The organism is Pacificimonas aurantium (assembly GCF_020092905.1).
GTDB classification, from domain to species: Bacteria; Pseudomonadota; Alphaproteobacteria; order Sphingomonadales; family Sphingomonadaceae; genus Pacificimonas; species Pacificimonas aurantium.
Genome location: NZ_JAGSGB010000002.1, coordinates 341,028 through 398,011, shown reverse-complemented (window position 1 = coordinate 398,011; position 56,984 = coordinate 341,028). Strand labels below are relative to the sequence as shown.

The 56,984-nt window shown below is 62.9% G+C and carries 51 protein-coding genes, 4 tRNA genes and 1 pseudogene (2 of these 56 cut by a window edge); 28 read left to right on the top strand and 28 right to left on the bottom strand.

Going from position 1 to position 56,984, the window contains the following annotated elements; genetic code table 11:
- Together mfd and KCN53_RS08700 are read right to left on the bottom strand one after the other, a co-directional pair.
- Positions 1-2,892, bottom strand: the 5' portion of a protein-coding gene (gene mfd, locus KCN53_RS08705; RefSeq protein ID WP_088712723.1) for a transcription-repair coupling factor. 579 nt of this gene lie to the left of the window's left edge; 2,892 of the gene's 3,471 nt are visible here — the first part of the coding sequence; the start codon lies at positions 2,890-2,892; its stop codon lies beyond the left edge, outside the window.
- 19 nt (positions 2,893-2,911) lie between these two features.
- On the bottom strand, positions 2,912-3,181 hold the full coding sequence (locus KCN53_RS08700; protein WP_224199681.1) for an FAD assembly factor SdhE: 270 nt from the start codon (positions 3,179-3,181) through the stop codon (positions 2,912-2,914).
- Positions 3,182-3,242: 61 nt separating this feature from the next.
- Here KCN53_RS08700 and recG point away from each other — a divergent pair, with 61 nt between their 5' ends.
- A complete protein-coding gene (gene recG, locus KCN53_RS08695) occupies positions 3,243-5,318 on the top strand; it encodes an ATP-dependent DNA helicase RecG (protein ID WP_088712725.1) in 2,076 nt (691 codons plus the stop codon).
- Positions 5,319-5,369: 51 nt separating this feature from the next.
- On the opposite strand, the gene tyrS is transcribed toward recG, so the two are convergent.
- Positions 5,370-6,590: a tyrosine--tRNA ligase gene (gene tyrS, locus KCN53_RS08690; RefSeq protein ID WP_088712726.1), complete on the bottom strand. Its 1,221-nt coding sequence runs from the start codon at positions 6,588-6,590 to the stop codon at positions 5,370-5,372.
- 56 nt (positions 6,591-6,646) lie between these two features.
- On the opposite strand from tyrS, the gene KCN53_RS08685 reads away from it, so the two are divergent.
- Together KCN53_RS08685 and KCN53_RS08680 are read left to right on the top strand one after the other, a co-directional pair.
- A complete protein-coding gene (locus KCN53_RS08685; protein ID WP_088712727.1) occupies positions 6,647-7,729 on the top strand; it encodes an anhydro-N-acetylmuramic acid kinase in 1,083 nt (360 codons plus the stop codon).
- Positions 7,730-8,137: 408 nt separating this feature from the next.
- Positions 8,138-8,902, top strand: a pseudogene (locus KCN53_RS08680) (IS5 family transposase).
- 24 nt (positions 8,903-8,926) lie between these two features.
- Here KCN53_RS08680 and KCN53_RS08675 read toward each other — a convergent pair.
- Positions 8,927-9,580, bottom strand: a complete 654-nt coding sequence (locus tag KCN53_RS08675) for an alpha/beta hydrolase (protein ID WP_088712729.1) — start codon at positions 9,578-9,580, stop codon at positions 8,927-8,929.
- Positions 9,581-9,692: 112 nt separating this feature from the next.
- Between KCN53_RS08675 and KCN53_RS08670 the strand changes: the two genes are divergently transcribed.
- The 5 genes from KCN53_RS08670 to proC all read left to right on the top strand — a co-directional run bounded on the left by KCN53_RS08670 (position 9,693) and on the right by proC (position 16,622).
- Entirely contained in the window at positions 9,693-10,769 is a 1,077-nt protein-coding gene (locus tag KCN53_RS08670; protein ID WP_088712730.1) for a cysteine desulfurase family protein, read from the top strand.
- Positions 10,766-11,899, top strand: a complete 1,134-nt coding sequence (locus tag KCN53_RS08665) for a cysteine desulfurase family protein (RefSeq protein WP_088712731.1) — start codon at positions 10,766-10,768, stop codon at positions 11,897-11,899. Before KCN53_RS08670 ends, KCN53_RS08665 begins: the two co-directional genes overlap by 4 nt.
- Positions 11,896-12,228, top strand: coding sequence for a 2Fe-2S iron-sulfur cluster-binding protein (locus KCN53_RS08660; protein ID WP_088712732.1), 333 nt, complete (start codon positions 11,896-11,898; stop codon positions 12,226-12,228). The genes KCN53_RS08665 and KCN53_RS08660 overlap by 4 nt, the downstream gene beginning before the upstream one ends.
- Before the next feature lie 68 nt (positions 12,229-12,296).
- Entirely contained in the window at positions 12,297-15,773 is a 3,477-nt protein-coding gene (locus KCN53_RS08655; RefSeq protein ID WP_088712733.1) for an indolepyruvate ferredoxin oxidoreductase family protein, read from the top strand.
- A 51-nt stretch (positions 15,774-15,824) separates the two neighbouring features.
- Entirely contained in the window at positions 15,825-16,622 is a 798-nt protein-coding gene (gene proC, locus KCN53_RS08650) for a pyrroline-5-carboxylate reductase (protein WP_088712734.1), read from the top strand.
- Positions 16,623-16,659: 37 nt separating this feature from the next.
- On the opposite strand, the gene KCN53_RS08645 is transcribed toward proC, so the two are convergent.
- A complete protein-coding gene (locus tag KCN53_RS08645) occupies positions 16,660-17,142 on the bottom strand; it encodes a MarR family transcriptional regulator (RefSeq protein WP_088712735.1) in 483 nt (160 codons plus the stop codon).
- 104 nt (positions 17,143-17,246) lie between these two features.
- Between KCN53_RS08645 and KCN53_RS08640 the strand changes: the two genes are divergently transcribed.
- Together KCN53_RS08640 and KCN53_RS08635 are read left to right on the top strand one after the other, a co-directional pair.
- Positions 17,247-18,158, top strand: coding sequence for a branched-chain amino acid aminotransferase (locus KCN53_RS08640; RefSeq protein WP_088712736.1), 912 nt, complete (start codon positions 17,247-17,249; stop codon positions 18,156-18,158).
- 40 nt (positions 18,159-18,198) lie between these two features.
- On the top strand, positions 18,199-19,482 hold the full coding sequence (locus KCN53_RS08635; RefSeq protein ID WP_088712737.1) for a nucleotide sugar dehydrogenase: 1,284 nt from the start codon (positions 18,199-18,201) through the stop codon (positions 19,480-19,482).
- 19 nt (positions 19,483-19,501) lie between these two features.
- On the opposite strand, the gene KCN53_RS08630 is transcribed toward KCN53_RS08635, so the two are convergent.
- Together KCN53_RS08630 and KCN53_RS08625 are read right to left on the bottom strand one after the other, a co-directional pair.
- A complete protein-coding gene (locus tag KCN53_RS08630; RefSeq protein ID WP_088712738.1) occupies positions 19,502-20,239 on the bottom strand; it encodes a YdcF family protein in 738 nt (245 codons plus the stop codon).
- Positions 20,236-21,240 (bottom strand): NAD-dependent epimerase/dehydratase family protein, encoded by a 1,005-nt coding sequence (locus KCN53_RS08625; protein WP_088712739.1) that lies wholly within the window; start codon positions 21,238-21,240, stop codon positions 20,236-20,238. The genes KCN53_RS08630 and KCN53_RS08625 overlap by 4 nt, the downstream gene beginning before the upstream one ends.
- 161 nt (positions 21,241-21,401) lie before the next feature.
- Between KCN53_RS08625 and KCN53_RS08620 the strand changes: the two genes are divergently transcribed.
- A tRNA-Gln gene (locus KCN53_RS08620) sits at positions 21,402-21,476 on the top strand.
- A gap of 100 nt (positions 21,477-21,576) precedes the next feature.
- Here the strand turns inward: KCN53_RS08620 and KCN53_RS08615 are convergent.
- Positions 21,577-21,837 carry a DUF167 domain-containing protein gene (locus tag KCN53_RS08615; protein WP_088712740.1) on the bottom strand — a complete coding sequence of 87 codons (261 nt, stop codon included), beginning with the start codon at positions 21,835-21,837 and terminating at the stop codon, positions 21,577-21,579.
- A gap of 95 nt (positions 21,838-21,932) precedes the next feature.
- Between KCN53_RS08615 and KCN53_RS08610 the strand changes: the two genes are divergently transcribed.
- The 3 genes from KCN53_RS08610 (at position 21,933) to KCN53_RS08600 (ending at position 24,231) form a co-directional block, all read left to right on the top strand.
- Positions 21,933-22,172, top strand: coding sequence for a hypothetical protein (locus tag KCN53_RS08610; RefSeq protein ID WP_088712741.1), 240 nt, complete (start codon positions 21,933-21,935; stop codon positions 22,170-22,172).
- A gap of 58 nt (positions 22,173-22,230) precedes the next feature.
- Positions 22,231-23,712, top strand: a complete 1,482-nt coding sequence (locus KCN53_RS08605; RefSeq protein WP_207790609.1) for an SLC13 family permease — start codon at positions 22,231-22,233, stop codon at positions 23,710-23,712.
- 96 nt (positions 23,713-23,808) lie between these two features.
- Positions 23,809-24,231, top strand: a complete 423-nt coding sequence (locus KCN53_RS08600) for a response regulator (protein ID WP_088712742.1) — start codon at positions 23,809-23,811, stop codon at positions 24,229-24,231.
- Positions 24,232-24,246: 15 nt separating this feature from the next.
- On the opposite strand, the gene KCN53_RS08595 is transcribed toward KCN53_RS08600, so the two are convergent.
- The 9 genes from KCN53_RS08595 to KCN53_RS08555 form a co-directional block, all read right to left on the bottom strand.
- Positions 24,247-26,376 (bottom strand): PQQ-dependent dehydrogenase, methanol/ethanol family, encoded by a 2,130-nt coding sequence (locus KCN53_RS08595; protein ID WP_088713461.1) that lies wholly within the window; start codon positions 26,374-26,376, stop codon positions 24,247-24,249.
- A 143-nt stretch (positions 26,377-26,519) separates the two neighbouring features.
- On the bottom strand, positions 26,520-27,353 hold the full coding sequence (gene fghA / locus KCN53_RS08590) for an S-formylglutathione hydrolase (protein ID WP_088712743.1): 834 nt from the start codon (positions 27,351-27,353) through the stop codon (positions 26,520-26,522).
- An 83-nt stretch (positions 27,354-27,436) separates the two neighbouring features.
- Positions 27,437-28,312: a formyltetrahydrofolate deformylase gene (gene purU / locus KCN53_RS08585; protein WP_088712744.1), complete on the bottom strand. Its 876-nt coding sequence runs from the start codon at positions 28,310-28,312 to the stop codon at positions 27,437-27,439.
- Positions 28,313-28,322: 10 nt separating this feature from the next.
- Positions 28,323-28,718: a VOC family protein gene (locus KCN53_RS08580; RefSeq protein ID WP_088712745.1), complete on the bottom strand. Its 396-nt coding sequence runs from the start codon at positions 28,716-28,718 to the stop codon at positions 28,323-28,325.
- Positions 28,719-28,738: 20 nt separating this feature from the next.
- A complete protein-coding gene (locus KCN53_RS08575; RefSeq protein WP_088712746.1) occupies positions 28,739-29,845 on the bottom strand; it encodes an S-(hydroxymethyl)glutathione dehydrogenase/class III alcohol dehydrogenase in 1,107 nt (368 codons plus the stop codon).
- Positions 29,842-31,950 carry a malate synthase G gene (locus tag KCN53_RS08570; protein ID WP_088712747.1) on the bottom strand — a complete coding sequence of 703 codons (2,109 nt, stop codon included), beginning with the start codon at positions 31,948-31,950 and terminating at the stop codon, positions 29,842-29,844. The genes KCN53_RS08575 and KCN53_RS08570 overlap by 4 nt, the downstream gene beginning before the upstream one ends.
- A gap of 123 nt (positions 31,951-32,073) precedes the next feature.
- Positions 32,074-33,510: a hypothetical protein gene (locus KCN53_RS08565; protein WP_088712748.1), complete on the bottom strand. Its 1,437-nt coding sequence runs from the start codon at positions 33,508-33,510 to the stop codon at positions 32,074-32,076.
- A gap of 105 nt (positions 33,511-33,615) precedes the next feature.
- Positions 33,616-33,707 (bottom strand) — tRNA-Ser (locus tag KCN53_RS08560).
- 94 nt (positions 33,708-33,801) lie between these two features.
- Positions 33,802-34,872, bottom strand: a complete 1,071-nt coding sequence (locus KCN53_RS08555) for a mannose-1-phosphate guanylyltransferase/mannose-6-phosphate isomerase (protein WP_224199534.1) — start codon at positions 34,870-34,872, stop codon at positions 33,802-33,804.
- A gap of 193 nt (positions 34,873-35,065) precedes the next feature.
- Between KCN53_RS08555 and KCN53_RS08550 the strand changes: the two genes are divergently transcribed.
- The 8 genes from KCN53_RS08550 to KCN53_RS08515 all read left to right on the top strand — a co-directional run bounded on the left by KCN53_RS08550 (position 35,066) and on the right by KCN53_RS08515 (position 44,908).
- Positions 35,066-36,451: a TIGR03013 family XrtA/PEP-CTERM system glycosyltransferase gene (locus KCN53_RS08550; protein WP_088712749.1), complete on the top strand. Its 1,386-nt coding sequence runs from the start codon at positions 35,066-35,068 to the stop codon at positions 36,449-36,451.
- Positions 36,448-38,502, top strand: a complete 2,055-nt coding sequence (gene prsK / locus KCN53_RS08545) for an XrtA/PEP-CTERM system histidine kinase PrsK (RefSeq protein ID WP_172406239.1) — start codon at positions 36,448-36,450, stop codon at positions 38,500-38,502. Before KCN53_RS08550 ends, prsK begins: the two co-directional genes overlap by 4 nt.
- Positions 38,495-39,844, top strand: coding sequence for a PEP-CTERM-box response regulator transcription factor (prsR, locus tag KCN53_RS08540; RefSeq protein ID WP_088712751.1), 1,350 nt, complete (start codon positions 38,495-38,497; stop codon positions 39,842-39,844). Before prsK ends, prsR begins: the two co-directional genes overlap by 8 nt.
- A gap of 39 nt (positions 39,845-39,883) precedes the next feature.
- On the top strand, positions 39,884-42,709 hold the full coding sequence (prsT, locus tag KCN53_RS08535) for an XrtA/PEP-CTERM system TPR-repeat protein PrsT (protein WP_088712752.1): 2,826 nt from the start codon (positions 39,884-39,886) through the stop codon (positions 42,707-42,709).
- A 56-nt stretch (positions 42,710-42,765) separates the two neighbouring features.
- Positions 42,766-42,842 (top strand) — tRNA-Pro (locus KCN53_RS08530).
- A gap of 78 nt (positions 42,843-42,920) precedes the next feature.
- Positions 42,921-43,499 (top strand): glycoside hydrolase family 108 protein, encoded by a 579-nt coding sequence (locus tag KCN53_RS08525; RefSeq protein WP_088712753.1) that lies wholly within the window; start codon positions 42,921-42,923, stop codon positions 43,497-43,499.
- Entirely contained in the window at positions 43,496-43,909 is a 414-nt protein-coding gene (locus KCN53_RS08520; RefSeq protein ID WP_088712754.1) for a holin family protein, read from the top strand. The genes KCN53_RS08525 and KCN53_RS08520 overlap by 4 nt, the downstream gene beginning before the upstream one ends.
- A gap of 18 nt (positions 43,910-43,927) precedes the next feature.
- Positions 43,928-44,908, top strand: coding sequence for a YncE family protein (locus KCN53_RS08515; protein ID WP_088712755.1), 981 nt, complete (start codon positions 43,928-43,930; stop codon positions 44,906-44,908).
- Positions 44,909-44,917: 9 nt separating this feature from the next.
- On the opposite strand, the gene KCN53_RS08510 is transcribed toward KCN53_RS08515, so the two are convergent.
- The 9 genes from KCN53_RS08510 to KCN53_RS08470 all read right to left on the bottom strand — a co-directional run bounded on the left by KCN53_RS08510 (position 44,918) and on the right by KCN53_RS08470 (position 52,387).
- Positions 44,918-45,103: a DUF1328 family protein gene (locus KCN53_RS08510; RefSeq protein ID WP_088712756.1), complete on the bottom strand. Its 186-nt coding sequence runs from the start codon at positions 45,101-45,103 to the stop codon at positions 44,918-44,920.
- Between the two features lie 159 nt (positions 45,104-45,262).
- Positions 45,263-45,817, bottom strand: a complete 555-nt coding sequence (locus KCN53_RS08505) for a gamma carbonic anhydrase family protein (RefSeq protein ID WP_088712757.1) — start codon at positions 45,815-45,817, stop codon at positions 45,263-45,265.
- Between the two features lie 4 nt (positions 45,818-45,821).
- Positions 45,822-46,376, bottom strand: a complete 555-nt coding sequence (locus KCN53_RS08500; RefSeq protein WP_088712758.1) for a GNAT family N-acetyltransferase — start codon at positions 46,374-46,376, stop codon at positions 45,822-45,824.
- Entirely contained in the window at positions 46,373-47,413 is a 1,041-nt protein-coding gene (gene argC, locus KCN53_RS08495; RefSeq protein ID WP_088713463.1) for an N-acetyl-gamma-glutamyl-phosphate reductase, read from the bottom strand. The genes KCN53_RS08500 and argC overlap by 4 nt, the downstream gene beginning before the upstream one ends.
- A 149-nt stretch (positions 47,414-47,562) precedes the next feature.
- Positions 47,563-49,611, bottom strand: coding sequence for a protein-disulfide reductase DsbD family protein (locus KCN53_RS08490; protein ID WP_088712759.1), 2,049 nt, complete (start codon positions 49,609-49,611; stop codon positions 47,563-47,565).
- A 151-nt stretch (positions 49,612-49,762) separates the two neighbouring features.
- Positions 49,763-50,332 (bottom strand): 30S ribosomal protein S9, encoded by a 570-nt coding sequence (gene rpsI / locus KCN53_RS08485; protein ID WP_088712760.1) that lies wholly within the window; start codon positions 50,330-50,332, stop codon positions 49,763-49,765.
- A 2-nt stretch (positions 50,333-50,334) separates the two neighbouring features.
- Positions 50,335-50,808, bottom strand: a complete 474-nt coding sequence (gene rplM, locus KCN53_RS08480) for a 50S ribosomal protein L13 (RefSeq protein ID WP_088712761.1) — start codon at positions 50,806-50,808, stop codon at positions 50,335-50,337.
- Positions 50,809-50,954: 146 nt separating this feature from the next.
- Entirely contained in the window at positions 50,955-51,332 is a 378-nt protein-coding gene (locus tag KCN53_RS08475) for a DUF2237 family protein (RefSeq protein ID WP_088712762.1), read from the bottom strand.
- Positions 51,329-52,387: a COX15/CtaA family protein gene (locus KCN53_RS08470; RefSeq protein ID WP_088712763.1), complete on the bottom strand. Its 1,059-nt coding sequence runs from the start codon at positions 52,385-52,387 to the stop codon at positions 51,329-51,331. Before KCN53_RS08470 ends, KCN53_RS08475 begins: the two co-directional genes overlap by 4 nt.
- A gap of 105 nt (positions 52,388-52,492) precedes the next feature.
- Between KCN53_RS08470 and KCN53_RS08465 the strand changes: the two genes are divergently transcribed.
- The 3 genes from KCN53_RS08465 to dxs all read left to right on the top strand — a co-directional run bounded on the left by KCN53_RS08465 (position 52,493) and on the right by dxs (position 55,428).
- Positions 52,493-52,864 carry a MerC domain-containing protein gene (locus KCN53_RS08465; protein WP_088712764.1) on the top strand — a complete coding sequence of 124 codons (372 nt, stop codon included), beginning with the start codon at positions 52,493-52,495 and terminating at the stop codon, positions 52,862-52,864.
- A 70-nt stretch (positions 52,865-52,934) separates the two neighbouring features.
- Positions 52,935-53,402, top strand: a complete 468-nt coding sequence (locus tag KCN53_RS08460) for a Fur family transcriptional regulator (protein ID WP_088712765.1) — start codon at positions 52,935-52,937, stop codon at positions 53,400-53,402.
- Positions 53,403-53,505: 103 nt separating this feature from the next.
- Positions 53,506-55,428: a 1-deoxy-D-xylulose-5-phosphate synthase gene (dxs, locus tag KCN53_RS08455; RefSeq protein ID WP_088712766.1), complete on the top strand. Its 1,923-nt coding sequence runs from the start codon at positions 53,506-53,508 to the stop codon at positions 55,426-55,428.
- 4 nt (positions 55,429-55,432) lie between these two features.
- On the opposite strand, the gene KCN53_RS08450 is transcribed toward dxs, so the two are convergent.
- Together KCN53_RS08450 and KCN53_RS08445 are read right to left on the bottom strand one after the other, a co-directional pair.
- Positions 55,433-55,765, bottom strand: a complete 333-nt coding sequence (locus tag KCN53_RS08450) for a type II toxin-antitoxin system PemK/MazF family toxin (protein WP_088712767.1) — start codon at positions 55,763-55,765, stop codon at positions 55,433-55,435.
- Positions 55,752-55,964: a type II toxin-antitoxin system PrlF family antitoxin gene (locus KCN53_RS08445; protein WP_088712768.1), complete on the bottom strand. Its 213-nt coding sequence runs from the start codon at positions 55,962-55,964 to the stop codon at positions 55,752-55,754. Before KCN53_RS08445 ends, KCN53_RS08450 begins: the two co-directional genes overlap by 14 nt.
- Before the next feature lie 22 nt (positions 55,965-55,986).
- Here KCN53_RS08445 and KCN53_RS08440 point away from each other — a divergent pair, with 22 nt between their 5' ends.
- From KCN53_RS08440 to tig, 3 genes are all read left to right on the top strand, one after another.
- A complete protein-coding gene (locus tag KCN53_RS08440) occupies positions 55,987-56,736 on the top strand; it encodes a TlyA family RNA methyltransferase (RefSeq protein WP_224199532.1) in 750 nt (249 codons plus the stop codon).
- Between the two features lie 72 nt (positions 56,737-56,808).
- Positions 56,809-56,895 (top strand) — tRNA-Leu (locus KCN53_RS08435).
- Between the two features lie 50 nt (positions 56,896-56,945).
- A protein-coding gene (tig, locus tag KCN53_RS08430) for a trigger factor (protein WP_088712770.1) crosses the window boundary here: on the top strand, positions 56,946-56,984 show its start. The gene runs 1,599 nt beyond the window's last position; 39 of the gene's 1,638 nt are visible here — the first part of the coding sequence; it begins with the start codon at positions 56,946-56,948; the stop codon falls past the right edge of the window.

Below are 56,984 nucleotides of genomic sequence, written 5' to 3'. Positions count from 1 at the left end.
GGCGCCGCGGATATCGAGATCCTGGGCTGCGAGCTGGAAGCCGGCACCGAGCGAATCGAGGCTCGACAGGACCTGCAGGCGCTTCTGCGCTGTCGGTGCGAGCGCCTTGTCGTCGGGGGTTGTCATATAGGCGTAGGCGCGGGTCTTCGACCGGCCGACGCGCCCGCGCAGCTGGTAGAGCTGCGCCAGGCCAAACATGTCGGCGCGGTGGATGATCATGGTGTTGGCGCTGGGAATGTCGATGCCGCTCTCCACGATCGTCGTGGAGACGAGAACGTCATATTCATGGTCGTAGAAGGCACTCATGCGCTCCTCGACCTGACCTGCGCTCATTTGGCCGTGCGCGATCACATACTTCACTTCCGGCACCCATTCGCGGAAGAACTCTTCCAGTTCGGGGATATCGGCGACACGGGGCGTGACCAGGAAGCTTTGCCCGCCGCGGAAATGCTCGCGCAGCAGCGCCTCTCGCATGACAACCGGGTCCCACGGCATAACGTAGGTCCTGACCGCAAGCCGGTCGACGGGGGGCGTTGCGATCAGCGACATGTCGCGCATGCCGCTCATGGCCATCTGCAGCGTGCGCGGAATGGGTGTCGCCGTCAGCGTCAACATATGGACGTCGGTCTTCATCTGCTTCAGCCGCTCTTTGTGAGCGACGCCGAAGCGCTGTTCCTCATCGACAATGACGAGCCCCAGCCGCTTGAAGTCGATCGCCTTTGCAAGCAGCGCGTGGGTGCCCACGACAATGTCGATTTCTCCGCTCGCCAGCCCCTCCTTCACCCGCTTCTGCTCCTTTTGCGAAACAAGCCGGGAAATCTGACCTACTTCGACCGGGAAGCCCTCGAACCGGTCCCTGAACTGGCGGTAATGCTGGCGGGTTAGGAGCGTCGTGGGGCAGACGACGGCGACCTGTTGTCCTTCCATGGCGGCAACGAAGGCAGCCCGCAGCGCGACTTCGGTCTTGCCGAAGCCGACATCGCCGACGATGAGCCGGTCGACGGGCTTGCCGCTCGCCAGGTCCTCCAGCGTATCGTCGACCGCTTTCAACTGGTCGTCGGTTTCCTCATAGGGGAACCGGTCGACGAAGGCGCCGAGCTGGCCTGCATCGGCATCGAACACCTTTCCTTCACGCTGCGCGCGCAGCGCCGCCGTGCGGATCAGTTCGTTCGCAATCTCGCGAATGCGTTCCTTCGCCTTCGCCTTGCGGGCCTGCCAGTTGGCGCCGCCCATCCGGTCGAGAACGACCGTCTCCGACCCCGCGCCATAACGCGACAGGACGTCCATATTCTCGACGGGAACATAAAGCTTGTCGTCGCCGGCGTAGGTCAGCTGGACGCAGTCGTGCGGCTGACTTCCCACCTCGATCGCGGTCAGCCCTTCATAGCGGCCGATGCCGTGATCCTGGTGCACGACAAGGTCGCCTGGCACCATCATAGACAACTGGTCCATGAAGGCCTGGGTCTTGCGCTTCTTGCGTGCGCGCCGAACCAGCCGGTCGCCGAGCAGGTCCTGCTCGCTGACGATGGACAGCTTTTCCGTCAGAAACCCATGTTCGATCGGAAGCACGGCCAGGCCGACCTGGTTTGAGAGCGCGTCCGCCTCGGCCCAGCTTGAGATCTCCTTCCAGCTATCGAACCCATTATCCGAAAGCTGCGATGCCAGGCGCGCGCGTGCGCCCTCGGTGTAAGCGGCCAGAAGAAGCGAGATCCCGTCTTTCCGCAGCGCCTCGGCGTGCGCGGCAAAGGCAGTGTAGAGGTTGTCCTGGGCCGCCCGCTCGGGCGCGAAGTCTCGCGACGCCTTCACCCCCATCTCAACGGCGCGTCCGGCGTCCTCCGGCTCGCTGAAGGCGCTGGCCATATGCACCGGGGCCTGGTCGCGGCGGGCCGCCCATTCGCTTTCGGTCAGATAAAGCGCGTCGGTCGGTAGCGGGCGGAAGGTGCCCGCCTCGCCCTTCAGCGCACGTACCCGGTTGTCGTGATAGTCCTCGATGGCTTCGAACCGCTGGGCGGCGGCAGGCGGGACGCCTTCCGCAGCGACGACAATGTCACGCTCGTCGAGCAGGTCGAAGAGGGTCCCCATCTCCTCCTCGAAGAGGGGCAGCCAGTTCTCCATGCCGGCCAAGCGCCGGCCTTCGCTGACAGCCTGGTATAACGGGTCCGACGTTCCCTCGCTTCCGAACAGGTCGACATAGGCGCGGCGGAAGCGGGAGACTGCGTCTTCCGTCAGCAGCACTTCGCTGACTGGCCGCAGCGTGAACGGCTCTGCATCGCCGGTTGTCCTCTGCGTGGCAGGATCGAAGCGACGCATCGAATCGATTTCGTCGCCGAAGAAGTCCAGTCGCAGGGCCTCGTCACGGCCGCCCGGAAACAGGTCGAGGATACCGCCCCTGACCGCGAACTCACCGCTTTCGAGCACTGTATCGGTTCGGACGAAGCCGTTCGAGACCAGGCGGGCAATCAGGTCCTCGGGATCAATGCTCTCGCCGGCGGCAAGATACGCGGTCAGGCTTCCGAGCCGCGCCGCCTTTAGCGTGCGCTGGAGCACGGCGTTGATCGTGGTCACCACCAGTTGCGGACCACGCCGGTGCTCGCTCAGCCGGGCAAGGCCCGCGGCCCTGTCGGCGGCCACCTTCAGGGAGGGGGAGGCGCGGTCATAGGGAAGAGAGTCCCATGCAGGGATCTGAACGATCTCAATCTCTGGCGCAAAGAAGCCTGCGGCCTCCGCCACCGTCGCCGCGCTCAGGTCTTCGGGTGCGATGTAGACTGCACGGCCGTCATCCTCGCCCGCCCGCCGCGCCAGTTCACTCAACAGTAGCGGGTGATAGCCCTGCGGCGCGCCGCCGATGACAAGCGGCGCATCGGCGCCGGCAATCCGGTCGAATGTCGTCAAGTGTCAGCCTTCGGAAAGGTCAGGGGGTGGACAGATAGTCGAGCGCCTGCATCGCGCTCATGATCTCGCCTTGATAGCGTTCGGGCACGGGCGCGGTTCCGATGGCCCACGCCATGATGTCCACGTCCGTTTCCTCCAGCAGTTGCTCGTACCACTGAATTTCCGCCTCGCCCCAATCGGCAAGGTGCTTGTCGCAAAAACCGCCGATCAGAATGTCGGCCTCCTTCGTACCGCGATGCCACGAGCGGTAGTGAAGGCGGCGACGGCGCGCGGCGAGCGGATCGACGATCTCGTTCTCGTCTCTTCCGGTGGGGGGCGGGGAACTGCTAGTCACCGGAGCCGAGCTATTCATGCGCCCTGATATCCTCAATCCCCTTTTTGCCGCAGTCGGCACTCTGGACGGCGTCGGGCCGCGCCTGACGAAGCAGCTCGCGCGCCTGAGAATCGAGCGGGTTATCGACCTAGTCTACCATCTGCCCGCGTTCGCAATCACCAGGCGACGGGTGGACGCAGCATCGGAGGCCGCCGAGGGCGACGTGATCGCCATTCACCTGACGGCCGAGCGGCACGAGCAGGGCAATGGGCGCCGCCCTTCGCGCATCGTCTGCCGCGACCCCGCAGGTGCCGAGGTAACGCTGGTCTATTTCCATGATCGCGGCGGCTATGCACTGAAGCAGTTTCCCGTCGGGCAGAGCCGCCTCGTCTCAGGAAAACTGGACCTCTATGGCGACCGCGCGCAGATCGTTCATCCGGACTTTGTTGTCCCCCCGGAAGAGGCGGACGCCTTGCCCGAGCGCGAGCCAGTCTACCCCCTGACGGAAGGCGTTACCAACAAGCGCATGCGCACGCTGGTCGATGCAGCGCTGAAAACGGTCCCCGGTCTTACCGAATGGGCCGACCCCGGTTTCGTCGAGCGGCAGGATTGGCACGCCTGGGCGGATACGCTCCGCCGGGTGCACGCACTGGAGGACGAGCCGGGTGAGCGTGAGCGGCTGTCCTATGACGAATTACTGGCGAACCAAGCTGCGCTTCTGGTGATCCGGCAGGCGGCACGCCGGCGCAAGGGCCGTTCCCTTACCGGCGATGGGGCGCTGCTTACCAGGCTGAAGGAAAATTTGCCTTACCGGCTGACGGGGGCGCAGGACCGTTCGATCGGAGAAATCCTTGGCGACCTTGGCGCCGACACGCCGATGCTTCGTCTGCTGCAGGGCGATGTGGGGTCCGGCAAGACGGCGGTGGCACTCGCCGCGATGCTGCGCGCGGTCGAAGCGGGATGTCAGGCAGCGATGCTCGCCCCTACTGAAATTCTCGCGCGCCAACATCTTGAGAGCCTGAGGGAGATGCTCGCCGGGATGGACGTTCGTACCGCTATTCTGACTGGCCGCGACAAGGGCAAGGCGAGGGACGTCATCCTCGCTGAGCTGGCGGCCGGGCATATCGATATCCTGGTGGGTACGCATGCCATCTTCCAGGACGCGGTCAGCTATAAGGATTTGGGCCTGGTTATCGTCGACGAGCAGCACCGTTTCGGTGTCAATCAGCGCATGGCGCTGACGGCGAAGGCTAAGGCGCCGCCGCACCTACTGGTGATGACGGCAACGCCGATCCCGCGCACGCTTACCCTGACCCAGTTCGGGGAAATGGACGAATCGCGGTTGGACCAGATGCCGCCCGGCCGAGAGCCGGTGGAAACCGCCGTCATCAGCATGGGACGGCTCGACGAGGTCGCTGCTGGCGTTGGTCGGCTGATGGATCAGGGAGGGCGGGCCTATTGGGTTTGTCCGCTCGTTAGCGAAGAGGACATGAGCGGAGAAAGCGCGGCCGCGGAGACGCGCGCAGCCGCATTGGCGCGCCGATTCGGGAAAGAGCGCGTGGGGCTCGTTCATGGGCAGATGCCCGGCCCGGAGAAAGATGCCGTGATGGCGAAATTCGCGGCCGGCGACATTCAGCTGCTGGTGGCGACCACGGTCATCGAGGTCGGCGTCAACGTGCCGGAGGCCACGCTGATGGTGATCGAGAAGGCCGAAAGTTTCGGCCTTGCTCAGCTTCACCAGCTGCGCGGACGGGTCGGGCGCGGGGGCGGGAAATCCAGCTGCGTGCTGCTTCGCTCCTCCGAACTCAGCGACACCGCCCGCGAACGACTGAAGCTGATGCGCGCAACGAACGATGGCTTCGAAATCGCTGAAAAGGATTTGGAACTTCGCGGGGGCGGTGAGCTTCTGGGAACCAGGCAATCGGGTCAGGCGGCCTATAAAGCCGCCCGCGCGGAAGACATCATGAAGCTGGCCGGAGTGGCCATGGACGATGCGCGCCTGTTTCTCGAACGCGAAGGTGGGTTCGAGAGCTCCCCACGCGCAGAGGCAATGCGCCAGCTCCTCTACCTGTTCGAGCGGGACAGCGCGATCCAGACACTCAAGTCTGGCTGACGATGGACCTGTATCCGGTCAGGATAAGTGAACCGCTGGGGTGTTTGCAGGTCAACCGACCCGAACGAGGCCGTGACGTTTCTTGCCCGCCGACAGCTTTTGCTCGCCAGCCGAAAGCAGCACGGTTTCATCGGCCACCGCCTCACCTTCGATGCGCGCACCGCCCTGCTTGATCAGGCGGCGAGCCTCCCCCTTCGAGGCGGCGAAGCCGATCCCGACCAGAGCGTCGACGATCGTTACCGGTTCCGAGCTTTCGAACACAGGCAGGTCGCCCCCCGCGGCGCCCTCGGCAAAGGTTCGGCGGGCCGTTTCCGCGGCAGCCTGAGCAGCCGAATCTCCTCGGCACATAGCCGTCGCTTCGTTCGCCAGAACTTCTTTCGCCGCGTTGATGTCGGATCCTTCCAACGTCTCCAGTCGGCGAATCTCGTCAATGGGCAAATCCGTGAACAGGCGGAGGAACCGGCCAACGTCGGCGTCCTGAGTGTTCCGCCAGAATTGCCAATAGTCATAGGCGGGAAGCTGGTCCTCGTTCAGCCAGACGGCCCCGGCTGCCGTTTTGCCCATTTTGCCGCCATCAGCCGTCGTAATCAGCGGCGTGGTCAGGCCGAAGACCTCACGCCCGTCGACGCGGCGGGTGAGCTCTATGCCGTTGACGATATTTCCCCACTGGTCCGAACCGCCAAGTTGCAGACGGCAGTCCGCCCGGCGTGACAGCTCCAGAAAATCGTACGCCTGCAGGATCATGTAATTGAATTCGAGAAAGCTGAGCGACTGTTCGCGGTCCAGGCGCAGCTTCACCGAATCGAAGCTGAGCATTCGGTTGACCGAGAAATGTTGGCCGATGTCGCGCAGGAAGGGGATGTATTCCAGCGCGTCCAGCCAGTCCGCATTGTCGACCATGACCGCGTCGGTCGAACCGTCGCCGAAGGTGAGGAAACGCTCGAAGACCGTGCGGATGGACGCGACATTTGCCGCGATGACCTCGCCAGTCATCAGCTTGCGGGCCTCATCCTTGAAGCTTGGATCGCCGATTTTTCCGGTGCCGCCGCCCATCAGAACGATGGGCTTGTGCCCGGCCTGCTGCAAACGGCGCAGCATCATGATCTGGACGAGGCTGCCCACGTGCAGCGAGGGCGCCGTCGGGTCGAAGCCGATATATCCCGGGACCACCTGAGATGCGGCGAGGCGGTCCAGCGCGTCGGGGTCGGTCTGCTGGTGGATGTAGCCGCGCTCGTCGAGCAGGCGTAGGAGATCGGACGTGAATTCGGTCATGATCGCTTGTGCTTGTATCTCGGGAAGAGGCGGGCGCTTAGCATGGGGAGGTTTGCATGAGTAGCCGGATGTACCGCGCGATTGGCCTGATGTCGGGAACGTCGATGGACGGCGTGGACGCCGCGCTGATCGAGACTGACGGCGAATATCTGATCCGCCCCCTCGGCTTTCACTCCGTTCCCTATGACGACGAGTTTCGTGCCGACTTACGCCGTGTCGTGGAGCGCGCGGCAGTTCTGGATCACCGCGCGCCGGATGACGGTATCGCTCGCGTGGCGCGCCGGCTGACGATGATTCATGCCGAGGCAGTGGGAGCACTGGGGTCCGGTGCGGACGTTATCGGCTTTCACGGCCACACCGTTGCCCATCGCCCTGCAAAGGGGTGGACCTGGCAGATCGGAGAAGGCGCTTTGCTTGCGCAATTGACGCGGATCGAGACGGTCGACGACTTTCGCTCTGCCGATGTGGCTGCGGGCGGGCAGGGTGCGCCGCTTCTGCCCGCCTATCACCGGGCGCTCACAGGCCGTCTGGATGGCGCTGTCGCCATTTTGAACCTAGGCGGCGTGGGCAATATCACCTTTTTGGGATCGGATGGTCAGCTACTGGCCTTCGACACCGGGCCGGGAAACGCGCTTATAGACGATTGGGTCGAGCAACAGGGGGCCGGGCGATTCGACAGGGACGGCGCATTTGCCGCGGCCGGGACCGTGCACGAAGATGTGCTTCATACCATGCTCGATCTAGACTGGTTCGACCGTCCGCCGCCAAAGTCGCTCGACCGGCAGGATTTCTCAATCGGGGCCGTGCGGGGCCTTTCGCTGGAGGACGGGGCCGCCACGCTGACGGCCTTCACCGCTGAAACCGTGCGTCTGTCACTTTCGCATCTGCCGTCCCTGCCGCAGCGGATTCTGGTAACTGGAGGTGGACGCCACAATGCGGAACTGATGCGGCGGATCGGCGGCGCGACCGGAACTGAAACCAGCCCGGTCGAAGCAGTTGGCTGGCGCGGAGACGCTATGGAAGCCGAAGGTTTTGCCTGGTTCGCAGTCCGGCACCTGCGCGGCCTGCCGACCAGCTTTCCCGAAATCAGCGGGCCGCGCGAGCCGGTTGTTGGCGGCCGCCTACACGCGGTCAGCTAGGTCGTGAACTCATAATGGCGGTGGTGGTCGATAGGCGCTGTTGGCGCTATCGTGTTCTCATGAGAGCGATTGTCCTTTTGATCCCGTTGGTGGCCATGGGCTGTGATCGCGTCCCGAACGCCTTTGAAGTTCAAGCTGCCGGAGCGGTGTCAGCAGAGCTTACCCTTTGCGGCCAATCTACCGAGCTTACGCAGACGAGGGAGAAGTTTGCTGGCTCAGTTCCGATTCGCTGCGAAGGGGACGGCGTCATCAAGGTCAGCTTTCCAAACAGGCAGGCCGTGAATTGCAAGGTTGGCTATGTGACGCCCGCAGCGGTGCAGAGGTTTAAGTTCAAAGTCGAGAACGGTCAGTGCGGATCGACCCACACATAGTCTTTTCGGGCAACCGGAAATGTGATTCAGGCTCTTGATGAGCCGATATGCCTGACCGACTTCGAGTGGCGCGTGATCGAGCCTCTCCTGCCCAACAAGCCGAGGGGCGTTCCGCGTGTCGATGACCGCCGTGTGTTGAACGGTATCTTCTGGGTGCTGCGCTCCGGGGCACCATGGCGCGACTTGCCCGAACGCTATGGCCACGCACCACCTGCTACAACCGCTTCGTCCGATGGCGAAAGGCGGGCGTCTGGGATCGGATGATGGATGCCATCACCGCTGCACATGATGGCGATATCCAGATGATCGACAGCACTTCCGTTCGCGCCCATCAGCAGGCCGCGACGGCAAAAAGGGGGATCGAGATCATTGTCTCGGTCGTTCCCGAGGCGGGCTTACGACCAAAATCCACGCGGTCGTCGATGCGCGAGGTCTCCCTATCCGACTGAGCCTGACCGCTGGGCAAAGCCATGACGGCCAAGCTGCTGATAACCTGCTCGAACATATTGGCGCCGGAACAATAGTGCTGGCCGATAAGGCATACGATGCCGACCGCATCCGGGTGTCTCTCCGTGAGAAGGGCGCGTTCGCCAATATCCCACCCAAGTCCAATCGGAGGTCAAAACCATACTTCAGCACTTGAATCTACCGCGAGCGGAACCTGATCGAACGCTTCTTCTCCAAGCTGAAGCACTTCCGGCGCATTGCCACCCGCTACAACAAGCTGGCCGAAAACTTCCTTGCCATGGTCCAACTCGCCTCAATGCGGCTGTGGCTGCGGGCTTACGAGTCTACGGCCTAGGTATCACGAACAGGCGCTGGCCGCTCAATAGGACAGGTCGCTCGACAGGCGCATGTCGACATAGGCATCGACGCGCTTCATCAGTTCGTCGCGTTCATTTTCGAAGAAGTGGTTCGCACCCTCGATCGTCTGATGTTCGATCGTGATGTGCTTCTGGGTTTTCAACTTGTCGACCAGCTTCTGGACACCGGCCGGCGTCACAATGTCATCGGCCAGCCCGTTGACGATTATGCCGGACGAGGGACAGGGCGCGAGAAAGCCGAAATCGTAAAGATTTGCCGGCGGCGCCACCGAAATGAACCCGCGAATCTCCGGACGGCGCATCAGCAGCTGCATGCCGATCAACGCGCCGAAGGAGAATCCGGCCACGAAGGTGAATGGCGCTTCGGGATTGAACTGTTGGACCCAGTCGAGGGCGCTAGCGGCGTCGGACAGTTCGCCGATGCCATTGTCGAATTCGCCCTGGCTGCGTCCGACACCACGAAAATTAAACCGCAGCGTAGCGAATCCACGGCGGGCGAAACTGTTGTACAAGTCGAGCGTGATGCCTTCGTTCATCGTGCCCCCCGACTGCGGATGGGGGTGAAGGATGATCGCAACCGGCATGCGCGGCGCCTTGCCGGGCGAGTAACGACCTTCCAGGCGGCCTTCGGGGCCGGGGATGATGACTTCGGGCATGATGGCCTGACTTCCATATGCTGGGTGCCGGCGCCGATGGAGTCGCGCCTGCGGGGCTGCGCGCCTATATAGGAAGACCATGCTGCTGCTCAACTCCATAGCCACATAGACGATGGCTGAACGCGTCTATCTCGACTGGAACGCGACCGCGCCGCTACGCCGCGAAGCCCGCGACGCGGTGATCGCCGAACTTGGGGCGTGGGCGAATCCCTCGTCCATTTACAGCGAGGGGCGGGGAGCCAAGGGGCGACTCGAGGGGTATCGCGACACCGTCCTCACGTCGCTGGGCGCTCTCGGTGCGCAGCTCGTCTTTACAAGTGGCGGCACGGAAGCCCTGGCCCTCGCCTTGCGGGGAACGGACTGCGAGCGCGTACTCGTCTCGGCGATCGAACATTCGGCCGTCCTGGAGGCTGCCCCCCACGCCGAGCGCCTGCCGGTGGAAGAAAGCGGGCGCCTCCAACTCGACGCCCTGAAGGCCGCTTTGGCCTCCGGCCCCGCCCTCGTGGCCGTCATGCACGCGAACAACGAAACGGGCGTCCTGCAGCCGGTCGAGGACGTTATCGAATTGGTACGAGCGGCGGGCGGGCGCACGTTGGTCGATGCCGTGCAGACGGCAGGAAAATATTCGCTACCGGCTGCCGACTATGTCGCCCTCAGCGCTCACAAAATTGGCGGCCCGCCCGGGGCCGGGGCGCTTCTTGTTCGCTGCGCCGAAGACCTGTTGGCGGTCCAAAAAGGAGGAGGGCAGGAACAGGGCCTGCGCGGCGGGACTGAAAATCTGCCCGCCATTGCCGGATTCGCGGCGGCTCTGGACGTTGCGGAGGGCGGTTGGCTCGCCGACGCCGCTCGGCGGCAGGCCCTTCTTGAAGAGCGCCTTGGTGCCGCCGGGGGTGAAATCATCGGCGCGGGAGCTGAGAGGATCGCGACGACGACCATGGTCCGCCTACCGGGCATGAGTGCCTCCTCGCAGCTGATGGGTCTCGATCTCGCCGGGTTCGCCGTTTCGAGCGGCGCTGCCTGTTCCTCCGGGAAGGTAGGTTCCTCGCATGTCCTGGCGGCGATGGGCCATTCGACGGAGGCGGCAGGCGAGGCGATCCGGATCAGCACCGGCTGGGCAACTACCGATCAGGAGGTCGACGCCTTTGCGGAAGCCTGGACAACGCTCGCGAGGCGGCGCCGCGCAGCATGAGGATCTATCTCGACTACCAGGCCACCACGCCGCTCGACCCGGCAGTCCGCGAGGCCATGGAACCCTATTGGTCCGACAGCTTCGGCAACCCGCATTCCGAGCATCGCCACGGCTGGCAGGCCGCCGCCGGGCTGGACAAAGCGCGGCAGGACATTGCTGCGCTGGTCGGTGCCGACGCCGAATGGACGGTTTTCACGTCTGGTGCGACCGAAGCGAACAATCTCGCGCTGAAAGGTGTGATGGAGGCCGCGCCGGCGGGCCGGAGGCGGTTGGTCACGCTGGCAACCGAGCATAGCTGCGTGCTCGAATCGGCCCGGGCTCTGGAGCTTCGGGGCTATGACCTTTCCGTTCTGCCGGTGCAGCGGAACGGAATTGTCGATCTCGGGCTTCTCGAGGAAACACTTGGCGACGATGTCGCGCTCGTTTCGATCATGGCGGTCAACAATGAGATCGGCGTGATCCAGCCCATGGCCGAAATCGGCGCTCTTGCGCGGAACTGCGGCGCTCTCGTTCACAGCGATGCCGCGCAAGCCTTTGGAAAGGTCGCGCTCGACGTACAGGCGATGAGCCTCGACCTCGTCAGCATATCGGCGCACAAGATTTACGGCCCCAAGGGTGTGGGCGGTCTGCTTGTCAGGCCCGGCACGCCCGTGGCCACGCAAATGCATGGCGGCGGCCAGGAGGGGGGCGGCCTGCGCTCAGGCACCCTGGCACCCGCGCTTATCGCGGGGCTCGGCAAGGCGGCGCAGATCGCCGCAGCGAGGATGGATGCGGACCGCGCCCATGCCGAGAATCTGTGGCAGCTTATGCTCGAGAACCTACCGGCCCCGCATCTGATCAACGGCGATCTGGAGCGGCGCTGGCACGGCAACCTCAACATTTCGTTTCCCGGCGTCGACGGTGCCCGTCTTCTTGCCGACCTGCGGCGGGTCTCGGTCTCCTCAGGTGCAGCTTGTGCCAGCGCGGCAGGACGCCATTCCCACGTGCTGAATGCCTTGGGGGTGCCCCGCGATCAGGCGAAGGCCAGCCTTCGGATCGGGTGGGGGCGCTTCACTACCGAAGAAGAGACTGAGAAGGCCGCTGAAATGATCAGCGAGGCGGTAGCTGCGCAGCGGCGGATGGCCGCATGACCGACATCCAGTTCCTCACGGCAGACGGCGACCCGGATACGGTTGTCACCGCGGCTTCCGGCGAAACGCTTCTGACGGTTGCGCAGAATGCCGGGCAGCCTCTCGAGGGAACCTGCGAGGGCCAGATGGCTTGTTCTACTTGTCATGTCCTGGTCCGTGCCGTCGAGGGAGCGGCGTTGCCCCCGCCGTCGGAGGAAGAAGAGGATCTCCTCGATTTCGCCTATGGCGCGACCCGGGAATCACGGCTTGCCTGTCAGCTCGTCTTGTCGGACGACATCGAGCGGCTGGTGATCCAGATGCCCGGAGGCAGTGTGGATATGTCGCGATAGCGGACAAAAATTGCGCTGTCGGGTAATAGACAGTATATCTGTCCTAAATGGAGGAGAGATACCCGCCCATGGCGAGCGCACCGACGATCCAACCGAATATCCGTCTCAGCGACAAATATGAGCTGGAGACGGGCCGGGTTTACATGAGCGGCCTGCAGGCGCTGGTCCGTCTTCCTATCGTCCAGAAGCGACGCGACGTGGCGGCGGGCTTGAACACCGCCGGTTTCATCTCGGGATACCGCGGATCACCCCTGGGCGGCTATGATCAGGAACTCTGGCGCGCAAAGAAGATGCTCGCCGAGCGAGACATCCGATTCGAGCCTGGCGTCAATGAGGAACTGGGCGCCACGGCGGTGTGGGGCAGCCAGATTGCCGCGATGAACCAGACTGCCAAATATGACGGCGTCTTCGGCATTTGGTACGGTAAGGGACCGGGCCTTGACCGGGCCATGGACGTCCTGAAACACGCCAATGCCGCTGGCACCAGCAAGCATGGCGGCGTCCTCGCGATCGTCGGCGATGATCACGGCGCCAAATCCTCCACGCTGCCGCATCAGTCCGATCATAATTTTCAGGCCGCCTTCGTTCCGTTTCTCTACCCTGCGAGCGTCGAGGAATATGTGGACTACGGCCTTCTCGGTCTTGCCATGAGCCGCTTCGCCGGCACCTGGACGGGTTTCAAGGCCACGGCCGACACGGTGGAAACGTCGGCGACCGTCGATCTGGGGCGCGAGAACCGTTCGATCATCATTCCAGACTTCGACATGCCAGAAGGCGGTCTGTCGATCCGGCCCAACGATGTCTGGCGTGAGGAGGATACACGTCTCCAGCGCTATAAGGGCTTTGCCGCGATGGCGTTTGCGAAGGCCAACGGGATCGACCGGGTGGTCTGGGATACCCCGCGTCCGCGTCTCGGCATCGTCACGACCGGCAAGGCGTTTGCCGATACGATGGAGGCGCTCGACGAGCTGGGCATCACCGAAGAGATGGCGCGCGACATTGGACTGCGTATCTACAAGGTGGGCATGCCCTGGCCGCTCGAGCCCGACGGCATCCGTGATTTCTGCGAAGGACTCGAGGAAATCCTCGTTATCGAGGAGAAGCGCGAGTTCATCGAATATCAAATTCGCTGGCAGCTCTATAACTGGAAGGAAAGCGTGCGGCCCCGCGTCGTCGGAAAGACCGAGGCGCACGACAATGACGAGTTCATCCTGAATCCAGACAATGAGCTGACCCCGGGAATGATCGCGCATGTGATCGCCCAGCGCCTGCGACCCTATCATGATACGGAAGAGCTGCGTCAGCGACTGGCCTTCTTCGCCGACCGGGCGGGAGAGATGGAACGCTACAAGGCACCCATCCAGCGCGCGCCATATTTCTGCTCGGGCTGCCCGCACAATAGCTCGACCAAAGTACCGGAAGGCTCGCGTGCGCTTGCCGGTATTGGCTGCCACATCATGGCGCTGTGGATGGACCGGGAAACGGAAACCTTTACGCAGATGGGCGGTGAAGGCGTCACCTGGGTGGGCGAAGCGCCCTTCGTCGAGGAAGGGCATGTCTTCGCCAATCTCGGCGACGGCACCTACAACCACTCCGGCACGCTTGCCATTCGCCAGGCCGTCGCAAGCGGCGTCAATATTACCTACAAGATCCTTTTTAACGACGCTGTCGCCATGACTGGCGGGCAGCCTGCGGAAAACCAGCAGACACCGCAGCAGATCGCCGCGCAGATGGTGGCCGAGGGCGTGACTAAGGCCGTCGTCCTTACCGAGGACCTCTCGCGCTATCAGGACGTAACCATGCCTCACGGCGTGGAACTGAAGGACCGCGATCACCTGCCGTCCATCCAGAACGAATTTCGCGAGCTGGGCGGAACCACGGTCATCATCTACGATCAGACATGTGCCGCCGAGAAGCGCCGCCGCCGGAAGCGCGGAAAAATGCACGATCCCGACAAGCGGGTTTTCATCAACACTGCGGTTTGCGAAGGCTGCGGCGATTGCTCCGTCCAGTCGAACTGTATGTCGGTCGAGCCGCAGGAGACCGAATTCGGCCGTAAGCGGAAGATCAACCAATCCACCTGCAACAAGGATTATAGCTGTCTGAAGGGGTTCTGCCCCAGCTTCGTCGAAGTCCGCGGCGCGACCATCAAGAAGCAGAAGGCTGTCGACGTTGACCTGACGGGTGTGCCCAATCCCGAGGTCGCCTCGCCTTCCGACGGCTATAACATCTTCGTGACAGGGATCGGCGGTACGGGCGTTCTCACCATCTCGGCGATCATTGGCATGGCCGCCCATATGGAAGGGCGCAGCTCCACTACTGCGGACATGGCCGGCCTCGCGCAGAAGGGCGGGGCGGTCTACTCGCACATTCGTGTCGCCGAGAAGGACGAGCACCTTCTCAGCCCGCGCATCATTACGGGCGGAGCCGACCTCGTCCTGGCCTTCGACGCGGTAGTTGCGGCCGACAAGGCCGGCCAGAATCTCATGACACCCGACCGTACGGCAGTGGTCGCCAACGCGGACATCTCTCCCGTCAGCGACTTCGTGCGCGACCGCGATCTCGATTTCCGGTCGCGCCAGGTCGAAAAGCGTATTCGCGACGCTGCAAATCCGAATGCGACGAGTTTCGTTGCCGCGGATACCGTCGCCATCGCGCTTCTGGGCGACGCGATCGGCACGAACATGCTCATGACGGGTTATGCCTGGCAGCTGGGCCATATCCCGTTGAAGCTTGAATCGATAAACGCGGCGATCGAGCTGAACGGCGTCGCGATCGAGTTCAACAAAAAGGCATTTGCTCTGGGCAGGCTGCTCGCGCACGACCGCGAGGCCGTGCAGAAGATGGTGGATGACGCCAAGGGACCGCCGCCCGAGCCGATCTCGGAAACCGTCGAGGAGCTTATCGAGCGGCGTATTGCGGACCTGACCGAGTATCAGAATGCCGCATATGCGGAACGGTACCGCACGAAGATCGAAGAGGTCCGTGCGGCCGAGGAGTCGGCAACGCCCGGGCGCTCCGAGCTGACTCAGGCGGCCGCTCGTGCGCTATACAAGCTGATGGCGTATAAGGACGAATATGAAGTCGCACGTCTGTATACCGATGGCCGCTTCGAAAAGCAGCTAAGCAAGCAGTTCGACGGCGATTTCGACTGGGCGATTCAGATGTCGCCGCCGCTCTTTGCGGGTGACGACGAGCGGACGGGCCGGCCGAAGAAATACTCTCTGCCATCCAAGCTGGTCATGCCGACGCTACGCGCGCTGGCGAAGATGAAGGGTCTGCGCGGTGGACCGCTCGACATCTTCGGGCGGTCGGACGAGCGAAAGGCCGAACGCGCGGCGATACCGGCATATGAGGCCGAGCTGGACCGGCTGATCGAGGGGCTTCGCGCCGACAATCATGAGCTTGCGGTGACGCTCGCCGCGCTGCCGCTGGATGCACGGGGCTTTGGCCCGGTCAAGGAGGCGCAGGCGAAGACCGTTGCTGCCCGCGCCGATGCACTGTGGCAAAAATGGCCCGGTGAGCGCGAGGCTGTCGCTGCCTAGCAATGCACATGCTTGAACCCGGACCCCAGCCGCGATAGGCGCCGCTTCGATATGCAGAACAAACTCGGAACGCTGTGGCTCATTGGAGCCGGAAACATGGGCGGAAGCCTGCTGGCCCGCTGGCGCGAAACCGATATTTGCGATCGCTACGTCGCGATCGACCCGGGCGATCCGCCGATTCCCGACGGCGTCGAGCATGTGGCGTCCATTGATGAAGTCGAGGGCGACCCGGATATCGTGGTCCTTGCCGTCAAGCCGCATCTGCTCGAGCCGGCGAGCAAAGGCCTTCTCGCCAGGTTGAAGGAGGACACGCTGGTCGTGTCCGTCATGGCCGGCCTACAGCTTTCGCGCATTCGCGAGACGGTCGGCGGCGGCAAGATCGTGCGTTCGATGCCGAATACGCCCACGGCCATCGGCAAGGGCGTTACCGGCCTGTTCGGGACCGACCTGACCGAACGCGATCGGGACCGGCTTACCCGCTTCTACGAGGTGACAGGTGTCGCGGCCTGGCTTGAGGAAGAGGCACAGTTCGACGCGTTGACGGCGGTTTCCGGATCGGGACCGGCATATATCTTCCGTATGGCGGAGGCCCTTGCTGCGGCCGGCGAGTCGGCCGGTCTTCCGGCGGACCTCGCATATCGCCTGGCCGAAGGAACTGTCAGCGGGGCAGGCGCACTGCTGGCCCATGACCCGCGCAAGGCCGATGAACTGAGACGTGCGGTGACCTCCCCTAACGGAACCACGCAGGCCGGTCTTGAAGCGCTGGACGAGGATCCGGGATTGCCCGCACTGGTGCGAAATGCCGTGCGCGCCGCTGCGGCTCGCTCACGTGAACTCGCCTCCGAGTAGCGGTACCCCGGGCCCGGTGTGGCTCGCATCGTCCTGATTACAGGTTGAGAGCGCGGCGCCGGTCCTCTTCGGGAAGAAGGGCGGCGAGCACATTCCAGAAGCCTGTAACCGCCTCCTGTCCGGCCTCCGAATAGGCATTCGTCATGCGTTCGCGGAGCCGCTCGAACAGATCCCGCTCGAACTCTTCGCCGGCTTCGGTCAGCCGCAGCAGGCGCTGGCGGCGGTCCTGCCGGCCCCGGTCGATGGCGATCAGGCCGCCAGCTTTCAGATCGTTCACCACCCGGCTGAGTGACTGTTTGGTGATCCGCAGCAGGCCGAGAAGGGCCCCGACACTCAGGCCGGGCCGTCTCGCTATGAAATACAGGGCGCGGTGGTGGGCCCGGCCGTAGGGGGTCTCCGACAACCGAGCGTCGGCCGAAGAGATCATTTCCATATAGCCGAAATAGATCAGTTCGATCCCGCGGCGGACCTCGTCTTCACGTAGAAATTGCGGCGATGCGGGCGGCAGAAGGACAGTCATCTTGTCCTTCCATTGCCAGCCGCTTTCCTTTTCGGCAAGGAAACGGCACTAGGCGTGCGCATGACGACACGTCCGTTTCATCCTTGGAGTCGAGTCCCCACATTATGAGTGCGGCAACGAAGAACCCGCTTCCCGAACCAACCTATGACGACCGCGACGGCTGGATCTGGTTCGACGGCGACCTGGTGCCATGGCGCGAGGCGTCCGTTCACATCCTCACCCATGCCATGCACTATGCATCGGCTGTGTTTGAGGGGCAGCGCAGCTACAACGGTCGGGTGTTCAAGCTGTCCGAACACAACGAGCGCTTGGTGAACAGCGCGAAGATCCTCGGCTTCGACATTCCCTGGACCCGCGAGGAAATCGACGACGCCTGCAACCTCGTCATGGAAAAGAACGGACTTACGAACTGCTATCAGCGCCCGATCGCGTGGCGCGGTAGTGAACAAATGGGTGTGGCCGCACAGGCAACGAAGCCGCACCTTGCGATCGCCGTCTGGGAATGGGGTGCCTATTTCGGCGAGGAGGCGATCAAGAAGGGTCTACGCCTCGATATATCGAAATGGCGCCGTCCTGCGCCCTATACCGCTCCCACCAATGCGAAGGCGAGCGGGCTGTACATGATCTGCACGATGGCGAAGCACGCCGCGGCCGACCGAGGCTATGGCGATGCCCTGATGCTCGACTGGCGCGGTCAGGTGGCCGAGGCTACCGGCGCTAACATCTTCTTCCTGCGAGACGGGAAGCTGCACACGCCGACTCCCGACTGTTTCCTCGACGGGATTACCCGGCGCACGGTGATGGATCTCGCCCGCCGCCGCGGGATCGAGATCGAACAGCGTGCGATTTGGCCCGAGGAACTGGAAAGCTTTGAACAGTGCTTTCTCACCGGCACGGCGGCAGAAGTGACGCCGGTCTCGGAAATCGGCCCCTGGTCCTTCGACGTGGGCGAGGTCGGCCTCGGTCTTCGCAAGGACTATCTCGACCTCGTCAACGGCCGGCTTTCGAACAGCTAACCTCACTTCATACATTTCGGACTGACAGGCGGAGCGGGTCATGCAACTGGGCGCGAATACGAAGGTGACGGTTATCGGTCTCGGCTATGTCGGCCTTCCCCTTGCCGTCGCCCTGGCGAAGTCTTTCGATACGATGGGTGTCGATATCAATCCGGGGCGCGTGCGGGAGCTTGCAGCCGGGCATGACAGTACTCGCGAGGTAGAGGACGATGCTCTCGCTGCCAGCAGCCTGACGGTGACTGCCGATATCGAGGAGGCGGCGGGCCGGGATATCTACATCGTCACCGTTCCCACGCCGGTGGACAAAGCGAACCAGCCGGACCTGGGGCCTGTTCGCGGCGCTACGCGTGCGGTCGGCGGGATCCTGAAAAAGGGCGGGCCAGCGCCGCTGATTATCTATGAAAGTACGGTTTTCCCCGGGGTCACCGAGGAAATTTGCGGTCCCCTTCTGGAGGATGTGTCCGGACTTAAACGCGGCGAGGACTTCTTTCTCGGTTACTCCCCCGAACGTATAAACCCCGGCGACAAGGTGCATACGGTCGACAAGATCACACGCGTGGTGGCTGGCGAGAATCCCGACATCACGGCGGCAATGAGCGAGCTTTACCGGACCGTGACCAGCGGGGGAACGTTCGAGGCGGCCTCGATCAAGGCGGCAGAGGCCGCGAAGGTCATCGAGAATGCCCAGCGCGACATCAACATCGCCTTCATGAACGAAATCGCGCAGATCTTTCGTAAGGATGGCATCAGCGTCTACGACGTGCTCGACGCGGCCAATACGAAGTGGAACTTCCTGAAGTTCTCGCCGGGCCTCGTGGGCGGCCACTGCATCGGCGTCGACCCGTATTACCTCAGCTACAAGGCGCAGCAGCTCGGGCACCTTCCGCGCGTGGTTCTCGCCGGGCGGTCGATCAACGACGGTATGGGCGCTTTCGTCGCCGACCAGGTACATGACCATCTGCGCCGCGCCAGCCGAATCCTCGTCCTCGGAATGACCTTCAAGGAGCATGTCCCCGACCTCAGAAATTCGAAGGTGGTGGACGTGATCTCACGGCTCGACTGGCTGGGCCATGACGTCACAGTGCACGATCCACTGGCGAATGCCGAAGAAGCCGAAGAAGAATACGGCCTGACGCTCGATCCGGACGCCATGGCCGCCGACCGCGAATATGATGCCTTGGTGCTTGCCGTTCCGCATCAGGCCTATCTGGATCTCGATGAAAAGACGGTGACCGGCCTTCTCAAGCCCGGCGGGCTGATTGCCGATGTGAAGGGGGTCTGGCGGGATCGCAGCTTCGGTGACTGCGCGCGCTGGCAGCTCTAACCGCTTGCTCCGGCCGTGCCTAAACCCGGCCGGTCAGCCGGTAATAGCCAAGGCCGACCCACTCGTGCAGCGCCAGGTCGGTCAGCTGTAAATTTCCGATAAGGTCGAAGCTGAACCCGGGCTCTTTTCCAACCTGGAAGTCGACCGGAAAGGGCGTCGCGTCGACTCCCGCGGCCCGCGCACACGCCATCGCGCGCCGCATGTGAAAGGCTGACGTAACGAGCAGAACGCCGCCTTCGGCATCATGCACTGCAAAGCCGGCCAGGTTCTCGCAGGTGTCGGCAGTGTCCTCGACCGTCGCGATCCGGTCGTTCGCGATACCGGATACGCTCCAGAAACGGGCGACGGCGGCGACTTCGTTGATGTGGCCGTCATAGCGCCCATAGCCTGCAATCCATAGCTTTGACCTTGGAAACCGCCGGGCGAGTTCCATCCCTCTCAGGATACGGTCGCCGTGAGTGGTTATCTCGAGAGACCCGGCCCGTTCGGTTTGCGGAATGGCTTCTCCGCCCCCCAGAACGAGAATGTGCGCAGCGTCGCCTGCTTCTATTTCGGGAACCGGATAGTCGTCTTCCAGTGTGCCGATCAGCCAGACGGGAAACGGTGACAGACCGAAAAGCACGAGAAAGGCGGCGCCGGCAGCAAGCAAGCGGCGGCCGGTCTGCACGAAGCCGAAAGTAAAGGAAATCAGAGCCAGAACCGGGAACCAGAGCGGCCAGGTCTGCGGACCGAACAGGTTCCACAGCAGATAATTCATGCCAGGCCGTGATAGCTCTTATACCAGGAGACGAAATTCGGAATGCCCACGTCGATAGGCGTGGTGGGCTTGTATCCGAGATCACCATGAATCGCGTCGATGTCGGCATAGGTGGCGCGGACATCGCCGGGCTGCATCGGCAGCAGGTTGCGCTCTGCTGGTTTCCCGACAGCCTCTTCCAGCAGCTCGATCATGCGCGACAGGTCTTCGGACTGGTTGTTGCCGATATTGTACAGACGGTGGGGAGCGCGTGAGCCACCGGCCTTTTCCTTGCCGTCGTCGGGGGCCGGTGTATCGAGGCAGGCGGCCACCCCCGCGACGATATCGTCGATATAGGTGAAGTCGCGCTTCATATTGCCTTCTCCGAAGACGTCGATCGGGCGGCCTGCGAGGATCGCCTCGGTGAACAGCCACATCGCCATGTCGGGTCGTCCCCACGGGCCGTAGACCGTGAAGAAACGCAGACCCGTCTGCGGCAGGCGATAGAGATGGGCATAGGTTTCGCTCATCAACTCGTCGGCCTTCTTGGTTGCCGCGTAGAGCGAAATCGGATGATCGACCCGGTCGTCGACGGAAAAGGGCAGCTTCGTGTTGCCACCATAGACCGATGAAGACGAGGCGTAGACCAGATTGTCGACACGGCCAGAATGGCGCGCATATTCTAGGATATTGAGGTGACCCATCACGTTGGCTTCGACATAGACATGGGGGTGAGTGAGCGAATAGCGCACGCCTGCTTGGGCCCCCAGATGGGCGATGCGGTCGATCTCTAGGCCTTGAAGCGCTTCTGTCAGCTCGGCGCTACGCGAGAAGTCGGCGTGGACGAAGGTGTACCGGTCGCCGAACTCTTCGGTCAGCGTTTGGATGCGATCCTTCTTCAGGTCCACCGAGTAATAGGGATTAAGATTGTCGAGCCCGACGACCCGGTCACCGCGGGCCAGCAGGTACCGCGACAGATGAAAGCCGATGAAGCCGGCTCCGCCGGTAACCAGATAAAGCATGAAGACCCCTGCATGATAGGCGGTGCGCGTGGGATAGCATGGCTGCCCCCTGCTGCAAGGGCGCGCTGATAGTCTTGCGCTTCGGGTTAGCGGACCGCTTGGAAAATTCGCCCGCAGCGTTTACATGCCGCCTCGCCGGGGTCGCCCGGGACAGCGGCGGATGGGGCGTAGCCAAGTGGTAAGGCAGCGGTTTTTGGTACCGCCATGCGCAGGTTCGAATCCTGCCGCCCCAACCAGCACGGGAGTTTTGGGTTTTCCGACAACTCCCCCGCTTTGCCGGCCCCTTCCGGAAGCAGGTGCATTCCTGAAACCCGGGTCCGCTGCCGGTCATACTCCCTAGTCGATGCGAACCGTTTTGCGGCGCGATGTGGCACCCGCGACGAGGGTTAGCCGGCTCTTAGCGAAACCGAGCGCATCGGCCAGCAGCGCAAGCAATGCTTCGTTCGCCTTGCCCTTATCAGCCGGCGCCGTGACCCGAACTTCGACCGGCGTTTTCGTCCAGTCGACCTTCGCATGGGCCGCCTTCGGCACGGCCTTCACATGCAGGAGAGGACCAGGGTCCGCAGGAGCCGTGCCCAAAATCTTGTACCGCGCCATCGGGCGTCATTAACCTCATCCGTGCACCGCGTCTTTACCGGTCGCCTGCAAGCCTCGAGCTTCGGGCGTTGGACAGGAAGGGCCGGATCAGAGTCATGACCTCTCAGCCCGGCGCTCAACTCTATTCACGCCTGTTTCCGGTCCTCATACTCACGACCGTGTGGGTGGGGGTCGCGACGTTCGCCGTTCAAGAGGCGTCCGCCTCTCTCAACTGCTTCATCGGCGTCTTCTTCGGGATTCGCCTCGATTGGCATATGGCCTCGCGCCGCGCCTGCGAGCGGCGAATCGCGGCGCTGGGCTGGCGGCAGCTTCGCGGTCCCCATCCCAGTGGCTAGCCCTCCCCTTAGGCTCAGCGGGTAGCGCGCTGGGAACCGCCCGGCTAAGGAACCGGGCGTGGGGGAGTTGTCCGAACCTTTGGAGACGGCGGAGACCGTCCGGCCGTCTTTCCGTCCTTTCTGGATTGGCGTCGGTCTCGCGGTCGCCTTGGCGCTCCAGGCGCTGCCCATGCCGGAAGGGATGCCGCTGGCCGGCTGGCGCGTCGCGTCGCTGTTTCTTCTTATGATGATCTGGTGGGTATCGGAGGCAGTGCCCATTCCGGTCACGTCCCTCTTGCCGATCATTCTCCTGCCCATGGCCGGCATAGCTGACATTCGCACGGCCGCGGCGCCCTATGCCAGTCCGATCGTGGTCCTGCTGTTCGGTGGCTTCGTCATCGCCAAGTCGGTTGAACGCTGGAACCTTCACACTCGCATCGCCCTCGCGGTCGTGCATCGCTTCGGGGCCAATCCATCTGCGATGGTGGCGGGTTTCATGGCCGCGGCCGCGATCCTGAGCATGTGGATCTCGAACACCGCGACGGCGATCATGCTGATGCCGATCGCCTTGTCTGTCGCCGCCAGCCTGGGCGGGGAAGGGTGGCGGAGCCAGCCACTATCGGCGGCCCTCCTTCTGGGGATTGCCTATGCCTGTTCTATCGGCGGCGTCGGCACCCCCATCGGCACGCCTACCAACCTGATCGTCATAGGGTACGCCGAGGCGGAATTCGGGCGATCTGTCGGTTTCGCCGACTGGATGCTCTACGGCGTTCCGATGGTGGCCATTCTGGTCCCGGCGGCGTGGCTGCTGCTGACCCGGCGCGTGCGGGCCGCCGTGCCGGAACACCGCGCCGAAGCCGCGGGCCTCATCGAACAGGCGCGCGCTCGGCTTGGGCCGTTGTCGGTACCCGAACGCCGGGTTTCCCTGGCCTTCGCCGTTATCGCCGTCCTGTGGGTGTTTCGCCGCCCGCTTGAAGAAGTCGCAATTGCGGACATCCGCCCTTTCGCTTTTCTTACCGATCATATCATCGCTGTGATCGGTGCGGTGCTTCTGTTCCTGATACCGGCGGGAACGGGGCGCCGCGAGGCGCTGCTGGATTGGGAAACGGCGGAACGCATTCCATGGGGCGTTCTCCTGCTATTCGGCGGCGGGCTCAGCCTTGCCGTGGGGATGACGGAAAGCGGACTCGGCATGTGGATGGGCGAGCAGTTGCAGGCGCTAACTGCGCTACCGCTCCTTCTGCTCATCGGTGCGCTGGTTCTGTTCGTCATCTTCTTTACTGAAATAGCCAGCAACGTGGCTACTGCCTCGGCCCTGATGCCCATCGTGGGCGCGGTCGCGGTCGGAAGCGGTCTGGATCCGATGTTGATGGCCATGCCTGTCGCCGTAGCTGCCAGCTGCGCCTTCATGCTGCCGATGGCCACGGGTCCGAACGCGATCGCCTATGCGTCCGGGGCAATCAGCATGGGAAGGATGGCGCGGGTCGGCTTTGCCGTGAATCTGGCCGCCATCGCCGGGATCAGCCTGTTCAGCGCCTGGACACTTCCTCTTTTGCTATAACGCGGCTGCAGCAAAAAAACTTGCGAACGTCTCGCGTTGGCGAAACCAGCGCGAACCGTTCGTCGTTGATGTCCGAATAAGAGAAACGGGGGCTAAATGTCCGAACTCGAGACACACAAGAAGAAGCTGAAGGGTAAGCGAATCCTGATCGCTGAGGATCAGGTCATTCCTGCGATGAGCCTTGAGGTGAAGCTGCGCTATACGGGCGCGGCCGCCATCAGGATTTGCGAACGTATGGCGGCCTGCATGTCTGTAATCGAAGGAGATTTCGAACCGGACGCGGCGATCATCGACATCGACATGGCGGGCAAGGACGGCCGCGACCTAGCACGCGAGCTGAAGGGACGCGGCGTCCCGTTCATGTTTCATACCGGTGTTGCGAAAAGCGACAAAGCGCTGGAGGAATTTCCGGACGCGCCGGTAGTGGCGAAGCCTTCGACGGAGCAGGAAATCGTGGCGACACTGGCCTCGCTCTTTCCCGCCTCGGAGAATGAGGACGAGGACAACGCCGCCGCCTGAGCTTTCGCGGGGGCTTTAGTCCTCCGCTGCCGCGCGATCGCCGACGATCCGGTCCTCGTTGGCGCGTGCGATCACATATTGCCGGACAGCGTCAATCTCGTCCTTGGTCATGACTTCGGAAAAGCCAACCATGCCATTGGACGACAGCAGGCCGTCACGGACGATGGCCAGCCATGTTTCGCGGTTGCCGAGCGTCGCCGAGCGGCGAAGGTCGGGAATTACCGTTCCGCCGATCGCGGCGTCGCCGTGGCAGACGCTACAATATTGACCGAAATTGCGTTTGCCGAGGGCGATGACGTCGGTCGTCGCCCTTGATGGCGGCGGATCGATCGGCAGGTCGTTGAGCTCGGGGGCGGGGGGCAGCGTAGCCTGGCCGCCCAGCTTGAACACGAGCAGGCGGCTGACATTCGGTACGACGCCGCCATCCGTCGAAACGTAGCCAGCCGAAATTGGGAAGGCGCCACCCCAACCCGCGAGCACGGCGACATATTGCTCGCCGTCCAGTTCATAGCTCATCGGTGCGGCAACGATACCTGTTTGGGCGGGGAAATCCCACATTTTGCGGCCGTCGGCTGCAGAGTAGGCGGCGAAGACGCCGCTCGAGTTGCCCTGGAATACCAGATCACCTGCGGTCGAAAGGATGCCTCCGTTCCATGGGCCGCGATGGTCGACGCGCCACACTTCCTTCTGCGCGACCGGATCCCAGGCAAGCAGCATGCCGCTCGACATCTGCTCGGCTTCGTCGCGGGCGGCCTTGTCCGCGGGGAGCATGTTGGCGGCAGTATCCAGCCCCACATTGAATCCGATCGGCTTCGCCTCCCAGTCCTCTCCGTGCATGTACGGGAAAGCGGTGTTCATCGCCGGAATGAAGACGAGCTGCCGGTTCGGATTATAGGCCATCGGATGCCAGTTATGGCCGCCGAGAGGTCCGGGCATCGTCAGCTTCGTTTCGCCTTCCTCAGTGTAGCGGGCGCCCTCCACTTCGATAGGCCGCCCGTTCTCGTCCAAGCCGCTAGCCCAGTTGATTGCGACATAGTTGTCGCCGCTTATGAACTCTCCGGTTTCGCGGTCGATGGTGTAAAAAAATCCGTTCTTCGGCGCCTGCATGAGCGCTTTGCGGACGGACCCGTCGGTCATAGTCAGATCGGCGAGGATGATGTGCTGGGTAGCTGTATAGTCCCAGGTCTCGCCCGGGGTTGTCTGGAAATGCCAGACATATTCTCCCGTATCTGGACGAAGCGCCACGATCGACGAGAGGTAAAGATTGTCGCCGCCCTCCGGGCTTCGATAAATCTGGTTCCACGGGCTGCCGTTGCCGACGCCGATGTAAAGCAGGTCGAGGTCGGGGTCATAGGCCATCGAGTCCCAGACGGTGCCGCCGCCGCCGAGGTCCCACCACTCTCCGCTCCAGGTTTCAGCGGCCTTTTGCAGATAGGCGGGATCGTCTGCGACACCCGGCTCGCCCGGAACGGTGTAGAAGCGCCACACTTCCTCGCCGGTCTCCGCGTCATAGGCGCCCAGATAGCCGCGCACGCCGAATTCGGCACCGCCATTGCCGATCAGCACTTTCCCGTTCACCACCCGCGGAGCACCGGTGATCGTGTAGGGTTTCGACTGGTCGACTGTGACGGTGGACCAGACCTCCTCGCCGGTTTTGCGGTCGAGCGCGATCAGACGACCGTCGAGCGCTCCCATAAACAGCTTGTCGCCCCATGCGGCGACGCCCCGGTTGACCACATCGCAGCAGGCCATGACGCCGCGCGCCCTGTCGACCCCCGGATCATATTCCCAAAGCAGTGCGCCGGTCGTAGCATCGAACGCTTTCACCATCGACCAGGCGGTCGTTACATAGAGCGTGCCGTCGATGTGGAGCGGTGTGGCTTCCTGCCCGCGAGAAGTATCCAGATCGGCGAACCAGGTGAGGCCAAGGCCGCTTACCGTGTCCGAATTTACCTGCCGTAGGGGACTGTGACGCTTCTCGTCATATCCCAGGCCATAAGACATCCATTCGCGCCCAGAGGAGGCCGCGGCCTGGATGTCATCTCCGGTGATGCCTGATCCGGCCGCTGACGGCGTTGTCTCGCTCCTGACCGCCTCGATCTCGGCGGGCCGTTCGCTAGCGCCTGTACAGGCTATCAGAGACATACTGACGGCGAATAGCGAGGCACGAACTGACGCGTGCGTCATTGCTGATCCTTCCCAAATCTTATCGTTCGGGAACTATCTAGCCTGTGAGGGAGCGGTCGGCCCCTAGGATTTTAGGGCGCTCTGCGGCCATTCTTGCGGGCTCAGGCGCCGAGGCGGTCCGCGTGCCAGTGCACATGATCGGCCATGAAGGTCGAGATGAAATAATAGCTGTGATCGTAGCCTGCATGCAGGTTCAACTCGAGCGGTTGGCCAAGTTCCTTGCAGACGTCGCGGAGCACGCCCGTTTTCAGCTGCTCCTCCAGAAACTCGTCCGCACTGCCCTGATCGACGCGCAAGTGCTCGTGCCGGGCGCCGTCGGCGATCAGCATACAAGCGTCATAGTCTCGCCAGTTCGCTTCATTCTCGCCGAGATAGAGCGAGAGAGCTGCCTGTCCCCAGGGGCAGGCAAGCGGAGAGACGATCGGCGAAAAGGCAGAGATGGAGCGGTAGCGCGCCGTGTTGCGCAGTCCGACTGTCAGTGCGCCATGGCCCCCCATGGAATGACCCATAATGGACTGGCGGCGCATATCGACCGGGAAAATCTCGGCTAGGAGTTCGGGGAGCTCCTCCTCGATATAGGTTCGCATGCGATAATGTTTGGACCAGGGGGCTTCGGTCGCGTCGACATAGAAAGACGCTCCCGTTCCCAGATCATATTGGTCCTTGTCGGGTACGCCCTCGCCGCGCGGACTGGTGTCAGGGGCGACGAAGATGATCCCCTTCTCGGCGCATGCGGCGCGATATTCGCCCTTTTCCATGACGTTGGCGTGTGTGCACGTCAGACCGCTCAGATACCATAGCACCGGAAGCTTCGCGCCCTTCTCATGCGGCGGAACATAGACGGCGAAGGTCATGTCGGTTCCGGTCGCGGACGAAGCGTGGCGGTAGACGCCTTGCGTTCCGCCACACGCCTTCCAGGTCGATACGGTTTCCATACGGTTCCTCGAAGCAGTTCGCGATTCACTCGATGCGGGCGTCTATACGTTCAGGCGAACGGTGCGCGCCCACGGCGCGTTCCCTAGCGGAAGACTACCGTACGGCGTCCGTTCAGCAACACGCGCCTTCGGCCGGTCCAGTCGACGGCGCGCGCGAGAACCTGCGCCTCGATGTCCCGGCCTATTCTTACCAGATCGTCTGCCGAGGCGCGGTGATCGACCCGTTCGACGGCCTGCTCGATGATTGGACCTTCATCGAGGTCTTCGGTCACGAAATGGGCCGTTGCGCCAATCAGTTTGACACCGCGCTCATGGGCCCGGTGGTAGGGACGGGCACCTTTGAACCCCGGCAGGAAGCTATGGTGAATATTGATGCATCTGCCGTTCAGTTGCTGCGTCATGTCGGCAGACAGAACCTGCATGTAGCGCGCGAGGATCAGGTAGGTGGCTTCGCCTTCTGTCATGATCTGCCGGATTGCCGCTTCCTGCTCCGCTCGGTTCGAGTCATCGACGGGGAGGTAATGAAAGGGCACTTGGTGCCAGGCACAAAGTTCGCGGGCCGCTTCATGATTGCCCACCACCGCGGAAATGCGCATGCCGAGTGCGCCTTCACGTTGCCGGTGAAGCAGGTCGGCAAGGCAGCGCATGCCCTTCGACACGGCGACGACGGCCTTCGGCTTGTCGGCCGCTTCCGTCAGCGACCAGACGAGACCGAATTGCTCCGCTATGGGCCTAAGCGCGGTCCGCATGGTCTCCAGCTCCGGAAAGCGGTCGCCCCCGTCGGCAAATTCGACGCGCATGAAGAACTGGCCGGTCTCCAGATCGGCATATTGCTGGCTGTCGAGAATGAACCCGTCGAAATCGGCAATCAGGCCGCTGATCGCAGCGACGATGCCGGTTCGGTCTTCGCAGCTGAATAACAGGATATAGGCGGGTTCGAGCCGGATCTTGGGTGGCATATCCTATCCGTCAGTCCGGCCGGTGGATTGCGCACAGCTTATTGCCGTCAGGGTCGCGGACATAGGAAAGATACATCGCGCCCATGCTGCTTTCGCGCAGCCCCGGCGGGTCCTCGTCGGTGGTTCCGCCATGGGCGACCCCGGCATCGTGGAATGCCTTCACCTGCTCGGCCGAGCTGCAGCGAAACCCGATCGTACCGCCATTCGCGAAGGTCGCCGGCTTGCCGTTGATAGGTTCCGAGACGCAGAGCGTCCCGCCATTATGTGCGTAGAACAGACGCTTGTGACCGCTGTCAGCCGTATGTTCGATAGGGTCGCCGGCAAGGCCCAACGTGCCCAGAACCGCGCTGTAGAATGTCTTGGCTTTCTCGATGTCGTTCGTTCCGACCATGATGTGGTTGAACATTCGTTCGTCCTCCCCCTTGCTCAGTAGACCACGACGCCGCGAATGCTTTCGCCCTCGTGCATCAGGTCGAAGCCCTTGTTGATCTCGTCCAGCGAGAGGCGGTGCGTGATCATGGGATCGATCTCGATCTGACCGTTCATGTACCAGTCGACGATCTGCGGTACGTCCGTCCTGCCCCGAGCCCCGCCGAAGGCCGAGCCGCGCCAGACCCTGCCCGTCACCAGCTGGAACGGACGGGTAGCAATTTCCTCGCCCGCACCGGCGACACCGATGACGACGCTTTCGCCCCAGCCCTTGTGACAGCATTCGAGCGCCTGGCGCATCACTTCGGTCTTACCGATACATTCGAAGCTGTAGTCGGCACCGCCGCCGGTCAGGTTCACGATGCGCTCGACGACATCGCCGCCATCCTGCGGATTCAGGAAGTGGGTCATGCCGAACTTGCAGCCCCAGTCTGCGCGGTCCGGATTGATGTCGACGCCGACGATCTGGCTCGCCCCGGCCAGCTTTGCGCCTTGGATGACGTTCAGGCCGATGCCGCCCAAGCCGAACACGACGACGCGGCTGCCCGGCTCGACCTTGGCGGTGTTGACCACCGCACCGATCCCCGTGGTGACGCCGCAGCCGACGTAGCAGGTGGTATCGAAGGGAGCGTCAGCGCGAATCTTCGCGACGGCGATCTCCGGTAGCACGGTGAAATTCGAGAAGGTCGACGTCCCCATATAGTGGTAGATCGTCTTTCCCTTGTAGCTGAAGCGCGAGGTGCCGTCGGGCATCAGCCCCTGTCCCTGCGTCGAGCGGATCGCCTGGCAGAGGTTGGTCTTCGGATTGAGGCAATATTCGCACTCGCGGCATTCCGGCGTATAGAGCGGGACCACATGGTCGTCCGGCTTCACGCTGGTGACGCCGGGCCCAATTTCGCGCACGACGCCGCAACCTTCATGACCAAGAACGGCTGGGAAGAGGCCTTCGGGATCTTCCCCAGACAGCGTGAAAGCGTCGGTATGGCAGAGACCCGTGGCCATCAGCTCGACGAGGACTTCGCCTTGCTTCGGCCCCTCAAGATCCAGTTCGACGATCTCGAGCGGCTTCTTTGCCTCGAACGCAACTGCTGCGCGGGTTTTCATCGGGCGGCCTCCTTAGCCTTCTGGCGCCATTCGGTGAGTAGGAATTCGGTGTATCCGTTGGGTTGCTCTTCGCCGTCGAAGATCAGCGCCCGCGCCGCCTTGAACGCCGGCCCGTCGAAGGACGGGGCCATCGGAGTATAGGATGGGTCGCCCTCATTCTGGCGGTCGACCACTTCGGCCATCCGCTTCAGAGTTTCGTCGACCTGCTCCGGCGTGACGACGCCGTGTTTGAGCCAGTTCGCGATATGCTGGGAGGAAATGCGCAGCGTCGCACGATCTTCCATCAGGCCGACATCATGGATGTCAGGCACCTTCGAGCAGCCAACCCCATGGTCGACCCAGCGCACGACATAGCCGAGTATGCCCTGGCAGTTGTTGTCGAGCTCCTGCGCGACCTCATCGGCGGACCAGTTGCGACCCTGGGCGAGCGGGACGGTCAGCAGTTCGTCGAGACGCCCGGTGATCGGTGCGGCCGCCAGCTCGTCCTGGCGCGCCAGAACGTCCACCTGATGATAGTGAAGCGCATGCAGCGTCGCCGCGGTGGGCGAGGGCACCCAGGCGCAGGTAGCGCCCGCCTTCGGATGACCGATCTTCTCGTCCATCATCGCCGCCATTCGGTCCGGCGCTGCCCACATGCCCTTTCCAATCTGTGCGCGCCCTTTCAGCCCGCAGGCAAGGCCGATACCGACATTTCGCGCCTCATAGGCGTCGATCCACGGCTGCGCCTTGATCTCTCCCTTACGCAGGAAAGCGCCGGCTGCCATCGCGGTATGGATTTCGTCGCCGGTGCGGTCGAGGAATCCCGTATTGATAAAGACCAGCCGCTGCCGCGCGGCATGGATGCAGGCGGCCAGGTTCGCGCTGGTACGCCGTTCCTCGTCCATCACACCGATTTTCAGCGTGTTGCGCTCAAGGCCCAGCATGTCCTCGACCCGGTCGAACAATGTGCAGGCAAAGGCGACTTCCTCGGGCCCGTGCAGTTTCGGCTTCACGATATAGACGCTGCCCGCGCGGCTGTTGCGATAGGAGTTCGTGCCCATCAGGTCGTGCATCGCACACAGCGCCGTGACGGCCGCGTCGATCATCGTTTCCGGAACGGCGGAGCCGTCCGGCTGCTTCACGGTCTCCGAGTAAATATGGTGGCCGACGTTGCGTACCAAAAGAGCCGATCTGCCGGGCAGGGAGAAGGAGGAGCCATCGGGGCCCTCATATTCGCGGTCCGGGTTGAGTGCCCGTTCAACGGTCTCTCCGCCCTTCGAAAATGTCTCCGAAAGGGTACCCGTCATCAGGCCCAGCCAGTTGCCATAGGCAAGCACCTTGTCCTCGCCGTCTACGGTCGCGACGGAGTCTTCGCAGTCGCAGATGGTGGAGACGGCGCTCTCGACGATAACATCAGCAATGCCGGCGGGATCGTCCTTGCCGACCGGATGGTCGCGGTCGAACACGACTTCGATGTGAAGGCCGTTGTTGCGGAACAGCCTGCCCTTGGCGCTCTTCCCGGCAAATTGGCCGGCATCCGCCAGCGGAATGCCCGTTTCCTCGACGGCCTTCAGGTCGCTCCAGGACATGCCCTTCAGCGGCAGGAGGTCGTCGAGAATTGCCTTTGCACGCGCCACTACGGCCGCGCCGCGCTTCGGGTCGTAACCGCCCGGACGAGCCGGTGCGGCGTCAAGCGCGTCGGTGCCGTAAAGTGCATCGTACAGACTGCCCCAGCGCGCGTTTGCCGCGTTCAGCGCATAGCGGGCATTGGTGATGGGCACCACAAGCTGCGGACCGGGCAGGGTAGAGAGCTCGGGATCCACGCCCTCGGTCTCGATAGTGAAGGGATCCGGTTCGTCGACCAGATAACCGATCTCTTTCAGGAACACAGTCTGCTCGGCGACATCGATCTTCTCGCCCTTGCGCGCCGCGAACCAGTCGTCGATTTTCCGCTGCAGGTCGGCGCGCTTGTCCAAGAGGCGCGCGTTTTCAGGCGCGAGATCGTTCAGGATCGCCGCGAGGCCCGACCAGAACTGCTCCGCATTCACCCCTGTTCCGGGCAGTGCATCTTCCTCGACAAATCGGCAAAGTCCGTCATCGACGGTGAGACCGGCACGTTCGCTCATGGGGCTCCTCTCGTTCAGAACAGGGAGGCCCTCTAACGTGCGAAATCCGCACTGTCAGGCGGCCAATGCCGTCCTGCGGACATTCATGGCCTTGCCGGAGCGGCGACCGATCCGGGGTCGCGGTCAGCCATATGCGAAAAGAAGGAGAAGGCCGATCAACAGCAGCGCGCCTCCCCTGATCCAGTTGAGCGCAGCCCGGTCTTCGACATCATTGTCAAACGCGAAGCTGCTTACGATCGCGAGCGGAAATGCGAATTCGAGGCCGACGAGCGGCGTGAATGTCACAGCGATCGCGGCTGGCATCATGCCGAGCGATACCGGCTCTTCGGTATCAGTCCGATCCTGTGTGGCTGCCGCACGGGCAGTTGGGGGAGGAAAGGTAAACCCCTTGGCGACGATCATAATTCCCAGAGAAAGGAGGATCGTCGACACCACGAAGGGCGGAAGCAGGCGCTCCGGCGAGATCTCGCCCCATCCCAGAGCAGGAGCGGCCAGCAGGATGAGAAGAACCAAGGTATAGAACGCGACCATCACAAGTGCGGGCCGCCGGCCATATTCACCGAAGTCCTGCAGGATCAGATTCTCGGCATAGTAGATGGTTGGCGTCGTTCCGACAGCAGGCGAGAACATGGCCGCCAGGGCGTCGTTCCGGTACCCGTTCTTCACGGCCCGTGTGCGGTCGATACCGTACAGCCGGCTAGGCAAAACGAATGACGGCGTCCCCGGAATGTCGGTAATCACGACAAACCACACGATGACGGCGAAGACCGCACCGACAAAGATCGAGTCGTTCGAGCTGACGTCGGCAAAGGTGAACATCTCGCGTATGTCACTGGCGGGCCAAGTGAGGGGAGGCGCAGGCACCGCTGCCGCCGCGAGGCTGTCCGGGGTCAGCCAGGCGAGGAGCAGTCCGGCGATGACGGCAATCAGATACTCGCTATGCAGAAACAGACGTTCCGCCAGCCGACGGCGCGTGCCTGCACGCATCCAGAGAAAGTCTTTTCCGCGCTTCAGCCTGTAACGCCCGTAAGTGAATAAGCCGATCAGGGCGACGCCGAACGCTGCATAGGCAAGGACCCAGACGCTAACGTCTACAAGCGGACCAAGCGTATCGACGGCCTGCTGGATCAATAGTGCGCCGATGGATGCCACCGCCGCGGCTTTGATAGATGTCGGGAGGGCCCGCTCGACAATGCGTTCCCGCCAGTCGAGAAAGAATGTCGTGCCCACGAGCATAAGGCCGGCAACGAAGAGCGCGCGGTAGCCGCCCTGCCAGCCCAGCGCATCCGACTTCTGAATGAAATCGGCGAAAAAGACGCTGAGTCCCACGGCCGGCGCGATTATCAAGCCTGTGCCCGTCCACACTGCCGAGGTCAGATTGGCAAGAATGATGATGACCAGGGTTCCGAAGAAGGCGAAGCCATAGGGAACCCCGGCCTCGCTGAGGATCGCCGGGTTCAAACTGATGATGTAGAAGGTGGCCAGAAACAGTGCGAAGCCTGCGGCGGCAGCTTCCGGCCAACCGTTCCTAGGTTCCGAGTCTGCGTTCCTCTCGGTCATCGCTGTTCCCCCCGCTGCAATGGAAAGACGGGAGCTAGCAGTGCAGCGTGACAGTGAGAATACGGGATGGCCCCGCTCCGGACGCAATGTTCAACAGTCCGGAAATGGCGGGCACGGAGGGATTCGAACCCTCGATACGAGTCACCCCGTATGGTCCCTTAGCAGGGGACTGGTTTCAGCCACTCACCCACGTGCCCGCACGCCGCAAGAGCGGCGAAAGCGGGGCCTATACAGGCTCGCTCCGCCGGGATCAACGGATGCGAGTTCTCGTAATTCCACGCCGCGGTTGCATCAGAGCTGGCTCCGCCCATCCGCGCGCAGCCGCTCTACAATCAGCTTCACGTCCTGCGAGCGAGAGCGCGGCACCACAGCCACCGCCTCCGGCGTGGCGACAACGACCAGATCCTGGAGCCCTGCCGCCGTGACGAGAGGGCCGGTCGACCAGAAAAGTCCGTCCGAACAGTCTTCTGCAACAACATCGCCCACCACCACATTGCCGCGCTCATCGCGGGGCAGCACGGCGTGAAGCGCTTCGAACGAACCGATGTCGGACCAGCCCATATTCACGGGGATGACCGCTTTCCTTTCGGTTCGCTCCATGACTGCATAGTCGATCGACTGGCTCGGCGACCGCCGGAACTCTGAGGCCTCCGGGACATAGGCTTCCGCGCCCAGTGCGCCTTTCCGGTATGCGGCCGCGACCGCCCGGAAGATCGCCGGCTCGTGCTGGCTCAGTTCTTCCAGATAGCGATCCGCCCGCATAAGGAAGATGCCTGCATTCCAGTAGAAGCCACCAGCCTGAAGATACCGCTCGGCAGTGGCTGGATCGGGTTTCTCGTGAAAGGCCGCCGCAGCGCGCCCGCGGCCGGATATGCCGTCGCCAGCCTCGATATAGCCATAGCCGGTCTCGGGCCTGTCGGGTTCGATCCCGAAGGTGACCAGCCATCCGTCTTCCGCGAGGGGCTTGCCAGCGTCGATGGCCTCTCGAAAAGCCGCAAGGTCGGCGATGAGATGATCCGAAGGCATGACGAGAAGAAGCTGTGCGCCATCGGTTTCTACGGCGTGCTGGGCCGCCAGCGCGATGGCGGGTGCCGTGTTTCGCGCCGCTGGCTCGGCTAGGAGCGTGAACCTCTCTGACGCAAGGGCGCCGCGCAGGAGGTCGATCTGGTTCGTTCCGGTCACGACGATGGGCTCGGCATAGCCTTCGCCTTTGGCACGCTGCACGGTTTCGGCGATCATCGACGAGGCAGATGTCAGGGAAAGAAATTGCTTCGGACACGAACTGGTCGAAAGGGGCCAGAGGCGGGTGCCGCTCCCACCGGAGAGAATCACGGGCTGGATCATTGGCATTTTACCGGTCATAGCGCCCCCATGTGCGGATCGGACCGACCGAAACTGTCGGCCGCGCATACGCGCATCTGGTAAATGCGCGTAAAGGGGCGGGGCCTTCGCTTCAAGATCAGGCTAAGAATGTCTTAGCTTCTGCGGCTGTACCTGTTCGGTATGTTCGCGTAACGGTCTGGCCAGGGCGCAAGGAACGAGGGGTTATTGCAGGATGATCCGCCTGTTCAGGCACTATTTCCCGCGACCGCTCCTGTTCCTGGGCCTCATCGAGATCGCGCTGGTCTTCCTGAGCGGTATGGCCGCATGGGAATTGCGGACCGCACAGATCGCGAGCGGCACCGAGCCGTTTCTCGAGCGGCTGCCCAATCTCGTCGCCTTCACCGTGACGGTCTACATCGCAATGCTGGCGGTAGGCGCTTATCAACTGTCGTCCTTTCGCTCGATGCGGATGACGATTGCCAGGCTGGTCCTCTCCCTCCTGCTTTCGGTCGTCTTTCTCTCACTCATTATCCTGTTCTTCCCGGCCGTGGCCTTCTGGCGGAGCGTCCTGCTCTACGCGATCCTCATCGCTTTGGTGGTTCTGGCGGTCGTGCGCATCGTATTCCTGGCGGCCATCGGCTGGGAAAGGTTCAGGGAGCCCATTGTCGTGATCGGCGCGGGTGACCGGGGAGAGAATATGCGCCGACTGGCTGAAGAGCCGACGGCCGGGTTTCGTATCGTTGCGCATTTCGCCCTCGAGGCCGGAACAGGGAGTATGAGCGATACGGACCCGCTTGATTCGGTGCCTTCGCTGGCGGATTTCTGCTTCGAGCACGACATCGAGCATGTTGTTCTCGCCCTCGACGAACGCCGTGGTAAACTACCTGCAAGGCAGCTTCTGGGCGCGCGTCTCGCCGGCGTGAAGGTGATCGACAAGACCAACTTCATCGAGCGCATGTCCGGCCGGGTGGACCTCGGTACGGTTAGCCCTTCATGGTTCATATTTTCCGATGGCTTTCTTGGTAGCTCCTCGCTCAGCCTTTTCGCCAAGCGCGTCTTTGACGTCTCTGCCAGCCTGCTCCTGCTGCTGCTCACTTCGCCCATTCTGATCCTCGCGGCGCTGGCAGTTAAGCTGTCGAGCCGCGGACCGATTTTTTACCGGCAGGAACGGGTCGGACAGCTCGGCCGGACATTCTGGATCACGAAGTTTCGGTCCATGGTGCAGGATGCCGAAAAAGACGGCGCGCAATGGGCAAAGAAAAACGATGCGCGCGTCACGACCGTCGGGCGTATCCTGCGGCAGACTCGCATCGACGAAATTCCGCAGATCTTCAACGTGCTGACGGGCGACATGTCCTTTGTCGGTCCGCGACCGGAGCGGCCCGTCTTCGTGGACCAGTTGAAAGAGCAAATCCCCTTCTACAGCGAACGCCATATCGTGAAGCCGGGGATCACTGGCTGGGCCCAGCTCAACTACCCCTATGGCGCGAGCATGGAGGATGCGCGGAAGAAGCTCGAATACGACCTCTATTACATCAAGAATTATACGATTTTTCTTGATCTTGTGATCCTCATCCAAACCGCCCGGGTAATCATTTGGCAGGATGGGGTCAGGTGACGGCGGATGCGGCGATCCTGACCCACTGGGTTGCCGCCGGGGCCTATTCGGTTCTCGCGGTTCTCGTCCTCGTCGTTGCCCGCGGGGGGCGCATTCCCGCTCTTCTGACGGTCGCTGCTGCCGTCGAAGCCCTTTGGGCGGCGGCTCTCGCGCGCGGCCTCGACAGTGGGGCTGGGCTCGCACTTACCCTGACGCTGGGGGAGAGCCTGCGAAGCGCCGCCTGGGTCGGCCTGGTTTCCTACCTGCTTATGGTGCGCTGGGCCGATACGAGCCGAAATCCCCTGCGGGCCCCCGTGTGGCTGTTGGCAGCGACCCTGGCAGTGCTGATCGGCATCGCGCTTCTGTCTGCGCTTCAGATGCAGGTGTCGGGTACGATATTATTTCTGAGAAATATTTTGTTCGTGGCCGTCTCGATTGGCGGGCTTGTGCTAACGCACAATCTCTATGTCGCTAGCGCTCCGACAGACCGGTGGAGCCTCGGCGTCTTCTGCATCGCGCTTGCGGGCATCTTCGCCTACGATGTCAATCTCCACACCTTCACACTGCTTGAGCCCTTGCTAGGCCGTGACTTTTTCGAAGCGCGCGGACTTGCCAACGCCCTTGTGGTGCCGCTCTTCGGGCTTGCCGCGCTGCGCAACCCCGCGCTGCGGTTCTCTCTGTCCCGGCAGGCGGCAGTACAGACCTTCGCACTCGGCGCCATCGGTCTTTATCTCGTTGCCATGTCGGTGGCCGCCTATCTGATCGGCCTGTTCGGCGGCGACTGGGCACGGCTGTTCCAGATCGCCCTGATCTTCCTCGCCGTCATCGTTGCCGGCGTTCTCCTCCTGTCGGGGCGGGTGCGGGCTTGGGTTCGCGTGAAAATCAACAAGCATTTCTTTGCTTATAAATATGATTATCGTGAGGAGTGGCTTCGCTTCATTGCGACCGTCTCGAATGCCGGGCCTGGCTTCGGCAACCTGTCGCAGCGCGTCATTGCGGCCATCGCGTCGATCGTCGATAGTCCCGGCGGTGCGCTTTTCGAGCGAGACGACGACGGTTCTTTCGTACTCAGCCACCGCTGGAACATGGGCGGGCTTCCTGCCGCCGCTATCCCCTTTTCTCAGGAAGACCTGCGCAAGATGCGCGACAGCAGCCGTATTCTCGACCTGACAGGCGAGCAGCAGGACCGACTTCCGCCGCAATTGCGTGAGGACGGACGGCTGTGGCTCGCCGTTCCGCTCGTCCATCTCGATGACGTCCCCGCTGTTGTCGTCGTTCAGAAATCCAGAGTGGCACGCGAACTGGACTGGGAGGATTTCGACATCCTCCGAACCGTCGGGCGCCAGGCAGGCAGCCTGATCGCGGAGGAGCGTGCGCTTGCCGATCTAGAAGAATCCCGCAAGTTCGAGGAGTTCAATCGTCGCTTCGCCTTCATTATGCACGATATCAAGAATCTGGTCTCGCAGCTCAGCCTCCTGTCACGCAATGCGGAGAAACATGCGGGAAACCCGGAATTTCAGAGAGATATGGCCGCGACGCTGCAAGGGTCGGTCGATAAGATGAAGGACTTGCTGGTCCGGCTGGGAACGGAGACAGGCCGCGAGCGGAAGGCGGAAAGCTTCGATCTGCGTGCGCTCGCAGAACGCCTGTGCGCGGAGAAGTCGCAGCTCGGCGCGCATGTGATCCTCGATGCGGATGCGTATCCTCTTCAAATCGATGGCGATGCGGCTAAGATCGAACAGGCCGTGAACCATTTGATTCAGAACGCGATTGATGCGAGCGAGCGGGGGTCTCCGGTTCATGTTCGGCTGCGCAACGAAGCCGGAGCCGTGAAGCTGATCGTCGAGGACCGCGGCAGGGGGATGTCTGAAGCATTCATTGCGGAGGAACTGTTCAAGCCGTTCCGGTCCACGAAGGAGGCAGGTTTCGGTGTGGGCGCTTTTGAGGCTAGAGAACTGATAAGAAACGAGGGCGGGCGCCTGGATGTGACGAGCGAGCCGGGCGAGGGTACGCGGTTCGTCATTCATCTTCCGCCCGAAGGACGAGAACGGAAGGCGGCGAGGGATGAGTGACCAGCGTACGCTACTCGTCGTCGAAGACGATGAGGGTCTGCAAAGGCAGTTGAAGTGGGCCTATGAGGACTATGAGGTCGTCATAGCAAGCGACCGGAAGAAGGCGATGGATGCGGTGCGGCTTCACGAGCCGGACGTTGTGACGCTGGACCTCGGCCTCCCCCCCGACCCCGATGGCACCAGTGAGGGCTTTGCTGCGCTGGAGGAGATTCTCGCTGCGAAGCCCGACACGAAGGTGATCGTCGCGTCAGGTCATGGCGCCCGGGAAAGCGCGCTTCGTGCAATCGCCGGCGGCGCCTATGACTTCTACCAGAAGCCTGTCGATATCGACCAGCTGGGGCTGATTGTTGCGCGCGCTTTCCAGCTCCACGACCTTGAGGAAGAAAATCGACGTCTCGCCCGGCGTGAAGCCAATACGGAGCTTGGCGGCATCGTGACCGCCTCCGAGACCATGCAGAAGGTCTGCCGTATGATCGAACGGGTTGCGGACACCGACGTCTCCGTGATGCTGCTCGGCGCCAGCGGAACCGGCAAGGAACTGCTGGCGAAGGGGCTGCACGAATCCAGCGGCCGCGCTGATGCGCCTTTTGTCGCGATCAACTGCGCGGCCATTCCGGAAAACCTGCTGGAATCAGAGCTCTTCGGTTATGAAAAGGGCGCTTTCACCGGTGCCGCCAAGACGACCGAGGGCAAAATCGAGATGGCGCAGGGGGGCACTCTGTTCCTCGACGAAGTCGGCGACATTCCGTTGCCGTTGCAGGTAAAGCTGCTCCGCTTTCTCCAGGAACGCGTGATTGAGCGGATCGGCGGGCGGCGGCAGATCCCCGTGGACGTGCGCATCGTCTGTGCCACGCACCAGGACCTGGAGACCATGATCGCCGACGGCAGCTTTCGTGAGGATCTCTGGTACCGCGTGGCGGAGGTTGTCGTCCGCATACCGGCGCTCGCCGAGCGGCCCGGCGATCCCGTCCTGCTGGCGCATCACTTCATGCGCAAATTCTCATCTGAGATGAACCGTAAGCTGAAGGGATTCGAGCCGGGCGCGCTCAGCGCGATTGAAACCTGGTCCTGGCCCGGAAATGTACGCGAACTGGAAAACAGGGTGAAGCGCTCGGTTATCATGGCCGATGGCAATTTCATCGGCGCCCAGGACCTCGACCTGTCCGAAGACCACAACGAAATGCCTTTGAATCTGAGGCAGGCGCGAGAAGCCGCAGACCGCCAGGCCATCGAGGTCGCGCTGGCGCGAACGGACAAGAATATCACGTCGACTGCAAAGCTGCTGGGGATTAGCCGGCCAACGCTGTACGACCTGCTGAAGCAATATGAGATCGAGGTATAAGGCGGCTACCCGCCTGTCGGAGTTAGGGGAGTATACGGGATGAGACATGCGTTTCGAATGACGGGCCTCGGGCGGGCAGCGCTTCTGGGCGGGGCTGCGTTCCTATCCCTGGCGGCGCCCCTGACACCTGCCGTGGCCGCGCCGGAAGACGATCCCGTAGCCGCCGAGGCAAACGCCTATCAGGAGGCCTTTCGCAGCTTTGCCGCCGGAGATTATCGGACCGCGCGCATCCAGCTGATGAACGTGCTGCAACGCGAGGAGGACAATGAGCTCGCGCGCGTACTCCTCGCGCGGACCTCGCTTGAGCTCGGCAATCCGATCGAGGCACAAACCCAGCTGGAACGGGCGGTGGCGGACGGGGTCAGCCAGCGCAAGGTGAATCACCTGATGGCGCATGCTCTTCTGATGCAGGGCGAGCGTGAACAGGCGCGGGCCCTGCTGAACCCGGGCGATGTCGAACCCCAGTTCGCGGCCTACGCCGCCCGCCTTCGCGGCCAGCTCGCAGCTGCCGATCGCGATTTCGAATTGGCTGAACGGGAATTCAATCGCGCTCTCGCCCTGGCGCCGGACGATCCCGAGACAGTGAACGCGGTCGCCCGCTTCCTTACCGTACTTGGCCAAGCCGAAACCGCCCGAGATTTGCTGGCCGATATTCTCGAGCAGCGTCCCGGCCACGTGAAGACGTTGATCGCCATGGGTGATACCGTCCGGCGGATCGAAGGGCTGGAAGCGAGTCTGCCCTACTTCAACCGTGCGCTCGAGGTCGACCGGAACAGCATTTCGGCGCTCCTCGAACGAGCGGCGACCCTCGGTGACCTGGATCGGCGCGACGACGCCAAAGCGGACATCGACCGTGTCAATCGTCTCGCGGACAATCACCCGATGGCTCGCTATTTGGAGGCGGTGCTCGAAACCCGCGAAGGCAATACAGACCGGGCGCGAGAACTGATGCAGCAGACCGGCGGGCGCCTGCAAGGCTTTGCGCCGGCCATGATGCTGCAGGGTCTGCTGGCGCTCGACGCCGGCAATTTGGAGGTCGCGAACGAGTATCTGGGCAGTCTCGTCGGTCGGATTCCGAACAGTGTCACCGCGCGAAAGCTCTATGCCACCGCGCAGCTTGAAAAGGGCGACCCGGAGGGGGCGTGGGCCACGGTGAAACCGATCATCGACGCCAATGCTGCCGACGCGCGCGTTTTTGCCATTGCGGGTTCTGCGCAGGCGCGGATGGGAAATACCGCCGAGGCGCAGGAACTGCTGAAACAGGCGGAAAGCCTCTCTGGCGACGCCGCGGTGCGCAATCAGCTTGCGATGACGCAGCTATTGTCCGGTGAGGCCGAACTCGCCGAAGAAACCGTTCAGTCCGTTCTCAGCGACGACGAGGATTCGGTTGCCGGTCTGATGATGCTTGCGCTCCTCAGGTTGCAGGACGGCGACTTCGAGGCGGCCGAGCAGGCCGCGAACCGGTTCGTGCAGGCCCATCCCGAGCTGCCCATCGGCTACAATCTTCTCGGTGGTGCCCTGCTGGGACAGCGCGACCGCGACGAGGCGAAGGCCGCGTTCCGCAAGGCGCTCGAACAGGATGAGGACTATGCCGAGGCACGCCGAAACCTTGCGCAGATCTTCGTTGCGGAAGGCGATATCGACCGTGCGAAGAACCAGCTTCGTCGCGTCGTCGCCGACGACAATAGCGATGTGCGTGCACTCATGACTCTCGCCGAGTTGGCAGGGCTCGAGGGCGACCGGGACGAACAGATCGAGTGGTTGCAGCAGGCGACTGCCGTCGACCGCGAGGCTGCGGCTCCCCGAATTGCACTTGCCGACGCCTATCTCGCCAGCGGCCAGGACAACCGGGCTCAGGACGAAGCGAACGCGCTCATCCGTGACTTCCCGGACAACGGAAATGCCCTGTTCGGTGCTGCGCGGATCTACGAGGCGAATGGTCGCCAGTCGCAGCTGGTGAGCCTCTTCGATCGCATGTCTTCCGTGGAGCCGAACGCACTGCTGCCGCGTGTTCTGCTGGGCCGGGCGCTGCAGGCGAGCGGCGACATCGACGAGGCGCGTCGGGTGTTCGAACGCGCGCTGACGATCACCGGTGAGGATGCCACTCCTGCCTATCTCGAACTCATCGCACTCGAGGCCAGGCAGGGCAGACTCGACAAGGCCCGCGAATGGTCGGTCAGGCTGCGCAATCGCAACCCGGGGTCGAATATCGCTGAAAACGCGCTCGGCCGGGCTTATCTGCTGGCCGACCAGCCGCAGGAGGCACTTGCGGCGTTCGACGCGGCGCGGGACAAGAGCTTCGATATCTCAACGGCGCGCGGGATGGCCGATGCCTATGTCGAACTCGGCCGCGACCGTGACGCTATCCAGATCCTGCAAGCCTATCAGAAGGCGAATCCCGAGGATCCGGGAGCATTGGGTTCGATTGCGGAGCTGCAGCTGGAGGCAGGGCAGTATCGCCAGGCCGTGGCGAATTACGAAGCGCTGCGCCGGGTCATTGGCAACCGGGATCCGGCCATTCTCAACAACCTGGCTTATTCCTACTTGAAGTTGGACGATCAGCGGGCGGTGCCGATCGCCCGGCTCGCCTACAACATCTCGCCGCGCAACCCCGCCATCGCCGATACCTATGGCTGGGCGCTTCTGAAGACCGGCGGCGATGCGGAGCGCGCACTCGCGCTTCTTCGCAGGGCCTCCCAGACGCTACCCAACAACGCCGAGATCAAATATCATCTCGCAGAGGCTTATCTCGCCAACGGTCAGCGCAGTCGTGCTCTGTCGACGGTGCGCGAGGCGCTTCGCATGCGTCAGGACTTCGGCGATCGCGCCCAGGCGCAGGACCTGATGAGGCGTCTTGGCGGCTGAGCGGTTTTCAGGGCCTTGCGAAAGCGTACCCGCGGCGATAGAGCCGCGGGCTCGGTCGGAGCGTAGCGCAGCCTGGTAGCGCATCACACTGGGGGTGTGGGGGTCGCAGGTTCGAATCCTGTCGCTCCGACCAGTCATCTTTCGCTTTCAAAGTAGGATTTTTGGTGTTTCCTGTTGGGGCTCCCCCCCAACGTGCAGCAGGGAGCGCCCGATGTCCGAAACCCATAACGGAAGCCTTGACCGTCTGCTCGATGACCTGATCGAGCGTGAAGGCGGTTATGTAGATCATCCCGACGACCGCGGCGGCCCCACCAATTACGGTATCACAGCGGCCACTGCCCGCCGCTACGGCTATGACGGCGGTGTACAGGGTCTGCCGCTGGAGATGGCGCGCGAGATCTACCGCGCACGATATTGGACGGGCCCCGCCCTCGACCGGGTGGCGGACGTGGCGCCCGGCGTTGCCGCGGAACTGTTCGATACCGGCGTGAACATGGGGCCCGCGACGGCGATCCGCATGTTGCAGCGCGCTCTCAACGCCATGAACCGCAACGAGCAGGATTGGTCCGATCTCGTCATGGACGGACAGGTTGGCCCGGCGACCCTGTCGGCGCTGACTGCCTATCTCGAAAAACGCGTCCCTCGCGGTGAGATGATTTTGCTGCGCGCGTTGGATGCCCTGCAGGGGGCCCGGTACATCGAGCTTGCCGAGGCACGACCGGCGAACGAGAGTTTCGTCTACGGGTGGCTCTCGAAGCGGCTCGGTAACGGGGAAGGGGACGTGCTGTGAACCTGCTCGCCACAGTCATCGGTCCTATCTCGAATCTTCTCGACAAGGTTATTCCCGACCCGGAAGCGCGTCAGAAGGCGAAGCTCGAGCTCCTCCGTCTGGAGGGCAGCCAGGAACTCGCTACGCTGAAGACGCAGCTCTCTGCCATCGTGACGGAGGCGCAGTCGAGCGACCCTTGGACGTCGCGCGCCCGGCCGAGTTTCCTCTATGTCATGTATGCGCTTATTCTCTGGTCACTGCCTATGGGCGTGCTCAGCGCCTTCAACCCTGCGGCGGCAACGGCGATTGCAAGCGGCATGTCGGCCTACCTCTCAGGCATTCCGGAACCTCTCTACGTGCTCTTCGGCACGGGCTATCTCGGGTACACGGCAGCGCGTAGCTGGGGTAAAGCGAGGGGAACCGACCGCTAGAAGGACAGCCCGACCCTTATGAAGTTCGCATTCGCAGGCCTTGCGGCTCTCGCCGCTATAATCGTCTCCCCGGTACAGGCTCAGACACTGATCGTCGGTAACAAGGCAGAAGATACGGTCAGCCTCATCGACATTGAGACCGGGCGAGAGATGCGCCGCCTCGAAACAGGCGACATGCCTCATGAGGTGGCGGTCTCGCCGGACGGCCGCAGCGCCTTCGTCGTCAACTATGGTGGCACCACGATCGATTTGTTCAGCGTACCGCGCGGAGAAAAGATTGGGACGTGCGACCTGGCGCCGAATGCACGGCCGCATGGAATTGTCTGGACGAAGTCTGGCGGTATTCTCGTGACGACGGAAGGGTCGGAAACGCTGACCTTGGTCACACCGGATTGCAGCCGTGCGTCGGCTATTCCGACGAGCCAGGAAACCAGCCACATGGTCGTCGTCGATGAGCAGCGCGGCCGCGCCTATGTCAGCAATCTCGGCAGCCGGACGGTAACGGCCATCGACCTCGCCAAGGGTACGAAGATCGAGGACTATTCCGCGGCGGAGGAGCCCGAGGGGCTCGATCTTGCCCTGGGCGGTGCGGAGCTATGGGTTGCCAATCGCGGAACTGCCGACGTTTTGGTTCTCGATGCCTTGACCGGTGAACGGCTGGACCGAATCGACGTGGGTAATGTCCCCATTCGCCTGAGAGTATCGCCGGACGGGAACTGGGCCGCCACGAGCAACCTGGGTGACGGAACCATTTCAATCATCGACGTCGAAGCGCGTGAGGTCGTGCGTACGATCGAGGTATCGGGGGAAGAGGCCGCGCAGCAGGTTACCCTCGTCTGGTCACCCGACGGCTCTCGGCTCTACGCGGCGGAAACCGCCCGGTCGCAGATTGCCGAGGTGGATTTCGAAAGCGGCGAAGTGCTTCGCCGAATCGAGGCGGGGGAGGGCAGCGACGGACTTGGTATTTCGCCGGTCCGCATGCTGCCCGAGCCTCAGTAGACACGCGCGTCAGTCGATTGCGTCCTTGACCTTCTTGCCGGTGAACAGCGCCAGGACGAGGAACAGCACGAAGAGCGCCAGGGCAATGAAGAACAGGATCTTAGCGATGCCGACAAAGGCGCCGCCAATGCCGCCGAAGCCGAGCAGGCCGAGAACGAGGCCGGCGACGAGAAACAGAAGGGCGAGCTTTAACATGAGGGTATCCGATCTCCGCTAGGGGTGCCGGGACAGCGTCTCAGTCAGTCGCTTGTTCCTCTGCGGTATCGGCGCCCTCCACCGATCGAGCGGCCGAAGGCATCGGGGTTATCGCAAGTGCAGAGCGCACAGGGCCGCTTCGGCATGAGCGCGGAGGCGCTAATTCGCGCTGGCAGCCCCGGCATCTCCGACAATCTCCGCATGCAGCTGCGCGAGCTGGGCATATTCAAGCGGGCTGCGGCGGTTCTTTTCCCTTCGCTCGTCCGAGAGTTTGCTCATGAAGGCGGCGGGGCGTCCGCCCCAGACCTCTCCCTCCGGAATGATCTTCCCAGGCGTCAGCATGCCGCCAGCGGCCAGCATGGCATCGGTCTCGATGACCGCCTCGTCCATGACGATCGAGCCTAGGCCGACGAAGCTGTGATCCTTCAGAATACAGCCGTGGACCATCGCCATATGGCCGATGACGCAGTTTTCTCCGATGATGGTTCCTTCGTTCCGCCGAGTGATGTGGACCACCGTTCCGTCCTGAATGTTCGATCCGGCGCCCACACGAATGCCGGGGCCTTCCGCTCTCAGGACGCAATTGTACCAGATACTGGCGCCCGGCCCGATCTCGACGTCGCCGATGATCCGCGCTCCCGGCGCGATGAAAGCATCTTCCGCGATTCGCGGGGACTTTCCGCCAAAGGGAAGGATCGTGGGTTCGGTGGACATGGGCTCAGGCTCCTTCGGGCCGGTCGATGGCAAATGTGACGTGCCGCTTCAGAACGCTGTCGTCCGGTACGTTCGGATGGTCGAAGTCGAGCTCCTGCCGATGGCTCATGCCGATGCGGCGCATGACCGCCTGGGATGGCAGGTTGGTGGTTGTCGTGATGGATACCACGCGAGGCTCGTCATATCGCAGCCAGAACCAGCGAAGCCAGGCGGTAGCGGCTTCGCTCGCATAGCCCTTGCCCCAGGCGCGCCGGGCCAGCCGCCAGCCGATCTCCGGTTCTCCCCGTACGGGAGACTCGAACGCGTGCCGGCTGAGGCCGACGAAGCCCAGAAACGCTCCGCTCGTCTTTTCTTCGATTGGCGAGAAGGTGAAGCCGAAGCGCTGCTGCCTGCCGATAAGATCATCGACTAGTGCGTCGCTCTCCTCCGGCGGCAATGGGGCGGGGAAATGGCGCATCACCTCGGTGTCGCTGTTCAGTGCGGCAAATGGCTCCCGGTCGCTGCTCCGCCACGGCCTGACAATCAGCCGCTCGGTCTCGAAGATCCTGTCGTCTGTCACGGGAACAGCGGCGCCTGCTCAAGCCCGGCGGTTTCGGAAAGGCCGAACATGACGTTCAAATTCTGGATTGCTTGCCCCGCCGAGCCCTTCACCAGATTGTCGATCGCCGCCACGATGATTGCTCGGCCGGGCACGCGGTCGGGAAAGACATTCAGTACGCAGTGGTTTGAGCCGCGCACCATCCGGGTTGCGGGCGCGCGGCCCTCCGGCAGCAAATGCACAAAGGGTTCGTCTTCGTAGCGCGCGCCGATGCAGCGGCGCAGATCGGCTGTCGACGACCCTTCCGCCAACTCGACCGTGATGGTCTCCAGTTCGCCCCGGTTCATCGGCAGGAGGTGGGGTATGAAGCTGACGGTGACGTCAGTGTTCGCGGCATTCGACAGTTCCTGTTCGATCTCGGGCATGTGACGATGCCCTGCAAGGCCATAGGGATGCGCAGCTTCGCTCACCTCGGCGAACAGGTTCGCTTCCTTGGCGCCGCGACCGGCTCCGGTCACGCCAGACATCGCCATGATCGAGATATTTCGAGGGCTGACGATGCCGTCCCCGATCCCGGGCAACAGGGCGAGCAGTGCGGCCGTCGGATAGCAGCCGGGACAAGCGGCGAGCTCGGCATCCGGCAGGCGGTGTCGCGCGAATTCGGTCAGGCCGTAAACGGCATCCGGCAGGTCATCCGGCACGGGGTGGGCGCGCCCATACCAGTCGGCATAGGTCTGCGCATCGCGCAGGCGGTAATCTGCCGAAAGATCGATGATGCGAGGACCCTTGATCTGGGCAAGAAGGTCGGCGCTGGTGCCGTGGGGCAGACAGCTGATCACCGCGTCGATATCACCGAAATCGATATCGGCCGCCGCCTGCAGCATCGGCAGTTTGTAAGGCGTAAAATGAGGCCAGATGTCGGGCATAGCCGAGCCGGCCTTTGCATTCGCCCCGAGCGCGGCGATTTCGAGCTGCGGGTGGCCCAGCGCCAGGCGGACGGCGTCGGCACCGGTATAGCCGGAAGCCCCGAGGACGGCGATACGGATCTGATTGGTCAACTTTACCTCTTGCTCGGCATGATCTTCGGCCTGCCTGCCGCGACTATGGAGCAATCGGCAAGGCTAGGAATGATTTCGGCTCTTCCTGTAGCCTAGCCCGACCGCAGCTTCGACCACTATCGCGCGACGCCACCACAAAGCTTGCGAGGCTAGCCGGTCAGTTCGGTGAGGGCGTCGACGCTGAGGATTTGCGGCATGATCCGCTCGTTACCTTCGCTATCGATGAACAGGTAGAGCGGTACGCCTGCCCGGCCGCGAGCGGTGAGAAACTCGGTGATCACCGGGTCGGGCCTCGTCCAATCGCCGACGAGTGTCTCTATTCCGGCGGTCTCGAAATGCGCGGCTACCGTTTCGCTGGACAGGGCGCCGCGCTCATTCACCTTGCAGGTGATGCACCAATCGGCTGTGAAATAGAGAAAAACAGGCGTGCCGCGCTCTTTCAGCTCAGCCAAGCGGTCCGGCGAAAATGCCGCGGCCTGCAAAATATCCGACGCCTCGGACCCTGCGCGTGCGGGCGCATTTTCACTGGGAATGGTCAGGACGAAGATGAGCGAGGCCAGCGCCGTAGCCAGCGGAAGGGCGCGGTTGCGCGCCGATCCGAGCCACCAGAGTCCAAGGCCCAGGACCAGCGTTCCACCCAGGCCGGTCACCAGTCCGTCTACTCCAGCTTGTCGGCCAAGGATCCAGGCGAGCCCGAGAGCGGTGGCGAACATCGGAACCGAGAGCAGCCGTCTGAGGGTCGCCATCCACGCTCCTGGTTTCGGCAGACGGCGGCGGAGTGCCGGTACGAATCCGATGAGGAGGAAGGGAAGGGCCATCCCAACGCCGAGCCCCAAAAAGACCAGAATGGCGGCAGAACTGTCGAGAATGAGCGCGGCGCCGAGGGCAGCGCCCATGAAGGGCCCCGTACAGGGCGTCGCGATGACTGCAGCCAGCACCCCTGTCATAAATGCGCCAGTACGGCCGTCGCGGGCGAAAAGCCCAGTTCCTCCGACAGTCACGCCCGGCAATTCGAACAGGCCCGCCAGATTGAGTGCGATTCCGGTGACGAGCAACATCAGGATGAAAACGACGCGCGGATCCTGGAGTTGGAATGCCCAGCCGACGCTCGCCCCACCGGCTCGCAGGAGAAGGAGAGCGGCGCCAAGGCTGAGAACCGCCAACAATATGCCTGCCGTGTAGAAGAGAGCTTCCGATCTCGCTGCCCCTTCTGACCGGCCACCTTTTGCGAGGCTGAGCGCCTTCAGGCTTAGGATAGGAAAGACGCAAGGCATGATGTTGAGGATCAGACCGCCAAGAACCGCAGCGAAAAAGGCGGCGAGGAGCGGCGGTGAAGATGCCTTGCCCTCGCCTTGGTCCGCTTCGGATTCGACAGGCCCCTGGCCCATCGGGAGGGGGATGCCCGCAGGCTGGACCGAACCTGGACTGGCCGAGACCTGCAGTCCCATGATGCCGCCATCTTTCAGGAAGAGCTTCAACACTCCGGGCACGGCCGATGTAGGGGGTTCGAAGCCTGCCGAGGTCTCTAGAACGAGCTTGTTTCCGCTACGCGAGGCCCGCTGAGCCGCGTTGTAGTCGACCGCTCCATCTATCGCGGGAAAGAAGTAGGCGCTCTTGACGGCGGCAATGTCGGGGACGGTAAAGCCGAAACGGATGATGTCGCCGGGCCGCTCGACGGCGCCGTCAGCTTCGAAGCGGAGGGGCAGGTCGGCTTGCCAACTGGCAATCCTCTGCGCGCCGACCTGAAGGTCGGCCATTCTCGCCGACAGCTCTGCGCGTTCCGGAACGCAAAGGCGGTCATCGCAGACCAGATAGTCGAACTGCAGCGAAAGCTCGTCGCGCTCGCTGGAAAGTCCGGACAGCTCCGTCAGAAGCGCACGCTCTCCCACGAAGACATAGTTCATGATCCCGGAGACGGTGAACCGGTCGGGCACCGGATACCTCAGATCACCGGCGCTGGCGCCTGACGGCAGCGTCCACGAGGCCCGGCTCTCCACTCCCGCGGCTCCCGGGTTCTTCCAATAGGTATGCCACCCTGGCCGGGGCGTCATGACAATGGCGGCTGTGCGCGTTTCGCCAATGCGCGGTCCGACTTCGAGCGCAATGGTCATGCGCTCGTTTTCGACGCGGCTCTGGGCCTGCGCCCCTGAAGGGATCAGGAAACAAAGAAGCGCCAGAAAGAGGATGGGCCGGCTCATGACCCGCCATATCGCGCCCGCAGGCGCATTAGAAAAGGGGGGCGGCACCGGAGTAGGACGCCTAGGTCAGGTCCGGGGTGGGCAAAACGACAACGGCCGGCGATCCGAAGGGGACCACCGGCCGAAATCGGATCGGCAAATCTCGAAGGTCTTAGCGCTTCGAGAACTGGAAGCTGCGGCGTGCCTTGGCCCGACCGTACTTCTTACGCTCGACGACGCGGCTGTCGCGAGTGAGGAAGCCGGCCTGCTTGATGATCGTGCGCAGTTCCGGTTCCATTCGCGTCAGCGCCTGCGAGATGCCATGCTTGACCGCGCCGGCCTGACCCGACAGGCCGCCGCCCGAAACGGTGGCGACGATGTCGTACTGACCCTTGCGCTGGGCAACCTCGAACGGCTGGTTGATGATCAGGCGCAGCGTCGGACGGGCGAAATACTTGCCCTGGTCCTTGCCGTTCACCGTGATCTTGCCCGACCCCGGCTTCAGCCAGACCCGCGCAACCGCGTCCTTCCGGCGGCCGGTGGCGTAGGAACGACCGTACTGATCGACTTCCTTCTCGCGCAGCGACGCGGCGTTCACCGCATTGGGATCGAACTCTTCGGCGGCCTCGGTATCCGTCGCAGCGGCGCCCGCCTGAGCTTCCTGCGGAGCGGCGGCCTGCTTGCTGGAGGCCTCCTGCTGCAGTTCCTTCAGGTCTTCGAGACCTTTTTTCTCTTCGGCCATGTTTACCTCGCCACCTTGTTCTTGCGGTTCATGCCCGCGACATCGAGCGTTTCCGGGTTCTGCGCTTCATGCGGATGCTCGGCGCCGGCAAAGACGCGCAGGTTCTTCATCTGCTGACGGCCAAGCGGACCCTTGGGGATCATACGCTCCACGGCCTTGGTCAGGACGCGCTCTGGGAACTTGCCCTCCAGCACCTTGGCAGGCGTCGTGGACTTGATCCCGCCGGGATATCCGGTGTGGCGGTAGTAGACCTTGTCGGTCATCTTCTTGCCCGTGAAACGAACCTTGTCCGCATTGATGACAATGACATTGTCACCGCAGTCGAGGTGCGGCGTGTAGCCGGCCTTGTGCTTGCCACGCAGGCGGTTGGCGATCACCGAGGCCAGGCGACCGACCACGAGCCCCTCGGCATCGATCAGCACCCATTTCTTCTCGATCTCACTCGCCTTCAGCGACGTGGTCGTCTTGGTGTACATAATTCAGGTCCATCGGAAGTGTCTGAAAACAAAAGGCGGGCCGGCCAGCCAGACGCTGGGCCACCCGCTTTGTTGCGCGGCATATGCGCTTGCCGCCAAAATTCGTCAAGGCTTTTGGGGGTTTGGGCGTGTGGTAAAATATTACCCTATGCGCTCTCGCCGTTATAGGCGTGCGCCTGCAAGTGCCCCAGTGCGAGTACCTCCAGAGCACGCTCGTGCGTGGCCTCCAGAACGACCAGCGGAGCGGCGCCGCCGACCCGCGCCTCTTCCCAGCGCGCCGCGCACACGCACCAGCGATCGCCGGGCTTCAATCCGGGAAACATGAATTCCGGACGCGGCGTCGACAGGTCGTTTCCCGCGGCCTTCGAGAAGAACAGGAAGTCCTCTGTCATGACCGCGCATACCGAGTGATTTCCGGTATCGTCGGGCGTCGACGCGCAGCAGCCGTCTCGGCGCCAGCCCGTGACCGGATCATGGCTGCAGTCCGCGAGTTTCGTGCCGAGTATATTGCGCGCGTCGCTCATGCCGGCTGCCCCTGCGACTGGCGGATCGCCTCAGCATTCTCGCTCTTCGCTGCCGGTTCGCCGATCCGGTGGATGCAGGCCGCGGTGCACCAGACGATCAGAGCGGCGACGCCCTGATGGGCTGCGGCGATCCAGATCTCCACGCCGGAAATCAGCGTCGCGATTCCTAAAACCACCTGCAGCGTAACAAGAAGGTGAAGCGCGATCGGCGTTCGCCTCGATCCCAGCTTCATCGCCTTCACCCCCAGAGCGATCAGCATTGCGAAGGCGACGAAGGCCCACCAGCGGTGGAAGAACTGAACGATAGTCGGGTTGTCGACGAAGTTGCGCCACACCGGTTCGAGCCAGCCAACATAGGCAGGCAACAATCCGCCGCCCATGGCCGGCCATTCCGCATAGGCATAGCCAGCGTCCAGGCCCGCCACGAAGGCACCATAGACGAGCTGGACGAAAAGCACTGCCGCCGCTGCCCAGCCGAAGCCCGATATCCGTGCCGGTCCTCTCAGCATATCCGCCGCGGTCCAGACGAGCAGCGCGATGATCAGGAGCGCTAGGTTGAGGTGTACGGCCAGCCTCACATGGCTGACGGCCGGTTCCTGGGCGAGGCCCGACGTCACCATCCACCAGCCGATCACGCCCTGCAGGGCGCCGAGGCCAAGCAGGGCAACGAGGCGAGGCTTGTATCCGCGAGGGATCGCACCCTTCGCCCAGAACCAGATCAACGGCAACGCGAAGGCAACCCCGATCAGTCGCCCGATCAGACGGTGCAGCCACTCCCAGAAATAGATGTTCTTATATTCGGAGAGGCTCATGCCGCGGTTGATCTGCTGATATTCGGGCGAGGTCTGATACGCGGCGAACTCGTCGTGCCACGCCTGTTCGCTGAGGGGCGGTAAAGTGCCGCTCACGGGCTTCCATTCGACAATGGAAAGGCCGCTTTCGGTCAGCCTGGTGATGCCGCCAACCACGACCATCAGAACGATCAGGGCCGCCACGGCCGACAGCCATCCGGCCACGGGGGCGGGGCGGGGCGCAGATTTCGCAGGAAAGCTCATGGGCCGCGGAATACTCGTTAGCAGCGCTTCTGGCCATGCAGGCGAGATGCGAAATTTGTCGCGGCCGGGTTGCGATGCGAGTGATGTAACCTTATATCATCATCAATGCCGCGTCGCCTCTCTCCCCTTATCGATCGTATCGCGATCGGACTTAGCGGCCTTTGCCTGCTCCACTGCCTGGCAGGGGCGGTGCTGATTGCCGTGCTGTCTGTGTCGGGAACGGCTTTCTGGGGACACGACGTGCATCAGATAGGTCTCTTGGTGGCCCTGCCGCTCGCGGCCGCCGGTCTGGTTGGCGGTGCCCTCAGCCATGGCCGCTGGCAGGCCGTCGCTCTGGGCTGTTTCGGATTGGGGGCAATGACGGCCGCCCTGATGTCCGTTCACGGCGGGCGGGAAATTGCCCTGACCATCCTGGGTGTCGTTCTTGTCGCCATCGCGCATGCGCTCAACATGAAATGGGCACGCCAGGCGCGCTGACCAGCATCTTCTGATCTCCGAATTCGCGCTCCGACTTGCGCGCGTCGGACGCGGGGGCGATATTCCCGTCATGGTCAAACATCGCGAATATGAAGGTGAAGCTCTCGCCGGTGCCGCCGAGCGGGCGCTTTCGGAACGCGGCGAACGCTGGACGGAGATGCGCGCTACGGTCTTTTCGGTCCTGGCGTCCATGGACGGGCCCGCCAGCGCTTACGACATCGCCGACGCGGTGTCGCAGCGTCGCGGCAAGCGCGTTGCCCCCAACAGCATCTACCGCATCCTCGACCTGTTCGTGGACAGTAACGTCGCCAAACGGGTCGAGACCGAAAACGCCTATGTGGCCAACCGGCATCCCGAATGCCGTCACGACTGCATCTTCCTGATCTGCAAGGAGTGCGGCGGGATTACGCATTTCGACGATGACGACCTGGCGGAAGATATGCGGAATCGCGCGGAACGACTGGGCTTCCAGCCCCTCGAACCTGTCATGGAGGTTCGCGGGGTCTGCAGGGCCTGTTCAGCGGCGGAAGCTGCCTGAGACCGGACAACGGCCGTCACAGCCGGTGAGACAATCGAGCCATTCGACACCGCTGCGCTTCACCGCTAAAGCCAGCGGTTCAATATAGTTTCCTGGGGATCCAATGACCGGCATGCCGGCAACGCCGCTTCTCGATACCGTCGACACCCCGTACGACCTGCGCAAGCTCGAACCGGAGACGCTGCGCCAGCTTGCCGATGAAGTGCGCGCAGAGATGATCGACGCCGTCAGCCAGACCGGCGGCCATCTCGGGGCGGGTCTGGGTGTGGTCGAGCTTACCGTCGCACTTCACTATGTGTTCAATACGCCGGACGACCGCTTGATCTGGGATGTCGGCCACCAGGCTTATCCTCACAAGATCCTGACCGGGCGGCGCGACCGAATGCGGACTATTCGGCAGGGCGGCGGGCTAAGCGGGTTCACCAAGCGGAGCGAAAGCGAATATGATCCCTTCGGCGCGGCGCACAGTTCGACGTCGATTTCGGCGGCCCTGGGCTTTGCCGTCGCAAACAAGCTGAACGGCGCGCCCGACCGGGCGATTGCGGTCATCGGAGACGGCGCCATGTCCGCCGGCATGGCCTATGAGGCCATGAACAATGCCGAGCAGGCCGGCAATCGGCTTATCGTCATCCTCAACGACAACGACATGTCCATAGCGCCGCCGGTCGGGGGGCTGAGCGCCTATCTGGCGCGGATGGTCTCCTCCAGCGAGTATCTGGGGCTTCGCAGCCTCGCCAAGAAATTCGCGTCGCGCTTCAACAAGCGCCTCTACACTGCCGCTTCCAAGGCGGAGGAATATGCCCGGGGTCTCGCGACGGGCGGGACGCTGTTCGAGGAATTGGGCTTTTACTATGTCGGGCCGATCGATGGTCACAATCTCGAGCATCTGATCCCCGTACTCGAGAATGTGAGAGATTCCGAACAGGGTCCCATTCTCGTGCATGTCGTGACGAAGAAAGGTCATGGCTATGCGCCCGCAGAGGCGAGCGCTGATAAGTATCATGGCGTTTCGAAGTTCGACGTCGTATCTGGCGAAATGGCGCCGAAGAAGCCGGGGCCTCCTAGCTACACCAGCGTGTTTGCAAAGGCTCTGATTGCCGAGGCGGAGCGAGACCAGCGAATCTGCGCGATTACGGCGGCAATGCCGGGCGGAACCGGCGTTGACAAATTCGCCGAGACCTTCCCCGACCGCGCGTTCGATGTCGGCATCGCCGAACAGCACGGTGTAACCTTCGCGGCCGGCCTCGCAGCCCAGGGCATGAAGCCCTTCGCGGCGATCTATTCCACCTTTCTCCAGCGTGCATTCGACCAGGTTGTCCACGACGTGGCGATCCAGAACCTGCCGGTTCGTTTCGCCATCGACCGGGCGGGCCTGGTGGGAGCGGACGGCCAGACTCACGCTGGCAGTTTCGACATCACCTACCTGACCACCCTGCCGAACATGGTGGTCATGGCGGCGGCCGACGAAGCCGAACTTGTGCACATGGTGCATACGGCGGCGGCCTATGACGAGGGGCCGATCGCGTTCCGCTATCCCCGCGGCAGCGGCGAGGGGCTCGAACTGCCGGCATCCCCGCAGCGTCTTGAAATCGGCAAGGGCCGCGTCGTTCGCGACGGCTCGAAAGTCGCCATCCTCTCGCTCGGTACAAGGTTGGGAGAGGCCTTGAAGGCGGCCGATGAGCTTGAGGCGAAGGGCTTGCCGACGACCGTAGCGGATCTGCGCTTTGCGAAGCCGCTCGATTCTGAACTGATTCGCAAGCTCGCCGCGACGCATGAAGTCGTGCTGACTCTCGAAGAGGGGGCAATCGGGGGGCTAGGTGCTCATGTGCTGACCCTGGCTTCGGACGAGGGCTGGACCGATGCCGGACTGAAGATTCGCACTATGCGGCTGCCCGATGTCTTTCAGGACCAGGACGCGCCCGAAAAACAATATGAGGAGGCAGGCCTCACAGCCCCTCATATCGTGTCGAAAGTGCTGGAGGCGCTACGTCACAACAGCGTGGCGGTCGAGGAAGCCCGCGCCTAGGAGCCTAGACCGAAAACGCCGCCCGCATCCGTCCGCGGATTGCGGCCAGTTCGCCGGCAGGTACTTTTCCGAGCGGGAGAAGAGCTTCCGTGTCTACGGTGGCGATCCGTGCCGTGCGGACCAGCGACGCGACAGGCAGACCGGCTGCGCGGTAGTCGATCTCGATATCGCCCGGCCAGCGTTGGCGCTTTGCACTGGTGATCATCAGGACCCAGATCATCGAGGCCTGCATGCCGATAGGCTTCGAAATAACGAGCGCGGGACGAAAGCGGCTTCTGTTCGTCGTCGCGTAGGGGAACGGGACGCGGACGACGTCGCCGGGCTTATAGTGCGTCATAGGCCCGGTCTGCTTCGTCGCTCCATTCGGCGAAGAGCGACAGAGTGTCGTCTTCGCCAGTATCCTCGGCCTTGGTCATCACGACTTGACCGGCTTCGATGCGGTAGGCGATCAGGTCGCCAGGCTGCAGGTCCAGTGCACGGCGGACAGCGGCCGGGATGGTCGTCTGGGCCTTGGACGTGAGCTTTCCCAAGATCATGTCGACTGTGTAAGGAAATTCCTTGGTGACTTCAACGGCGAAGAAACGGGTGGACCAGTTGCTCGCGGAACGGGGGCTGGCGGAGAGCCGGACCCGCGCGCAGGCGCTCATCATGGCGGGCTCCGTGTTCTCGGGTGAGCGGAAGATTGCGAAGGCCGGCGATCTGCTCGCCGCAGATGCGCCGCTGGAAGTTCGGGGCAAGGATCATCCCTGGGTCTCGCGGGGAGGGTTGAAGCTCGCTCACGCCCTTCGCCATTTCGCGGTCGACCCCACTGGACTCGTCTGCATCGATGTCGGCAGTTCGACTGGCGGCTTTACCGACGTCTTGCTGAACGGCGGCGCCGCGAAGGTCTACGCTGTGGATAGTGGGACGAACCAACTTGCCTGGAAGCTGAGGCAGGACGAGCGCGTCATCGTCCATGAGCAGACTAACGCACGGCACCTGACCGCCGAACACATTCCCGAGCAGGTAGACATGATCGTCTGCGATGCGAGCTTCATCGGTCTCGCCAAGGTACTCGAGACACCGATGTCCTTCGCGGCGCCGTCAGCCAAGCTCGTGGCGCTCATCAAGCCGCAATTCGAGGCTGGACCGCATGAGGTCGGAAAGGGCGGTGTCGTGCGCGATCCGGCCATCCATCGGCGCGTCCAGGAGGAGGTGTGCGCTTGGCTTTCGGCCTCGGGCTGGCTCGTCGACGGAGTCACCGCAAGTCCGATTACCGGCCCGGCAGGCAATGTTGAATTCCTGGTGGCGGCAGCCCGGAGCGGCTAGCCGGCGGTAGACTGACGAGCCTGTCTTGCGCCCTGCGGGCGTCGTCCCTATACCGCCCGCCACTCCTTTCATGCGGGCGTGGCGGAACTGGTAGACGCGCCAGATTTAGGTTCTGGTGTCCGGAAGGACGTGGGGGTTCAAGTCCCTTCGCCCGCACCAAACCGCTGATCCCGCCGCACGCGAACGAATAAGAAAGCAGTTTCAGACCCATGCGCATCGACGAAACCAAGAACGAGGGCCTGGCCCGC

Coding starts and splice junctions, on each gene's coding strand:
- KCN53_RS08630 (WP_088712738.1), bottom strand. CDS start 20,239: ATGAATTATCTGCTGTGGAACCTGTTCGGTCCGCAGACCTGGCCGCTC.
- KCN53_RS08615 (WP_088712740.1), bottom strand. CDS start 21,837: ATGGCGCGGTACAAGATTTTGGGCACGGCTCCTGCGGACCCTGGTCCT.
- proC (WP_088712734.1), top strand. CDS start 15,825: ATGCAGAACAAACTCGGAACGCTGTGGCTCATTGGAGCCGGAAACATG.
- recG (WP_088712725.1), top strand. CDS start 3,243: ATGCGCCCTGATATCCTCAATCCCCTTTTTGCCGCAGTCGGCACTCTG.
- KCN53_RS08515 (WP_088712755.1), top strand. CDS start 43,928: ATGAAGTTCGCATTCGCAGGCCTTGCGGCTCTCGCCGCTATAATCGTC.
- KCN53_RS08580 (WP_088712745.1), bottom strand. CDS start 28,718: ATGTTCAACCACATCATGGTCGGAACGAACGACATCGAGAAAGCCAAG.
- dxs (WP_088712766.1), top strand. CDS start 53,506: ATGACCGGCATGCCGGCAACGCCGCTTCTCGATACCGTCGACACCCCG.
- KCN53_RS08660 (WP_088712732.1), top strand. CDS start 11,896: ATGACCGACATCCAGTTCCTCACGGCAGACGGCGACCCGGATACGGTT.
- KCN53_RS08600 (WP_088712742.1), top strand. CDS start 23,809: ATGTCCGAACTCGAGACACACAAGAAGAAGCTGAAGGGTAAGCGAATC.
- KCN53_RS08675 (WP_088712729.1), bottom strand. CDS start 9,580: ATGCCCGAAGTCATCATCCCCGGCCCCGAAGGCCGCCTGGAAGGTCGT.
- KCN53_RS08595 (WP_088713461.1), bottom strand. CDS start 26,376: ATGTCTCTGATAGCCTGTACAGGCGCTAGCGAACGGCCCGCCGAGATC.
- KCN53_RS08505 (WP_088712757.1), bottom strand. CDS start 45,817: ATGTCCACCGAACCCACGATCCTTCCCTTTGGCGGAAAGTCCCCGCGA.
- KCN53_RS08525 (WP_088712753.1), top strand. CDS start 42,921: ATGTCCGAAACCCATAACGGAAGCCTTGACCGTCTGCTCGATGACCTG.
- KCN53_RS08450 (WP_088712767.1), bottom strand. CDS start 55,765: ATGACGCACTATAAGCCCGGCGACGTCGTCCGCGTCCCGTTCCCCTAC.
- KCN53_RS08635 (WP_088712737.1), top strand. CDS start 18,199: ATGCAACTGGGCGCGAATACGAAGGTGACGGTTATCGGTCTCGGCTAT.
- KCN53_RS08665 (WP_088712731.1), top strand. CDS start 10,766: ATGAGGATCTATCTCGACTACCAGGCCACCACGCCGCTCGACCCGGCA.
- KCN53_RS08490 (WP_088712759.1), bottom strand. CDS start 49,611: ATGAGCCGGCCCATCCTCTTTCTGGCGCTTCTTTGTTTCCTGATCCCT.
- KCN53_RS08550 (WP_088712749.1), top strand. CDS start 35,066: ATGATCCGCCTGTTCAGGCACTATTTCCCGCGACCGCTCCTGTTCCTG.
- KCN53_RS08625 (WP_088712739.1), bottom strand. CDS start 21,240: ATGCTTTATCTGGTTACCGGCGGAGCCGGCTTCATCGGCTTTCATCTG.
- KCN53_RS08575 (WP_088712746.1), bottom strand. CDS start 29,845: ATGAAAACCCGCGCAGCAGTTGCGTTCGAGGCAAAGAAGCCGCTCGAG.
- purU (WP_088712744.1), bottom strand. CDS start 28,312: ATGCCACCCAAGATCCGGCTCGAACCCGCCTATATCCTGTTATTCAGC.
- KCN53_RS08645 (WP_088712735.1), bottom strand. CDS start 17,142: ATGACTGTCCTTCTGCCGCCCGCATCGCCGCAATTTCTACGTGAAGAC.
- prsT (WP_088712752.1), top strand. CDS start 39,884: ATGAGACATGCGTTTCGAATGACGGGCCTCGGGCGGGCAGCGCTTCTG.
- KCN53_RS08460 (WP_088712765.1), top strand. CDS start 52,935: ATGGTCAAACATCGCGAATATGAAGGTGAAGCTCTCGCCGGTGCCGCC.
- KCN53_RS08510 (WP_088712756.1), bottom strand. CDS start 45,103: ATGTTAAAGCTCGCCCTTCTGTTTCTCGTCGCCGGCCTCGTTCTCGGC.
- KCN53_RS08640 (WP_088712736.1), top strand. CDS start 17,247: ATGAGTGCGGCAACGAAGAACCCGCTTCCCGAACCAACCTATGACGAC.
- KCN53_RS08470 (WP_088712763.1), bottom strand. CDS start 52,387: ATGAGCTTTCCTGCGAAATCTGCGCCCCGCCCCGCCCCCGTGGCCGGA.
- KCN53_RS08565 (WP_088712748.1), bottom strand. CDS start 33,510: ATGACCGAGAGGAACGCAGACTCGGAACCTAGGAACGGTTGGCCGGAA.
- prsR (WP_088712751.1), top strand. CDS start 38,495: ATGAGTGACCAGCGTACGCTACTCGTCGTCGAAGACGATGAGGGTCTG.
- KCN53_RS08555 (WP_224199534.1), bottom strand. CDS start 34,872: ATGACCGGTAAAATGCCAATGATCCAGCCCGTGATTCTCTCCGGTGGG.
- KCN53_RS08685 (WP_088712727.1), top strand. CDS start 6,647: ATGAGTAGCCGGATGTACCGCGCGATTGGCCTGATGTCGGGAACGTCG.
- KCN53_RS08445 (WP_088712768.1), bottom strand. CDS start 55,964: ATGATCTTGGGAAAGCTCACGTCCAAGGCCCAGACGACCATCCCGGCC.
- tyrS (WP_088712726.1), bottom strand. CDS start 6,590: ATGACCGAATTCACGTCCGATCTCCTACGCCTGCTCGACGAGCGCGGC.
- KCN53_RS08655 (WP_088712733.1), top strand. CDS start 12,297: ATGGCGAGCGCACCGACGATCCAACCGAATATCCGTCTCAGCGACAAA.
- KCN53_RS08475 (WP_088712762.1), bottom strand. CDS start 51,332: ATGAGCGACGCGCGCAATATACTCGGCACGAAACTCGCGGACTGCAGC.
- rpsI (WP_088712760.1), bottom strand. CDS start 50,332: ATGGCCGAAGAGAAAAAAGGTCTCGAAGACCTGAAGGAACTGCAGCAG.
- KCN53_RS08670 (WP_088712730.1), top strand. CDS start 9,693: ATGGCTGAACGCGTCTATCTCGACTGGAACGCGACCGCGCCGCTACGC.
- rplM (WP_088712761.1), bottom strand. CDS start 50,808: ATGTACACCAAGACGACCACGTCGCTGAAGGCGAGTGAGATCGAGAAG.
- fghA (WP_088712743.1), bottom strand. CDS start 27,353: ATGGAAACCGTATCGACCTGGAAGGCGTGTGGCGGAACGCAAGGCGTC.
- KCN53_RS08610 (WP_088712741.1), top strand. CDS start 21,933: ATGACCTCTCAGCCCGGCGCTCAACTCTATTCACGCCTGTTTCCGGTC.
- KCN53_RS08570 (WP_088712747.1), bottom strand. CDS start 31,950: ATGAGCGAACGTGCCGGTCTCACCGTCGATGACGGACTTTGCCGATTT.
- KCN53_RS08465 (WP_088712764.1), top strand. CDS start 52,493: ATGCCGCGTCGCCTCTCTCCCCTTATCGATCGTATCGCGATCGGACTT.